The organism is Frankia sp. CcI49 (genome assembly GCF_001983215.1).
In the GTDB taxonomy this organism is placed as follows: domain Bacteria; phylum Actinomycetota; class Actinomycetes; order Frankiales; family Frankiaceae; genus Parafrankia; species Parafrankia irregularis.
Window position 1 is genome coordinate 230,686 of record NZ_MOWP01000017.1, and the last position, 57,671, is coordinate 288,356.

The following is a 57,671-nucleotide window of genomic DNA, read 5'->3' on the forward strand; positions in this document are numbered from 1 at the left end:
TGACCGGGGCAGGGAAGATCATCGACTCGAGGATGACCGGCGAGTTCGGGTCGCACAGCGTGTCACCGGTGGTGGTGTTCTTCAGGCCCACCACGGCGACGATCTGGCCGGCGCCCGCGCCCTCGCGGTCCTCCCGGTGGTTGGCGTGCATCTGGAGGATGCGGCCGATCCGCTCCTTGCGGTCCTTGGTCGAGTTCAGGACCGCGGAACCACCACTGATCTTGCCGGAGTACACCCGGATGTAGGTCAGCTTGCCGACGTACGGGTCCGACATGATCTTGAAGGCGAGAGCGGAGAACGGCTCGCTCTCGTCGGCCTTGCGGACGACCTCGGTGTCCTCGTTACCGACCGAGTGGCCGGTGACCGAGCCGATGTCGGTCGGCGAGGGCAGGAAGTCGATGACCGCGTCGAGCATGGGCTGGACGCCCTTGTTCTTGAACGCGGAACCGCAGAGCACAGGGTTGATCTTGCTGCTGACGGTCGCCCGCCGCAGCGCCGCCATGAGCTGCTCCTCGGTGGGCTCGACGCCCTCGAGGTAGAGCTCCATGAGCTCGTCGTCGTTCTCGGAGACGGTCTCGACCAGCTTCTCCCGCCATTCCTGCGCGGCTTCGGCGTGGTCTTCGGGGATGTCGACCGTCTCGTACGAGGCGCCCTTGTCCTCGGTGTGCCAGAGCAGGCCCTTCATGCGGATCAGGTCGATCACGCCGCGGAAGTCGGCCTCGACACCCCAGGGCAGCTGGATGACGGCGGGCGTCGCGTCCAGCCGGTCGATCATCATGTCGACGCAGCGGTGGAACTCGGCGCCGACCCGGTCCATCTTGTTGACGAACGCGATCCGCGGGACGTCGTAGCGGTCGGCCTGCTTCCACACCGTCTCGCTCTGCGGCTCGACGCCGGCGACGGCGTCGAACACGGCGACCGCACCGTCGAGGACCCGCAGCGACCGCTCCACCTCGACGGTGAAGTCGACGTGGCCCGGAGTGTCAATGATGTTGATGGTGTGATCGCGCCACGAGCAGGTGGTGGCGGCGGAGGTGATGGTGATCCCCCGCTCCTGCTCCTGCTCCATCCAGTCCATCGTGGCGCCACCCTCGTGGACTTCACCGATCTTGTAGTTCACACCGGTGTAGTAGAGGATCCGCTCGGTGGTCGTGGTCTTGCCCGCGTCGATGTGGGCCATGATCCCGATGTTGCGGGTCGCGGCCAGCGCGGCACGTACGTCAGCAGACATGATGGCTTACCAGCGGTAGTGGGCGAAGGCCTTGTTGGACTCCGCCATCTTGTGGGTGTCCTCCCGGCGCTTCACGCTCGCGCCGAGGCCGTTGCTCGCGTCGATCAGCTCGTTCATCAGACGCTCGGTCATCGTCTTCTCACGACGGCCACGGGCGTACCCGACGATCCAGCGCAGAGCCAGCGTGGTGCTGCGGCCCGCGCGAACCTCGACCGGCACCTGGTAGGTGGCGCCACCGACTCGGCGGCTGCGCACCTCAAGGGTGGGCTTGACGTTGTCCAACGCGCGCTTGAGCGTGACGACCGGGTCGTTGCCGGTCTTGTTCTTGGCGCCCTCGAGCGCGCCGTAGACGATGCGCTCCGCCACCGACTTCTTGCCGCTCAGCAGCACCTTGTTGACCAGAGCGGTCACCAGCGGCGAGCCGTAGACCGGGTCGACAACGACGGCGTGCTTGGGCGCGGGCCCCTTGCGCGGCATCAGCCCTTCTCCTTCTTCGCGCCGTAGCGGCTGCGAGCCTGCTTCCGGTTACGGACGCCCTGCGTGTCGAGAGCGCCACGGACAATCTTGTAGCGAACGCCCGGAAGGTCCTTCACTCGGCCACCGCGCACCAGGACGATCGAGTGCTCCTGCAGGTTGTGACCAACCCCGGGGATGTAGGCGGTGACCTCGATCCCGCTGTTCAGCCGGACTCGAGCGACCTTGCGCAGCGCCGAGTTCGGCTTCTTGGGCGTGGTCGTGTAGACGCGGGTGCACACGCCACGACGCTGCGGGCTCCCCTTGAGTGCCGGGGTCTTGGTCTTCTCGACCTTGTCCTGCCGGCCCTTGCGGACCAACTGCTGGATCGTGGGCAACGCCGCTCCCGTTCCTTCGTGCCTCGTCGTACTCGTCGGCAGCCATCCCGGATGGCCGGCCTGTCTGCCTGCTGTGTAACGGTGCCGCTCCTGGCCGTCTGGCACGGAGTGTGAGCGCCGGTGTGCCCCTCTGCCGACCCACGCGGTCGGGCGTGTCGCACCTTCCGAACGATTCGGATGATCCGAACTGTCCCAGAAGGAGCGCGCCCACCCGACTGCCAGTCGGCCCGAACCTGACAGTCACCGACGGCTGCCTGATCACCTGGCCGCCCGGTTCATGCGGACCTCAGTCCAGCAGGAACCTAGCGGCTGGTTCTCGGCGCCACGGCGCCACGACAGGGCGCAGGACACACGCCAGAGCCACGTGGGCTCCAGCCACAGGCACCAACATTACTCCACGCCCGCGTCAAGTGTCGAACGGGGTATCAGCCGACGACCACGACACCCGGGATCGGGCAACCGATGCCCTGGCCTGCGGCTTCTCCGTCCACCGCAAGGCCCACACCGACGGGTCCGATCATCGGTGCGCTACCGGTGTCTTTCTGCCGTGTTGCCCGCGAGTGTTGTTGGAATGTTTGCGACCGGCACTGCTCGTCCCGGCCGTCGCCGGTGGTCATCCCGGTCGTTGCCGACGGGCCGATGACTCGTGGTTCTCGTCGCGACTCGCCACGGCTGCCCAGCTCACCCAAGCCGCCCCGGTCCAGGCCGAGCCGCCCGATCCACCCCAGGACGCCCCTGTCAGCCGTGACTCGCCGGAGCGGCCGATTCCTCGCCCGCAGAGCCCCGGCCGGCCTGGACACCGGAACCAGACCCGGCCGGCCAGCGCTGAAAGGCCCGGTGGAACCGATGACGGACGACGGCCGTGCGGACCTCAGAACAGCCGAAATCCTCGACTCCTGCCTGGCGGCGGCCGCGTAACAGCGGCGGCAGCCAGCGGCGGCTACGGCGCGGAGCCATTTCTTGTAACCGCGATCCCCGGTCCTTCGCCCGGCCCGTCGGATGGCTGGGCGGCGCCGAGGTGAAGGATGGCACCGTGCGCAGTTCTCCGTCGTTTCCCGCCGCCTCCGAGCCACCGACCGCCGCCCCGACGCCCGGCGCGGCCCGCACAGGCGGCACAGGCGACACGGCCGGCACAGGCGGCGCAGGCGACACGGCCGGCACGGCAACCCGCCAGCGGGAGCTGCCGGCCCGGCCCAGCCGTGCGGAGGTGCTCGCCGCCTACGGCAGGACCGTCCCCGACCTCGTCGGCCCCGAGACCCGGGTGCTGCTGTGCGGCATCAACCCGTCGCTGGAGTCCGGAGCGACCGGATTCCATTTCGGGACGCCGAGCAATCGACTGTGGCCGGTCCTGCACCTGGCCGGCTTCACCCCCAGACGGCTGCATCCATCGGAGACCGACGAACTGCGGGGCTGCGGCATCGGCATCACCAATCTGGTGCACCGGGCCACGGCGCGTGCCGACGAGATCGACGACGGCGAGGTGCGGGCGGGCGTGGCAACCCTCACCGCGCTGGTGGAACGGGTCCAGCCGGAGTGGGTGGCATTCCTGGGGCTGGCCGCCTACCGCATCGGCTTCGGCCGGCGGGYGGCGAAGGTGGGCCGGCAGGCGGAGCGCCTCGGCCCGGCCGGCGCATGGCTGCTGCCGAACCCCAGCGGCCTCAACGCCCACTATCAGCTCCCGGACCTGGTGCGCGTCTACGGCGAGCTGCGCGAGGCGGTGAGCGGGTCAGGCCCGCTCCCGCCCGGCTGAGCCGCCGAGGCTCTCCACCGTGACGGTGGGATAGGGATCGGCCAGCCGGCCGAGATCCGACGCGTCGCCGGTGAGGATCACACCACCACCGGCCTCGACAGCGGCGGCCACCGCGTGCGCGTCGGCGAGATACCGGGAACCGAGCCCGGCCTGGGCCAGCACCGCGCCGACGAGCCGGGCCATCGAGCGGTCGGTGTCGCGCAGGCACAGCGCCTCGGCATCCCGGGCGAGCAGGGCGTCCACCGCGGCGCTGCGGCCCGCGCCGCGGTAGAGCTCGGCGAGGACAGCGGAGGGCACGACGACGTCGCGGTCGAGCCGCGCCGCCGCCCGCAGCCAGTTCCGGACCTGAGCACGGCTGCGGTGGTCGCGCTGGAGCAGCGCGTTGACCGCCTCCGCGTCCAGCACGAGCCTCACGCCGACGGACCCCCGAGCAGCCGCATGTAGCCCTCGGTCTCCCGCTCGTCCGCCGCCGGATCACGCTCGGGCGCCTCGGCGTCGAGGCGGTCGACGAGGGCCGCCAGGGCCCGCTGACGCCGCCGCCGGTGCAGTTCGTCCCGCAGCGCCAGGTTGACCTGTGCCGAGAGGTTCTCCCCGGTGGCCTCCAGCTCGGCGACGAGGTCCGCGTCCAGCGTGATCGAGACCTTGCGCTTGGCCGACGAGCCGGAGACGCCTGGCTGGAGCCTGCTCATTTCCAACACCGCCACCGTCATGGATCAATCCTACTGTGATCCTACTGTGATCCCACCCCGAGCGCACGCCCCGTGACACGCCCAGGAACGCGAAAAGCCCGGCAGGCCCACCTGATGTGGGCCTGCCGGGCCGGGCCGCCGTCACACCGGCCGGGCGGGCTGGTCGGCCCGCCCGGAGCGGATCAGCGGTAGTCGCCGGAGCTGCGGTAGTCGAACTCGTCCAGCGGGACGGCCTGGCCGGAGCCGGCACCGAACGCGCCGTACTCGACCGAGCCGCCGTCGTCGTAGCCGCTGACGGAGTACATCGCCGCACGCGCCTCGTCGGTCGGCTCCACCCGGATGTTGCGGTACCGGGAGATACCGGTACCCGCCGGGATGAGCTTTCCGATGATGACGTTCTCCTTGAGGCCGACCAACGAGTCCGAACGGGCGTTGATCGCCGCGTCGGTGAGCACCCGGGTGGTCTCCTGGAAGGAGGCCGCCGACAGCCACGACTCGGTGGCCAGCGACGCCTTGGTGATACCCATGAGCACCGGACGGGCCGAGGCCGGCTGACCGCCGGTCTCCACCACGCGGCGGTTCTCGCTCTCGAACCGGGCCCGCTCGACGAGCTCGCCGGGCAGCAGCGCGGTCTCCCCCGACTCCAGCACGTTCACCCGCTTGAGCATCTGGCGGATGATGATCTCGATGTGCTTGTCGTGGATCGACACACCCTGCGACCGGTACACCTCCTGCACCTGGTCGACCAGGTGCAGCTGCACCTGGCGCGGGCCGAGGATGCGCAGCACCTCGTGCGGGTCGACGGCACCGTCGATGAGCTGGGCGCCGACATCGACCCGCTCGCCCTCCCGCACCCGCAGCCGGGAGCGGCGGGACACCGGGTAGGCGATCTCCTCGCTGCCGTCGTCGGGGACGATGACGACCTTGAAGGTCTTCTCCGTCTCCTCGATCTTTACCCGGCCGACCACCTCGCTGATCGGGGCCTTGCCCTTGGGGCTACGGGCCTCGAACAGCTCGACGACTCGGGGCAGACCCTGGGTGATGTCGTCACCGGCGACACCACCCGAGTGGAAGGTACGCATCGTCAGCTGCGTACCCGGCTCACCGATCGACTGGGCCGCGACGATACCGACGGCCTCACCGACGTCCACCAGCTTGCCGGTGGCCAGCGAGCGGCCGTAGCACTGCGCGCAGACGCCCATCCGCGACTCGCAGGTGAGCGCCGAGCGCACCCGCACCGTCTCGATGCCGGCCTCGATGATCTGGCCGATGACCACGTCACCCGCGTCGGCCCCGGCCGGGACGACGACCTCGCCCTGGGCGTCGACGGCGTCGGAGGCCAGCGTGCGGGCGTACGCGGAGGTCTCCGCGTAACGGTCGCGCACCAGCGTTCCGTCCGGGCCCTTGCGCGCGATCCGGGTGAGGATGCCACGCTCGGTGCCACAGTCGTCATCGCGCACGATGACGTCCTGGCTGACGTCGACCAGACGACGGGTCAGGTAGCCGGAGTCGGCGGTCCGCAGGGCGGTGTCCGCGAGACCCTTACGGGCACCGTGCGTCGAGATGAAGTACTCGAGCACGGTGAGGCCTTCGCGGAAGTTCGCCTTGATCGGCCGCGGGATGATCTCACCCTTGGGGTTGGAGACCAGGCCACGCATGCCGGCGAGCTGCCGGATCTGCATCATGTTTCCGGCGGCCCCGGAGTTGACCAGCGTGTAGACCGGGTTGGTCTCCGGGAAGTTCGCCTCCATGGCCTCGGCGATCTTGTTCGTCGCCTCGGTCCAGATCTGGACCAGCTCGCTGCGGCGCTCCTCGTCGGAGAGGAAACCGCGGTCGAACTGCTTCTGCACCCGGTCGGCCCGCTGCTCGTACTCGTCGAGGATCTCGCCCTTGTTCGGCGGGGCGATGACGTCCTCGATCGCGACCGTCACACCGGACCGGGTGGCCCAGTAGAAGCCGGCGCTCTTGAGGGCGTCCAGCGTCGCCGCCACCTGGATCTTCGGGTACCGCTCGGCCAGGTCGTTGACGATCGCGGCCTGTGCCTTCTTGTTCAGCTGGGCGTTGATGAAGGGGTAGCCCTCCGGCAGCGCCTCGTTGAGCAGGCAGCGCCCGAACGTGGTCTCCAGGGTGAACGGGTCACCCGGCAACCAGTCCGCCGGCGGCACCCAGTCGGTCGGCGGCGTGCTCTCCCGCAGCCGCACCTGGATGCGGGCCTGCAGCTGGATCTCACGCGCGTCGAAGGCCATCTGCGCCTCGGCCACGCCGGAGAAGTACCGGCCCTCGCCGAGCGCGCCGTCAGCCATCCGGGACAGGTGGAACACCCCGGTGACCATGTCGAGGCTGGGCATGGCCAGCGGACGTCCCGACGCCGGCGACAGGATGTTGTTGCTCGACAGCATCAGGATCCGCGCCTCGGCCTGCGCCTCGGCGGACAGCGGCAGGTGCACCGCCATCTGGTCACCGTCGAAGTCGGCGTTGAAGGCGGTGCAGACCAGCGGGTGGATCTGGATCGCCTTGCCCTCGACCAGCTGCGGCTCGAACGCCTGGATGCCGAGCCGGTGCAGGRTCGGCGCCCGGTTGAGCAGCACGGGGTGCTCGGTGATGACCTCTTCGAGCACGTCCCACACGACGGGGCGGGCCCGCTCGACCATGCGCTTCGCCGACTTGATGTTCTGCGCGTGGTTGAGGTCGACCAGCCGCTTCATCACGAACGGCTTGAACAGCTCCAGCGCCATCTGCTTGGGCAGGCCGCACTGGTGCAGCTTCAGCTGCGGGCCGACGACGATGACCGAACGGCCGGAGTAGTCGACCCGCTTGCCGAGCAGGTTCTGGCGGAACCGGCCCTGCTTGCCCTTGAGCATGTCGGACAGCGACTTGAGCGGACGGTTGCCGGGCCCGGTGACGGGCCGGCCGCGGCGGCCGTTGTCGAACAGCGCGTCGACGGCCTCCTGCAGCATCCGCTTCTCGTTGTTGACGATGATCTCGGGCGCGCCGAGGTCGAGCAGCCGCTTCAGCCGGTTGTTCCGGTTGATGACCCGGCGGTACAGGTCGTTCAGGTCGGACGTCGCGAACCGGCCACCGTCGAGCTGCACCATCGGGCGCAGGTCCGGCGGGATGACCGGGACGCAGTCCAGCACCATCCCCATCGGGGAGTTGCGGGTGTTGAGGAACGCCGACACGACCTTGAGCCGCTTGAGCGCGCGGGCCTTCTTCTGCCCCTTGCCGCTGCGGATGGTCTCGCGCAGCGACTCCGCCTCGGAGGCCAGGTCGAACTCGGAGAGCCGGCGCTGCAGCGCCTCGGCGCCCATGCCGCCCTCGAAGTACTGGCCGAACCGGTCGCGCAGCTCGCGGTAGAGCAGCTCGTCCGGTTCCAGGTCCTGGACCTTCATGTTCTTGAAGCGCTCGAAGACCCGCTCGAGGTCGTCGATCTTGCGCTGCGAACGGTCCCGGATCTGGCGCATCTCGCGCTCGGCCGACTCGCGGACCTTGCGGCGCGCGTCGCCCTTGGCCCCTTCGGCCTCCAGCTGCGCGAGGTCCTCCTCCAGCTTGCGCTGGCGGGTCTCGACGTCGGCGTTCTTCTTGTCCTCGAGCTGCTGCTTCTCGACGCCGATACGGGCCTCGAGAGTCGGCAGGTCGCGGTGCCGACCGTCGGCGTCGACCTTGGTGATCATGTAGGCGGCGAAGTAGATGACCTTTTCCAGGTCCTTCGGCGCCAGGTCCAGCAGGTAGCCGAGACGGCTCGGCACACCCTTGAAGTACCAGATGTGGGTCACCGGGGCGGCGAGCTCGATGTGGCCCATCCGCTCACGACGCACCTTGGCGCGGGTTACCTCGACGCCACAGCGCTCACAGATGATGCCCTTGAACCGGACCCGCTTGTACTTCCCGCAGTAGCACTCCCAGTCCCGGGTCGGACCGAAGATCTTCTCGCAGAAGAGCCCGTCCTTCTCCGGCTTGAGGGTGCGGTAGTTGATCGTCTCCGGCTTCTTGACCTCACCGAACGACCACTGGCGGATGTCGTCCGCGGTGGCCAGACCGATGCGCAGCTCGTCGAAGAAGTTGACGTCCAGCAAGACTGTCGCCTGCTCTCTCTTTCTCAGTCGGGACGCTGCCGGGGCCCCCGGTCAGGCACCGGTGGGTGCCGCGCCGGGTGGCACGAGTGGACGGGGTCGGGGGCCTGGCCTGGCTAGACCAGGCCCCCCGTCACGTCAGACCTCCTCGACGCTGCTCGGCTCACGCCGCGACAGATCGATACCGAGCTCCTCCGCCGCGCGGAAGACGTCCTCGTCGGTGTCCCGCATCTCGATCGAGACACCGTCGCTGGACAGCACCTCGACGTTGAGGCACAGCGACTGCATCTCCTTGATGAGGACCTTGAACGACTCCGGGATACCGGGTTCCGGGATGTTCTCGCCCTTGACGATGGCCTCGTAGACCTTGACGCGGCCCACGACGTCGTCGGACTTGATCGTCAGCAGCTCCTGCAGGGCGTAGGCGGCGCCGTACGCCTCCAACGCCCACACCTCCATCTCGCCGAACCGCTGGCCACCGAACTGCGCCTTACCACCGAGCGGCTGCTGCGTGATCATCGAGTAGGGGCCGGTCGACCGGGCGTGGATCTTGTCGTCGACCAGGTGCAGGAGCTTGAGGATGTAGATGTAGCCGACCGCCACCGGGTACGGGTAGGGCTCCCCCGTGCGGCCGTCGAACAGCTCGGCCTTGCCCGAGGAGCCGATGAGCTGCGTACCGTCCCGGTTCGGCAGGGTGGCGTCGAGCAGGCCGGTGATCTCCTCCTCGCGGGCGCCGTCGAAGACCGGCGTCGCCACGTTCGTTCCGGGCGGGGCGGCGTCGGCGCCGATACCGCGCAGGCGCTCCTTCCAGTCCTCGGAGCCGGAGTCGACCTGCCACCCGGTCTTGGCCACCCACCCGAGGTGGGTCTCCAGGATCTGGCCGATGTTCATACGCCGCGGCACGCCGTGCGGGTTCAGGACGACGTCGACCGCGGTGCCGTCGGAGAGGAAGGGCATGTCCTCGACGGGCAGGATCTTGGCGATGACACCCTTGTTGCCGTGGCGGCCGGCGAGCTTGTCACCATCGGTGATCTTCCGCTTCTGGGCCACGTAGACGCGGACCAGCTCGTTCACACCCGGCGGCAGCTCGTCGCCGTCCTCCCGGGAGAACACGCGGACGCCGATGACCTTGCCGGACTCGCCGTGCGGCACCTTCAGCGAGGTGTCACGGACCTCCCGCGCCTTCTCACCGAAGATCGCGCGCAGCAGGCGCTCCTCCGGGGTCAGCTCGGTCTCACCCTTCGGGGTGACCTTGCCGACCAGCACGTCACCGGGCGAGACCTCGGCACCGATCCGGATGATGCCGCGCTCGTCGAGGTCCGCCAGGACCTCCTCGGCCACGTTCGGGATGTCCCGGGTGATCTCCTCCGGGCCCAGCTTGGTGTCCCGGGCGTCGACCTCGTGCTCCTCGATGTGGATCGAGGAGAGGACGTCGTCCTGGACGAGGCGCTGGGAGAGGATGATCGCGTCCTCGTAGTTGTGCCCCTCCCACGGCATGAAGGCGACGAGCAGGTTCTTGCCCAGCGCCATCTCGCCGTTGTCGGTGCACGGACCGTCCGCGATGACCTGGCCGGCCTCGACCCGGTCCCCCTCGAAGACGATCGGCTTCTGGTTGATGCAGGTGCCCTGGTTCGACCGGCGGAACTTCGCCAGCCGGTAGGTGCGCCGGGTGCCGTCGTCGTGCATGACGGTGATGTAGTCGGCCGACAGGTCCTCGACCACACCGGACTGCGCGCAGACGACGACGTCACCGGCGTCCTTGGCCGCGCGGGCCTCCATGCCGGTCCCGACCAGCGGGGACTCCGAACGCAGCAGCGGAACCGACTGGCGCTGCATGTTCGAGCCCATCAGGGCGCGGTTGGCGTCGTCGTGCTCGAGGAACGGGATCATGGCCGTCGCCACCGACACCATCTGGCGCGGCGAGACGTCCATGTAGTCGACCTCGTCCGGCGGGATGAACTCGACCTCACCGCCCTTACGGCGGACCAGGACGCGCTCCTCGGCGAACGAGCCGTCCGCGTTCAGCGGGGTGTTCGCCTGCGCCTTGACGTGCCGGTCCTCCTCGTCCGCGGTCAGGTAGTCGATCTGGCCGGTGACCCGGCCGTTCTCCACCTTGCGGTACGGGGTCTCGACGAAGCCGAACGGGTTGACCCGCGCGAACGTCGACAGCGAGCCGATCAGACCGATGTTCGGGCCTTCCGGCGTCTCGATCGGGCACATCCGGCCGTAGTGGCTGGGGTGCACGTCACGGACCTCGAAGCCGGCCCGCTCCCGGGACAGACCGCCGGGGCCCAGCGCCGACAGACGGCGCTTGTGGGTCAGGCCGGCCAGCGGGTTGGTCTGGTCCATGAACTGGGACAGCTGGCTGGTGCCGAAGAACTCCTTGATGGAGGCGACGACCGGCCGGATGTTGATCAGGGTCTGCGGCGTGATCGCCTCGACGTCCTGGGTCGTCATGCGCTCGCGCACGACGCGCTCCATCCGGGCGAGGCCCAGGCGGACCTGGTTCTGGATGAGCTCGCCGACGGTGCGCAGACGCCGGTTACCGAAGTGGTCGATGTCGTCGACCTCGTAGGTGTCCGGCTCCTGGCCCGCGTGCAGCTTGACGATGTACTCGATCGTGCGGACGACGTCGTCCTCGGTGAGGACGCCGACGTCGTACGCGACCTCGAGCTCCAGCTTCTTGTTGACCTTGTAGCGACCGACCTTGGCCAGGTCGTAGCGCTTCGGGTTGAAGAAGAGGTTCTCCAGCAGGGTCTGCGCCGACTCCCGCGTCGGCGGCTCGCCCGGGCGCAGCTTCCGGTAGATGTCGAGCAGCGCGTCGTCCTGGCTGGAGGTGTGGTCCTTCTCCAGCGTCACCCGCATCGACGGGAACTCGCCGAACCGCTCCAGGATGCGCGCCTCGTCCCAGCCCAGCGCCTTGAGCAGCACGGTGACCGACTGGCGGCGCTTGCGGTCGATGCGCACGCCGACGGTGTCCCGCTTGTCGATCTCGAACTCGAGCCAGGCCCCCCGCGAGGGGATGATCTTGCAGGAGAAAAGGTCCTTGTCGGACGCCTTGTCGATCGCCTTCTCGAAGTAGACGCCCGGGGAACGGACGAGCTGGCTGACCACCACGCGCTCGGTGCCGTTGATGACGAACGTGCCCTTCGGCGTCATGAGCGGGAAATCGCCCATGAACACCGTCTGGCTCTTGATCTCGCCAGTGGTGTTGTTGGTGAACTCGGCGGTGACGAACAACGGCGCCGAGAACGTCATGTCCTTGTCCTTGCACTCCTCGACGGAGTACTTGGGAGGCTCGAACCTGTGATCCCGGAAGGACAGGGACATCGAGCCGGAGAAGTCCTCGATCGGGGAGATCTCCTCGAAGACCTCCTCGAGCCCGGAGGTGATGGGAACGTCGTCCTTACCGGCGTCGATGCTCTCCTGGACCCGCTCYGCCCAGGCGTCGTTACCGATCAGCCAATCGAACGACTGCGTCTGCAGGGCGAGAAGATCCGGGACCTCGAGAGGCTCGATGATCTTGGCGAACGAGATGCGGGAGGCGGAACGCGAGGCGGCCAAGGTGGTCCTTCCGGTGGCCTGATCGTGGGGCTGGCGTCGCGGATGTCAAGGATCCGTTTGGGGGTGGTCAGGTGATCAGTGTCTCGCTACGGTTATGCGGAACATCGGCGGGGGGTGCCCCGGCAATGCGACGATCCCGAGAGAGAGGCTCCTTCGCCGATACGACAGTCCGTCGGGCAATGCCCGCCCCCGCGGACGCCTGCGCGAACGGGGCGGTCGGGCCGAACCGGCCGAGTGGATCGAGCGGAGCAGCCGGGGCAGAGGTCCACGGGGCATCCGGGCCAGCGAGGGCTCCGGGCACGACAAAGCCGCCGCGGGTCTGGTCGGCAGGCGCTGGAATGCCCAGGCGCCGCCGGCGCGGCGGTCTCGGATCGGTGTGTCGGTGCAAGGGCGAGAAGTCTCGTTCGGGTCTCGTTGCGGACAGCCGGGCCGCCGTGCTCGCGAACGAGGCACGGCCACGCCGCTCTCGCGTCACCCGAACCCGCTGAGGCGGCGAGCCCTCGGCCACTGGGCCAGAGAGCCGCGGACCGCTCCGCAGCGCGAACCCGATCACCCGATGGGGCCGGATCCCGATGTCGAACGTGTTACCGACGAGCCCGATGTAACGAGAAAGACAGCGCAAACTAGCAGTGTAGCCGAGGGCTTCACTGCTGGCAAGGACGAGACATGATCAAGTCACGCGCCGCTTCCCGACGAAGGTTCGCAAAACGATGGAACTCCGTTGCCCGGGAGCTCGTCAAGGGCCCGAAGCCAACATCGTCTCGGGCAAGGGCCCGCGCTGACTGGCAGTTCCGGCCGAGGCCGGCCCCGGAGGCGGGGTCAGCCCGCCGCCGAGAGCCCGCCCGCCGCATACGGACATGCGTCGTGAAAAGGCCATTCATGCATGAAGACGGCGATTCGAGCAGGCGGTCCGCCTCCCGGCCCGGCCGCCCGCAGGCCGCCAGCCCCCCGCACCTCGTCACGCTGCGCACCGGCCCCGACCGACGGACAGCACATAGGTCTTACCACCGATGGCGCCCGTCTGACGCCCGCCACCAGTCGGCGTCGCCGCTGCGACCAAGTACGGCCTGAGGATCGCGGTCGCCAGGACGGCGATCCTCGGCTCTTCGAGCTGCCGCTACTGCCGCCGCCGCGGCCACTGCCGTCGGCCAGGACTTGAGGATCCTGGCCGCGAGAGAGCCTGTAGCAGAATCCTGAGATGCGGCGGATCCGAGTTACCGGCGTGGGCCTGGCGGAACCGCGCCGATGGAACGCGAACCTCCGCCCGCACGGGCACCCATCGAGGATCCCGCGCCTCCCGCACAGCATCGGCAATTCACCTCATGAGGCGCAGAAGGGGCGCAGGGCTGCCTGGTGACCCGCAAGAAGGAAGAATCTTGGTCGTCGGAACGACCAGAACCGTTCACTCCTGCGACCCGCCAAACCGGGCCTACCAGGACCGGGCCTACCAGGACCGGGCCTGCCGGGCTACCTGGCACTCGGAGGTCCGGCCGCGTTCGAGGAGCGCGAACCTTTCCGCCCACCGATTAGCGATCTTGATGGGCGCCAGCCTGCGACAGGCTCGCGAACGACCAGAATCCTCAACGCTTCGGGCCGCCACTGCGGCTGCCGCCTGCCCGTGGCGACAGCAGCCGCGTCCGCCCGCGTACCGATCTTGACTGGCGCGATTCCGCGATCGACTGGTCGCCGGAACGACGCCGGCCCCCGGCCGGCGACCCGCAGCCGCACAGACACACCACCGGACGCGGCGAAGCCCCGCCCTGGAGAAGTCCAGGACGGGGCTTCAGATTCCACAGGTGCCGCTGGCGGCACCCGGCGAACTACTTGACGGTGACCGTGGCGCCAGCGCCCTCGAGAGCCGCCTTGGCCTTCTCAGCGGCCTCCTTGGCAACCTTCTCGAGGACGGGCTTCGGCGCGCCGTCGACGAGGTCCTTGGCCTCCTTGAGGCCCAGGCTGGTGAGCGCGCGGACCTCCTTGATGACCTGGATCTTCTTGTCGCCGACGGCCTCGAGGATCACGTCGAACTCGTCCTGCTCCTCGGCCGCGGCAGCCTCGCCGCCGCCGCCACCGGCAGCCGGCGCGGCCGCGACGGCGACCGGAGCGGCAGCGGTCACGCCGAAGGTGTCCTCGAACTCCTTCACGAACTCGGAGAGCTCGAGGAGAGTCATCTCCTTGAAGGCGTCGAGAAGCTCGGTGGTCGAAAGCTTCGCCATGGTGGCGGTTCCTTCCTGGTAATGCCGATCAGGTGATCCGGCGCCCGGTCAGCCGGGCCTTCGTGCGGGGGATGGTCCGTGGTGAGCGGGGATCGCTCAGGCGTCGGTGGCAGCTGCCTCGGCCGCGGCCGGCTCGGCGCCGGCCGTCGCCTCGCGCTGCGCGCGCAGCGCCTCGGCGAGGCGGGCGACCTGGGACAGCGGAGCCGCGAACAGGCCGACCGCCTTCGCCAGGGAGCCGTTCATCGCCCCGGCCAGCTTGGCGAGCAGCACCTCGCGGGATTCCAGGTCGGCGAGCTTGCGGATCTCGTCCGCGGTCATCGCCTTGCCCTCGACGAACCCGCCCTTGACGATCAGGGCCGGGTTGGCGCGGGCGAAGTCCCGCAGCCCCTTCGCCGCCTCGACGGGGTCGCCCCCGACGAAGGCCACGGCGGTCGGGCCGACGAGCAGGTCATCGAGGCCGGAGACCCCGGCCTGCTCTGCCGCGATCTTGGTGAGGGTGTTCTTGACCACCGCGTAACGAGTGGTCTCGCCGAGGGTGCGACGCAGCTCGGTGAGCTGGCTCACCGTGAGGCCGCGATACTCGGTCAGCACCGCGGCGGTCGAACCACGGAACTCCTCGGCGATCTCCGCCACGGCGGCGGTCTTCTCCGAGTTCGCCATCGGGCTCCTTCAGGTGTCGGCCGGCCATGCCGACAAGCCCTGGAAACAACGAACGCCCCGGCGCAGCGAGGCGCGGGGGCGTCAAGAACATCCGACTGTGCCCGGGAGGCTGGCGGCCCATCGGAGTGGACGACCAGCGAACCTGACGGTCTTCGTTACGACTTCCCGTTCGCCACCTGCGCGGGCCGCTCGGAAATCCGAGCCTTCGGCCTCCAGTGCCTGGATCCCGCGACAACCGGAACCCTGACAGCTGAAGAACGACCAGCGGTCTTCGGTGTGGAACTGTTCGCAATGGTAGCAGGCATCGGCGCAGGAACGAACGAAGGGGCACGCCCGAAAAACGGTGCGTGCCCCTTCGGAGTCCGCGCGCGACGCCCGCGCGCGATGTCGACGCGCGACGTCTGCGACGCCCGGTCAGACCGGGGTCTCCTCCAGGAGGTTGCGGGTCCGGTTCGGGTCCACCGGGATACCGGGGCCCATCGTCGTCGCGAAGGTGATCTTCTTGAGGTAACGGCCCTTCGCCGCGGACGGCTTGACCCGGACGATCTCGTCCAGCGCCACGCCGTAGTTCTCGATGAGCTGCGCCTCCGAGAAGCTCACCTTGCCGATGACGATGTGCAGGTTGCCCTGCTTGTCGACCCGGAAGTTGATCTTACCGCCCTTGATGTCACCGACGACCTTGGCCACGTCTAGGGTGACCGTCCCGGTCTTCGGGTTGGGCATCAGGCCACGCGGGCCGAGGATACGGGCGATCCGGCCGACCTTCGCCATCTGGTCCGGCGTGGCGACCGTGGCGTCGAAGTCGAGGAAGCCCTCCTGGATCCGCGCGACCAGGTCGTCGCTGCCGACGACATCCGCACCGGCGGCGGTGGCCTCGGCGGCCTTCTCACCGGCGGCGAAGACGGCGACCCGCGGCGACTTCCCGGTGCCGTGCGGCAGGTTGACCGTGCCGCGGACCATCTGGTCCGCCTTGCGCGGGTCCACACCGAGACGGATCGCGACCTCGACGGTCGCGTCGTACTTCGTGGAGGACGTCTCGCGGGCCAGCTTCGCGGCCTCGAGCGGGCTGTAGAGAGCGGCCCGGTCGATCTTCTCAGCCGCGGCGCGGTACGCCTTGCTGCGCTTCATGTGCTCTCCCTGTGGTGTTGGCGGGTCCTGGCCACCCGACACCGGGCCCGGCGTGATCCCGGACAGGGTCGGAACGGAACAGGCCCTCCCACATGACTCGCCGTGACGGAGTCGTCGCGGCGTCGCGTTCGTGGTCGTGCAGTGTTCGTGGTTGTGCAGCGCCCGTGGTCGTAGAGCTCCGTGGTCACACGGCGACCACGGAAGGGGCTCACTCGCCGACGGTGATACCCATCGACCGAGCGGTGCCCGCGATGATCTTCTCTGCCGCCTCGAGGCTGTTCGCGTTCAGGTCGGGCAGCTTCGTCTGGGCGATCTCACGGACCTGGGCCGGCGTCAGCTTCGCGACCTTGACCCGGTGCGGCGTGCCGCTGCCCTTGTCGACACCGGCGGCCTTGAGGATCAGCCGCGCGGCCGGCGGGGTCTTGGTGACGAAGGTGAAGGAACGGTCGTCGTACACCGTGATCTCGACCGGCACGACGTTGCCGGCCTGCGACTCGGTGGCCGCGTTGTACTGCTTGCAGAACTCCATGATGTTCACGCCGTGCTGGCCGAGGGCCGGGCCGACCGGCGGGGCCGGGGTCGCCTTGCCGGCGTTGATCTGGAGCTTGATCAGCGCAGTGATCTTCTTCTTCTTGGGAGGCATCTGTTCGTCTTCCTACCGGAGTTCTACGGAGCGGATCAGATCTTCGCGACCTGGTTGAACTGGAGCTCGACCGGCGTCTCCCGACCGAAGATGGAGACAAGCACCTTGAGGCGCTGCGCGTCGAGGTTGATCTCGCTGATGGTGGCAGGCAGGGTGGCGAACGGGCCGTCCATGACCGTGACGGACTCCCCGACCTCGAACTCCTGGGCCTTGACCGTCTCGACCTTCTTCTCCTTCGGCGCGACCGGCGCGAGGATGGCGACCACCTCTTCGCGGCGCAGCGGCGAAGGCCGGTTCGTGAGGCCCACGAACCCGGTCACACCCGGCGTGTTCCGGACCGCCGACCAGGACTGGTCGGTGAGATCCATCCGGACGTAGATGTAGCCGGGGTACTTCTTCTGCAGGACGAGCTGGCGCTTGCCGTTCTTGACCACCGGGACCTCCTCGGTGGGCACCTCGATCTGGAAGATGTAGTCCTCCATGTTGAGGCTGGAGATCCGGGTCTCGAGATTGGCCTTGACCTTGTTCTCGTAACCCGCGTAGGAGTGCACGACGTACCACTCGCCCGGCGCCTCCTCCAGCGCACGGAGCAGGTCGTCGGCGTCGTCCTCCGCCGGCTCGGCCTCGGCGGCCGGGGCCGTCTCCGCCGCCGAGGGCACGTCCGCCTCCGCCTGGTCGGCCGACTCGGCCTGGTCTACCGACTCGGCGTCGTCCACGTCGGGTTCGGCCGCGGCATCCGTGCTCGCGACCTCGTCGCGCTCGAACGCCGCGACGGGGTCGAGGCGTTCGAGCGCCTCCCCCTGCTCGGAGGAAGCGTGCTCGGGAGACTGGGACACGCGGCCGATCCTTTTCTCGTGGACGGATGCACTGGTGGGTGGTTCTGTCGCTGACGGCCGTCACCCGCCGAACGGCCCTTCTGGACTGGACCCGCCCGCGGTGCCCGCCTGTGGCCGGCACCTCAACCCGCGCACGACGCGACGGGGCGAACCGGATCAGGCCGGAACCGGCCAGGCCAGGCACTGGGCCACGCCGACCATCGGTCAGCCCGGCTCGGAGCCCGACGCGGCCTCGGTATCAGCCGAAGACCGCGAGGACCGCCTTCGTCAGGCCGAAGTCAAGGCCAGCAACGAAGGCCGTCATCACCGTGACGAAGACGAGCACGACGATCACGTAGGTGACCAGCTCGCTACGCCCCGGGTAGACGACCTTGCGGAGCTCCCCGATGACCTCGCGGACGAACTGACGAATCCTGCGGACAATCGAGAACGGCGACCGACGACGGTCAGCCCGCGCGGACCGGCCGGCCCGCGGTGCCGCGTCACGCGTATCGGTCGCCACTCAGCTCCACCCACTCGTTCGTCGGTCCAACGCAGGGGCGACAGGACTCGAACCTGCAACCGCCGGTTTTGGAGACCGGTGCTCTACCAATTGAGCCACGCCCCTTAGACGTACTCGAACTTTTGGGCCCGCAAGCGGGCCCGACAGACCGAGCGGATCGAGCATACCCCGTCATCGCCCAGAAGCTCGCCACACGGTGCTCTTGGACGTCCGCTAGTCGCCCCAGGACGGGCCGGACGGGCCGGCCCCAGACCGCTCCCCCGTGGCAGCATGGCGACCCATGAGCAGGATCTCCCACCGCATCGCAGGCATCGCGCCCTCCGCGACCCTAGCCGTCGACGCGACCGCCAAGGCGATGCGCGCCGCGGGCAGGGACGTGATCGGCTTCGGTGCCGGCGAGCCCGATTTTCCCACGCCCGAGCACATCGTCGCCGCCGCGGAGAAGGCGTGCCGCGCACCGGCCATGCACCGCTACACCCCGGCCGCGGGCCTGCCGGACCTGCGTGAGGCCGTCGCGGAGAAGACCAGGCGGGATTCCAACCTGGTCATCGAGCCGAGTCAGGTCCTCATCACCAACGGCGGCAAGCAGGCCGTCTACCAGTCGTTCGCGACCCTGCTCGACCCCGGCGACGAGGTCCTCCTGCCGGCGCCCTACTGGACGACCTATCCCGAGGCGATCCGACTCGCCGGCGGTGTCCCCGTCGATGTCGTGACCGGCCCTGACGCCGGTTATCGGGTGACCGTCGAGCAGCTCGAGGCCGCCCGGACCCCCCGCACCAAGGTTCTCCTGTTCTGCTCGCCGTCGAACCCGACCGGCGCCGTCCACACGCCGGAGGAAGTCCGCGCCATCGGCCGTTGGGCAGCCGAGGCCGGCATCTACGTGATCAGCGACGAGATCTACGAGCACCTCGTCTACGGCGACGCGCGCTTCTCCTCGATGCCCGTCGAGGCACCGGAGCTCGGCGACCGGTGGATCGTCGTCAACGGTGTGGCCAAGACCTACGCGATGACCGGTTGGCGGGTCGGCTGGATGATCGCCCCGCTCGACATCATCAAGGCAGCCACCAACATGCAGTCCCACGCCACGTCGAACGTCTGCAACGTCGCGCAGGCCGCGGCGCTCGCGGCCGTCGCGGGTCCCCTCGACGCCGTCTACGAGATGCGGACGGCGTTCGACCGCCGCCGCAAGACCATGCACGAGATGCTCGTCCAGATCCCGGGCGTGCAGTGCCCGCTCCCGGACGGCGCCTTCTACGCCTACCCGTCACTGGAGGGCGTGATCGGCCGCACCCTGCGGGGGAAGACCCCGACCACCTCCGGCGACCTGTGCCAGCTCATCCTGGAGGAGGCCGGCGTCGCGATCGTCCCCGGCGAGGCCTTCGGCACCCCGAACTTCGCCAGGCTGTCCTACGCCCTCGGGGACAACGACCTGGTCGAGGGTGTCCGGCGGCTCGCGGCGCTGCTGGCCGAGGCGGCCTGAGCGGCTCCCGAAGCACTCCGAGTTCCCAGCACGGGCCCCGCGGCGAGCCGCCGCGGGGCCCGTGCCCGTCTCGTGGCCTCACAGCCGTCTCACGGCCTCACAGCCGGCCCCTGAGCTGGCCGCCGCTCCCACTCGCCTGCGGGCTGCCCGACCCGCCGACGGGGCCCGGCCACCGCTCAGGAAAGCTGGACCGTCGCCCGCGCGGCCATGAGGACCTTGGCACCCTGGTGGCGAACTGTGAGGTTCACCACGACGCGGCCACCGTCCAGCTTCTTCTCGACAACGCCCTGGACCGAGACCTGGGCGCCCTCGTCGTCGTCAGGCACCACAATCGGTGAGGAAAACTTCACACCGTACTCGAGCACCGCCCCCGGATCACCGGCCCAGTCGGTGACCAGACGACCCGCGGTGGCCATCGTCAGCATGCCGTGCGCGAGCACCCCCGGCAGCCCCGCCTCCTGGGCCACCCGCTCGTTCCAGTGGATGGGGTTGAAGTCTCCCGAGGCACCGGCGTACCGCACCAGATCGGACCGGCGCAGGGTGAAGATCCGGTCACCGATCTCGGTGCCCACGGCAACCTCGTCATAGCTGACAGTGCTGACGGTGGAAGGCATCCACAGCTCCGATCGGTCGTTCACCGCGGCGGAGCCGTGCCGCGGGACACCAGACTGCAGGTCCCCTCGGCGACGAGCTCGCCGCTCGTCGTCAGGAAGTCGTACGCCGTGACGAGCACCTCGTTGCGCCCGACCGGCCGAATGGAGGCCAGCGTCGACCGCACGACCAGCTCGTCGCCGGCCACCAACGGCCGGTGGAAGGTGAATCTCTGCTCGCCGTGCACGACGAGCGAGTAGTCCAGCCCCAGCGCCGGATCGTCGGTCGGCAGGCCGAGGCTTCCCGGAATGGTGGTGACCAGGAACGTCGGCGGCGCGAGCAGATCGGCGTGACCGGCTGCCTTCGCCGCCGCCACGTCGTGGTACAGCGGATTGTCGTCGCCGATCGCACGGGCGAACTGGCGGATGTGCTCACGGCCCACCTGGAAGGGCACCTCGGACGTGTAGCTACGACCGACGAAGTCCTGGTTCAACGGCACAGCACGCTCCGATCTCGACGAGGGCCCGACGTCGGCGGGATCGGATCGGGCCACGCCGGTCCATCCGACCGGTTCAGGACCCTACCGGGCGCGGCGTCGTGCCAGCCTGGACAGAGGCCAGAACAGCAAAGAACCCGGGCGGGTCCGAGAGATTTCGGACCCGCCCGGGCAAACATCTCTGACGGTCACCGGCGGAAGCTGAAAAGCCGCCAGTGCCGGGAACGGCGACGCGATCCACCGCCTGCCGCGAGAGTGTGACCTCGATCGGTCAGCGGGTCTCGCGGTGCTCCGTGTGCGTGCGGCAGTTCGGGCAGAACTTGCGCAGCTCGAGACGGTCGGGGTCGTTCCGCCGGTTCTTGCGCGTGATGTAGTTGCGGTGCTTGCACACCTGACACGCCATTGTGATCTTCGGACGAACGTCGGTGGCAGCCACGGCGAGAGGCCTCTTCCTGTCTCGAATGCTTACAAGCCAAGGGGTCGCGACTCACCAGACCCCCTGGGGGTTACACGGTGCGCCGCGACCCGATGGTAGCGGTGGCCGGACTTGAACCGGCGACACAGCGATTATGAGCCGCTTGCTCTGCCAGACTGAGCTACACCGCCAGGACGGATCACCGCCGGGCGAAGACCCGAAGACAGTATAAGCGGACGTACCACTTACTGCCGATCACGATCCCACCCGGCACCGGACCGCCTGAGCCCCTTTACGGAATCGAACCGTAGACCTTCTCCTTACCATGGAGACGCTCTGCCGACTGAGCTAAAGGGGCGTGTTCGCGGGACTCACGTTACACGACTCCGGAGCCTTCGTGGCGGGCGGGCCCCCATCAGTTTGACGAGCCGACACATGGTCAGCCGGGCAGGCCGCCAACCCACCCCACAACACCCCACTCCTCGCAACATCTCCCCTTGATCACAACTCTCGACCGCCACCCCTGATCGCCGCCGCGCGACTGCGGGACGTCACGACGCCGTCGACCACCCACCGTCGGGTTGTCGACGCTGCGCGACGACTTCGACGGACGAAGCACCATCAAGGCCGCATCGGCACGGATCCGAGTGACGGCCAGCCCGACACGCCTCCCACGTCGATAGCTGTAAGTAATCACTCGAGTGCTTAGCGTGTGCCATGCCCCCGGATACGCGCCCTTCCGGGAGCTCCCGCAGCCGCTGCCGCGCCGCCGAGCATCGAGGTTTGCCCATGCCGCCCACGCACCGTCCGCCCCGAGACTCCCGAACACCGGATGCGGCACCCGACGTCCCAGCTGGGCCGCACCCGCGAGCGATGGCCAGCCGGCCGGTTCCGTGGGGTGGGCTGCACGTCCCGGCAGGAGCGTCCCTGCCGCCCGGGACGTCCTACGCGACGCTGCACGCCGCGTTCCAGGCTCAGCCGAGGCCCGCCGACCGGAAGCCGGCCACGGACAGGGCCCGCGCGAGGATGACGGTCGGCCGGGAGGAGATCGGCCGCGAGGCGACCGGCGCCGAGGCGACCGGCGCCGAGGCGACCGGCGCCGAGGCGACCGGCGCCGAGGCGACCGGCGCCGAGGCGACCGGCGCGGAGGCGACCGGCGCGGAGGCGACCGGCCGGCCCGGTGGCCAGGATGACGACGAGCCGGCTGTGATCCATCGCTCGGTCGCCGCCTGGCGGCTGCGCAACGCCCGCCGGTTCTCCGTGCGCGTTCTCAGCGCGGCGACGGTCGCCGTCACCGCGGTCGCGTTGTCCGCACCGACCGCCTCCGCGGCACCGTCTCCCACCTGGCCCAAGGGCGTCGACATCGCCTCGTGGCAGCACCCCGGCTCGGCACCGATCGACTGGAACGCGGTCAAGGCCTCCGGGGTGAGCTTCGCGATCGTGAAGGCCACCGAAGGCACCGAGTACACCAACCCGTACTTCGCCGCGGACCGCGACGCGGCCGGGCTGGCGGGGCTCACCGTGGGCGCCTACCACTACGCCCGCCCGGCGGCCCCGATCTCCACCGCGGTCGACCAGGCACGGCACTTCCTGGCTGTGACAGGTCTCACTCGCTCGGCCGGGCATCTGGCCCCCGTCCTCGACCTCGAGACGACCGGCGGCCTGGACCCGGTCGCGCTCGCCGCGTGGACCCGGGCCTTCCTCGAGGAGATCGAGACCCAGACCGGCCGCGCACCCATCATCTACACCTACCGGTCGTTCTGGACGGACCACATGGCCGACACGGACGACTTCGCCCTCTATCCGTTCTGGTTCGCGATCTACAACAACGAGGACACTCCGGGATGGCTACCCGGGGGCTGGTCCAACTGGGCGATCTGGCAGTACAGCTCGTCCGGCGACGTCCCGGGCATCATCGGGAACGTCGACATGAACGCCGCCTGCTGCTCGCCCGCCTCTCTGGCCGCGCTCGCCGACGGAACCCAGTCCGAGCTCGACAAGAGGTACGCCTCGGGCGGTCTCATGCGGATAGCCCTGGGCGCCCCGACCAACACGGAGCTCGCGGCCGGCGGCGGCGGACGCTGGCGGCCGTTCACGAACGGACTGCTCTTCTGGTCGGTCCGGTCCGGAGCACGGGCGCTGCACGGCGAGGTGGCCCGGAAGTACCTGGCCCTCGGCGGCTCCGACAGCTTCCTGAAGCGCCCGCTGAGCGACGTCGAGTGGGCCGCGGCACCCGGCGCGCATCAGGCGATGTTCGAAGGCGGCTGGATCTACTGGAGCCTGGCCACCGGCGCGCACGAGGTGCACGGCCAGATCCTGCGGCACTACCTGGATCTCGGCGGTTCCGTGTCGAGCCTGGGGCTGCCGGTCACGGACGAGTACTCGGTGCCCGGCGGCCGGGAGAGCGCGTTCCAGTTCGGCCGGCTGCGTTGGATGGCGGCGACGAACTCGGTCGCGCTGCTGCCGGCCACAGTTGGCGCCACAGGTGCGGCCCCTGYCGCCGGAGCCCCTGCCGCCGGAGCCGCAGCCGCGGGAGCGGGAGCCGCCGGGGCCGCGGGTACCGCGCTGGCGCCCTGAGYACGGGTCGGCGCGGTGCCACGGATCGCGCCGGTGCGCGCGGATCGTGGGAGTCGGCCGGGCGCGGGGAGTGACGTAGGCCAGCGGGGGTATCTGACTCGCGTGCGGCGCAGGGTGGCCGCCTGGCTACAGAAAGCGTTGCCGCGCAGCCGGGAGGACCAGATGGTAGACCTGCGGCAGGCACGCAGCACGGACGGTTGGCTGATCTTCGCCGCCGTCGTCATGTTCATCGTCGGTTTCCACAACCTCATCTACGGCATCGCGTCCCTGCGCGACTACGTCGTGGTGGTGGACAACCTGAGCTCCAGCTCGAACGGCAACGGAGTGATCTACGCCGGCACCACGTTCTGGGGCTGGCTCTGGATCGCGGTCGGCATCGTCGAGATGTGCATCGCGTTCGCCATCGCGGCCGGCAACGAGCTCGCCCGCTGGGTCGGAATCATCATCGCCGCGCTGAACGCCATCGGTCAGCTGGCCTTCCTCGCCGCGTTCCCGGTCTGGTCGGTGGTCATCATCGCGCTCGACATCCTGGTGATCTACGCGCTGGCGACCTACCCGAGCCGGGTCAGCACAGGCGGAGCGGTGCAGCCCTACCCAGGAGACCGTCCCGGCCTGGCGCGGGGCTCCGCGGAGCAGGTCCGCAGCGGCGCCTACGCGGGTAGCTCCAGCGGTGCCGGTCCGCGAACCCGAGGTGGCGCCGTCGCGACCGGCGACGGAGACCGCGCGGCAGGTGACAGCGGTGGCGCGGCGCGCAACAGTGGCGCCGGCGGCGACTTCTTCCAGCCGACCACCGCCGGCCCGGGCACCCGCTCCGGCGCCGGAACCTCCGAACACCTCGGAGCCGAACGCCCGGACACCGGCTACCGGAACGTCCAGGGCGACGTCGGTCACCGAGGCGGCGAGGAACCGCCGACCCGGACCGATGACCTCGACCGATGACGTCCTGACCGTCCCTGACGTCCTGGTAGTCCCTGACGTCCTGGCCAGGTCATCGACGTCCTGACCGCCGGGGCCGCCGCGGCACCTGTCACCGCGGCGGCCTCGGCACGACCTGGGCCCGCCACTGCTGGCAGCGCCCGACGAACTCGGCGAGATGCCTCGCCGCGAACCGGCCTGCGTCCCAGTTCGAGGCCAACACCGGTACCTGCGCCACGGGTCCCCGCCACAGGTACGCGACAGCGACTTCGCCACCTACCAGCGAAACCTCGCGTGCCTCGTAGTAGTCGCCCTCGAACAGGTCGAGCAGTTCACGTTCCGCCCAGGTGAGGCCGTGCAGGCAGGCGCCGGCGCAGATCTCGGTGGGACCGGCGGGAACCAGCCCCGGATAGGTCTGGCTCCGCAGCTCCGCAGCCCGCCACCCCGCGGCCGAGGCCGGGCTCATGACCGGACGCCGCGCGAGCAGTGCCTCGACGACCTCGGGAAACCGCAGCGTTCCGTAGACGAACAGCGTCGGTGCCCGGCCCGGACCGCCCGCGCTGCCGACGCCGCTGCCCGGAACGCCCCCGGTCACCCCCGAGGCTCCGCCGCTTCAAGGTCGGCCCGGGTGAGTGCGGGGCGCAGCGTGAGACCGATCTCGGCGAGCCGCTCGCGACCGCCCTCCTGCCGGTCGATGACGCACAGGACGTCCTCCACGATCGCGCCCTGCTCCCGCAGCACCCGGGTGGCGTCCAGCACGGCACCGCCGCTGGTCACGACATCCTCGACCAGAACGACCCGCCGGCCCGCGATCTCGCCGCCCTCGGCGATCTGCCGGGTGCCGTACTCCTTGGCCTTCTTGCGCACGAACCTGGCCGGCAGGCCGGTCCGCGCCGAAAGCAGTGTCACCAGCGGGATGCCGCCGAGCTCGAGCCCACCGAGAAGTTCCGTCCCGGCCGGGAGGTGCTCCGCCATCGCGGCAGCAATCTCCGCCAGCAGCGCGGGCTCAGCCTCGAACAGGTACTTGTCGAAGTACTCCGTACTGGTGCGCCCCGACCGTAGGACGAAGGTGCCGGTCAGATGGGATGCCGCCCGGACTCGGGCAGCCAGCGCGTCGATGTCGGCCACAACTGGCGACTCTACGGCTCGCCCGCCGACACGCTCGGGGTGTCGGCGGAGCGAGGCGGGCCCCGGTTGCGCGGCGAGCCGCCGGGGTCCTGGTCGTGCGTGGTGTATGCAGCGCGCCATCAACTCAGCCGCGGCCAAGGCTCTCCAGGTCGAGCGTTGACTGGCCGGACAGGGCAGTGAGGGTTTCGCGGAGGCGGGTCGCCTGGTCGAGCCACTCGGGCCCATCGGCGTCGTCCCAGAGTTCCCTATGTTCGCAGTCGCTGGCGAGCACACGGTCCACCGCCTGAATGGCAAGCGGGACCAGGCTGGCGCGAAGAGGCGGGAGGGGCTCCTTCGGGCCGTGGTTCGAATCGACGGGTTCGGTGCCTGTGAAGCGAGCGGCGATCAGCGCCGCCGAGGCGATGGCGGCCGTCGCACCTGGGTACTCCAGGTAGTCGTCCTCTTCGATGGCGTGGCTCAACGCCTGGGCTAGTGCGGCCCCCCGATCTTCATAGGCCAGGTCATCAAGGTCGCCGGCGAAGTCCGCAGCGTCATCGTTGGCGAACGGTCCAGGTCCCCAAACGCCCATCGATCTCCCTCACGTAGCTGTGGCGAGCGTGATCCCTTCGGTGTGCCGGCGGGCTTGTCCCCACCATCGGGTGGGCAGGAGATTGTCCACAACCGGCCGGTAGCGACCATGATCAGGCGGGAACAACCGGGAACGCGGAACAGGCCCCGGAGATACCTCCAGGGCCTGTGTCTCAGTTGTTCCCCGGATTAACCGGGGCGGTGGCAGGTGATGGATTCGAACCATCGTAGGCTGAGCCGACGGTTTTACAGACCGCTCCCTTTGGCCACTCGGGCAACCTGCCGTACTCGGCAAGCATACCGGTTGCTCCGAGCATGCTGACGGGAGGGTCCCCGACTACATCCCCGACGGGCCCCGCGACGCGTGCCCGCGGGTCGCGGGGCCCGTCGCCCGCACCGAACGACTCGACCCAGGAGGTCCGTGCCCGTGGCAGATCCGTCCTTCGACATCGTCAGCAAGGTCGACACCCAGGAGATCGACAACGCGGTCAACCAGACGGCGAAGGAGATCAGGACCCGGTTCGACTTCCGCGACACCGGCGCGTCCGCGGAGCTCTCCGGCGAGGCGATCCAGCTGCAGGCCAACAGCGAGGAGCGGGTCAAGGCCGTCCTGGACGTGCTCCAGGAGAAGTGCGTGAAGCGCGGCATCTCGCTCAAGTCCCTGGAGTACGGCGAGCCCCGACAGTCCGGCAAGGAGTTCCGGCTGACGGTCACCGTGCAGCAGGGCATCGCGGACGACAAGGCCAAGGCGATCGCGAAGAAGATCCGTGCGGACGGGCCGAAGGGCGTGCAGGCGCAGATCCAGGGTGACCAGCTGCGCGTCACCGGGAAGAAGCGGGATGACCTGCAGCGGGTCATCCAGCTCCTCAAGGAGGAGGACTTCGAGGTCCCGCTGCAGTTTGTCAACTACCGCTGAACCGTGGCCCGCGCATCTGGTGGCAGCCGACGAATGTGAGATTGAGCCTTTACCGTCATCGACTCGGACCTGTGGCGCCCCTGGTCCTGGCCCTGGAGACGGAAAAGGCTCACCGTTTCGTCAGCAACAGTCGCGCACGCGACAGCCCGTACCGGGCAAATTCACGCGCATATGCACGGGAAGAAGCGTGTGCGAGGATTCCGGCGGCTGACCGGGCCGGGAGCGCTTCGGGCGCTCCCGGCGATGTTCCCCAGAAAAAGTGCACCCCGCCCGATGGGGGGTTTCGGGCGGGGTGCAGGCGGCGGAACCTGGGGGGTACGCTCCGCCGCTGTCCTGGGAACTTTGAGACTACTCTCATTCGCGCGGCGCAGCGTGCCTTCCGCGGGTCTCTCTATTTCACCACAGTGAACTTGATGTGCCCGACATGTGGCTTCTCACACCCGCCCGTCGTACCCGTTCCATGCCGGGCGCACCCATCCGGTCCGCGGTCGGGGCCGGGAGCGGACCGAACGGACCCGACCGGGCCGCCCTACCGGTACGGATTCATCCGGGCGCGCTGCTCCAACCGGGCGATTCGCTCGGTTAGCGGCGGATGGGTCGAGAACAGCTTGGCCACACCGCCTCCGCGGAACGGGTTCGCGATCATCATGGCGGAGGCCGGGCCCAGCCGGGAGTTCGCGGGCATCGGACGCGCCGCCGTCCCCGCTTCCAGCTTGCGCAGGGCGCTGGCCAGCCCGAGCGGGTCGCCCGTCAGCGTCGCCCCGGATTCGTCTGCCTGGTATTCACGGGCACGGCTGATCGCCAGCTGAATGATTGACGCAGCAATCGGCCCGACAATGATGATCGCGAGCATCTCGGCCACGCCTGGGCCGTCCTCGTCCCGACCGCCACCGAAGAAGGCGAAGACCTGCATCATGTTCGCGATGTAGACGATGATCGCCGCCAGGGTGCCGGCGACCGAGGCGATCAGGATGTCGCGGTTGTACACGTGGCTGAGCTCATGGCCGAGCACGCCGCGAAGCTCACGATCGTCCATGATCTCGAGAATTCCCTCGGTGCAGCACACCGCGGCGTTGCGAGGGTTGCGACCGGTGGCGAAGGCGTTCGGTGAGGCGGTTGGGCTCAGGTACAGCCGTGGCATCGGCATGCGGGCCCTGGTCGCGAGTTCCTGCACGATCGCGTAGAGCCGAGGCTGCTGGACCTGGCTGACCGGATAGGCCCGCATCGCCCGCAATGCGATCCGGTCCGAGTAGAAGTAGGAGACGGCGTTCATCACGACGGCGAGAACGACCGCGATGACGAGCCCGTGCTGGCCGAACAGCGAGCCGAACCACACGATCACTGCGGAGAGCACRCCAAGGAGAAGGGCCGTCTTCAGCCCGTTGAGACTGCGATGAGGCATGGCTGTCGCGCATCCGTCCTGTCGACCTGTTGCGACTACATCAACGAAGGACCTGACACTCCTCGTTCCCAACGCTCGGGCGTCCACGCCGAGCCGCCACCCCCGCCGACCCCGCTGTCCCCGCTCTCACGGGCCATGCGGACTGTCGTCCGGGCGGGCCACGCCGGCCCGTAGCGCGGCGGCGGTCCGGGCGGGCAGCAGGCCGGACCGCTCGAGGCGGTCGGCCGTCAACACCGCCAGCGCGCCGTACGCGTCCGCGAGGTGGGGGTCCCGGCGCGTCAGTTCCGACCACTGCGCTGTGACGGTGCCGACATCCCCGCGTCGGACCGGACCGGTCATCGCGTCCTCCCCGTGTGCCAGGGCGTTGTCGAGCGACATCCGCAGGAGCGGTCCGAGCGCCTGCGCCGGATCGGGGACGCCCGCGGCGGCGAGCAGCTGCCCCGCAGCCGTGACCAGCGTGGCCAGAAAGTTGCCCCCCAGCACCAGCGCCGCGTGGTAGCTCGCGCGTTGCTCCTCGGGAATGACCGCGACCCGGCCTCCGATGCCTTCCACCAGGCGGCGGACGAGCCCGGCCGTGTCCTCGTCCCCGGGCGCGGTGGTGACCCCGAAGGTCGCGCCGACGAGCCGGTCGGGGTCGGTCGCCGCACCGGTCAGCGTCATGATCGGATGTATCGCGGCCGGCCGGGCGCCCACCGCGGCCGCCGGTGCGAGCGGCGCGATCCCATGGCGCCCGCTCAGATGGGCGACGAGCACGGCGGCGGTGCGGGCGACACCGGGCGCGATCCGCGCGGCCGTCTGTTCGATGCTGTCGTCCGGAACCCCGAGCAGGACCACGTCGGCGAGGGCGGCCGCCTGGGCCGGTGTGACGCAGATCTCAGCAGCGGGGAACAGGGCCGCAGCCCGCTCCCGCCCGGCCTGGGTCCGGCTGTGGATCGCGCGCACCTGATGACCCGCGGTCACGAGCGCCCTGCCCACCGCCGCGCCGGCCCGACCCGGCCCGACGATGGCGATCGACAGCCCGGTGATCGGCTGGCCGGTGATCGGCTGGCCGGTGACCGGCTGGCCGGTGACCGGTAGCCCCGGACGCATGCTCTCCATCACTCTCCCGAATACCTTCCGGGTGCCGTCCGGGCGGTGCGGCCGGGGCCAGGCGACGTACCCGACCACGAGGCCACCCGCGAGCGTGGCTGTCGGACTGGGCAGGGCCTGAGGATTGTGGTCGCCGGGACGGCGAAGGTCTTCCAGGCCGACCGAAGATCACGATATGTCAGCAAATCTGCTCCGGCCCGGCGGCCCGGCATCCGGACCCACCTGACTTCCAATGGATCGATCGGTTGTTCGCCAGACCAGGTGCGGACGGCCTTCTCCGCCGCCATTCAGGGTGAAACCTACTGAGCGGAAACTTACTCGGCCGCGACCGTCCGTCCAACGTGGCCAGGTCTGCCGCCTCCGCGATCCCACTATGGCGTTCCGTACACGTCCGGTTTCGAGCGGATACCACCCCAGGTGACGTGCTCCACCGTCGCTCCATCCGAATGACTGAGGACCCGCCGCGAGCCGGTGGCGTGCAATGCTCATCGTTGACGACTCCGGGTCGCAGTGCTGCTTCCAGGCAGTCACTGCTATACCGACGAACGTCCGGAAGAGAGTCGGCCCGCCACTGACGACCCGCTGACGGCGGCGCCGTGATATCACCGTCAGACCAGTCGGTGATACCACCACCAGGCCAGATGGTCGTTTCACCGACAACTCGGCCGCCACGCCTCGGGACACACCCCAGGAAGCGAGAGACGCTGAATAGATCCCCCCTTCGGACACACCCGGCCAGGCATCGTCACGGTCGTCCGTCGGCGCCGGCGGCGTGCCGCCCGCCGGCGGGTCGGGCACGACCGGGGGGCCTACCGGACGGCCGGACGGACCACCGACCCGGGTGTCCGCCTGCGGACACCCGTCAGGGTGTGTGCAGGTAGGTGATGCCGCACGTGGTGGGCCTACTGGCGGCCACAGCGGCGATCACGCCCAGCGGGCCAGACTGATCACATGACTCATGTCCGGCGTGTTGGGAGCGTAAGGTCCCGGCCTGTCGGAGCATGATCGACCAGCCCCGCCGAGCTACCCGGCAACTCCACTTCAGCCGGACTCGGCACCGTTACCAGAAATCGCATACCGCAACCAGTCGCGCACGGCCAGCAAGGGGGGGTGGCCGGGATAATCCGACCGCAAGCCACGACGCAACACCCTTGCCAGTGCCACCAGGCGGCACGATCCTCGTGCCGTATTGAGCCGCCCGGTACGCTGGGGTAGTACCTGAGGAGGTTACTTAAGGTGTCTGAGCAGGTCAGGGAGAGGGAGACCCGCCGGCTCGACCGGGTCGTCGTGCGGTTCGCCGGCGACTCCGGCGACGGTATGCAGCTCACCGGAGAACAGTTCACGAGCGAGACAGCGGCATTCGGCAACGATTTGTCCACGCTTCCGGACTTTCCTGCGGAAATCCGGGCGCCAGCCGGCACGCCGGCCGGAGTTTCTGGCTTCCAGCTCCATTTCTCCGATCACGATATTCTCACCCCGGGCGACGCCCCGGACGTCCTCGTCGCGATGAACCCGGCCGCGCTGAAGGCGAATCTCAAGGATCTGCCGCCCGGGGCCGACCTGATCGTCAACACCGACGCGTTCACCGGCGGCAACCTCAAGAAGGCCGGCTACGCGGACGACCCGCTGACGGACGGGACGCTCGACAGCTACACCGTCCACCGGGTCCCACTGACCTCGATGACGATCAACGCTGTCAACGCGGCCGAGGGCGTCGCCGGCGCGGTCAACAAGAAGGAGGCCGAGCGGGCGAAGAACATGTTCGCGCTCGGCCTGATGAGCTGGCTGTACCACCGCCCCACCGACGGCACCGAGGGCTTCCTCAAGAAGAAGTTCGCCAAGCGGCCGGAGATCGCGGCAGCCAACATCGCCGCCTTCCGCGCCGGCTTCAACTACGGCGAGACCACCGAGTCCTTCTCGGTCACCTACGAGGTCGCCCCGGCCCGGATGCGGGCGGGCACGTACCGGCGGATCACCGGCAACATCGCGATGTCCTATGGGCTGATCGCGGCCGGTGAGCTGACGAAGCTGCCGCTGTTCCTCGGCACCTACCCGATCACCCCGGCGTCGGACATCCTGCACGAGCTGAGCAAGCACAAGCAGTTCGGCATCCGGACCTTCCAGGCCGAGGACGAGATCGCCGGCATCGGCGCGGCGCTGGGCGCCTCGTTCGGTGGGTCGCTGGGCGTGACGACGACCTCCGGCCCGGGTGTCGCGCTCAAGAGCGAGACGATCGGTCTCGCGGTCAGCCTCGAGCTGCCGCTGCTGATCGTGGACATCCAGCGCGGCGGCCCGTCGACCGGCCTTCCGACGAAGACCGAGCAGGCCGACCTGCTGCAGGCGATGTTCGGCCGCAACGGCGAGGCCCCGGTGCCGATCATCGCGCCGCGCTCGCCGGCCGACTGCTTCGACGCCGCGGTGGAAGCCGCCCGGATCGCGACGAAGTACCGCACGCCGGTCTTCCTGCTCTCCGACGGCTACCTGGCGAACGGCTCCGAGCCGTGGCTGCTGCCGACGATCGACGAGCTCCCGGACCTCACGGTCACCTTCACCACCGAGCCGAACCACGAAGGGCCCAAGGGCCCCGAGTTCTGGCCCTACCTGCGCGACCCCGAGACGCTCGCCCGCCCCTGGGCTGTTCCCGGCACCCCAGGGCTGGAGCACCGGATCGGCGGTCTGGAGAAGGCCGACGGGTCGGGCAACATCTCCTACGACCCGGCGAACCACGACCGGATGGTGCGGCTGCGCCAGGCGAAGGTCGAGGGCATCGCGCGCGACATCGCCCCGCTCGAGGTCGACGACCCGTCCGGCATGGCGGACGTCCTCGTGCTCGGCTGGGGGTCGACCTTCGGGCCGATCGCCGCCGGCTGCCGCCGGGTGCGGGCCAAGGGCCTGCACGTGGCCCAGGCACACCTGCGCCACCTCAACCCGTTCCCGGCCAACACGGCCGAGGTGCTGCGCTCCTACGACAAGGTGCTGATTCCCGAGATGAACCTCGGTCAGCTCCGCATGCTGATCAGGTCGCAGTTCCTGGTGGACGCGATCGGGTACAACCAGGTCCGCGGACTGCCGTTCAAGGCCGCGGAACTCGCGGGCGTCTTGGAGGACGTGATCAACCAGTGACCGTGACGACGAACGGCAGCGGGATCTCCAACCGGCTCCTCGACCTGATCCCCACCACGCCGAACCAGCTCACCCGCAAGGACTTCACCTCCGACCAGGAGGTCCGGTGGTGCCCGGGATGCGGCGACTACGCCATCCTGGCCACCGTCCAGGGCTTCCTGCCCGAGCTGGGCATCGCCCGGGAGAACATCGCGTTCATCTCGGGCATCGGATGCTCCTCGCGCTTCCCGTACTACCTGCAGACCTACGGGATGCACTCCATCCACGGGCGCGCGCCGGCGATCGCGACGGGGCTGGCCACATCGCGGCCGGACCTGTCGGTGTGGGTGGTCACCGGAGACGGTGACGCCCTGTCCATCGGCGGAAACCACCTGCTCCACGCGATGCGCCGGAACGTCAACCTCAAGATCCTGATGTTCAACAACAGGATCTACGGCCTGACCAAGGGGCAGTACTCGCCGACCTCCGAGGTCGGGAAGATCACCAAGTCGACGCCGTTCGGCTCGCTCGACCGCCCGTACAACCCGGCGTCGCTGGCGCTGGGCGCGGAGGCGACCTTCGTCGCCCGGTCGATCGACTCGGACCGGGCCCACCTGACCGCGACGCTGCGCGCGGCGGCGGAGCACCCGGGCACCGCGTTCGTCGAGATCTTCCAGAACTGCAACATCTTCAACGACGGCGCGTTCGAGGCGCTGAAGGACCGGGACACCCGGGACGACGCGACGCTGAAGATGGTCGACGGCGAGCCGCTGCTCTTCGGCGCGGAGCGGGACAAGGGCATTCGGCGCGCGGCGTCGGGCGGCCTGGAGGTCTGCGCGGCGACCGATGAGAACGTCCTCGTGCACGACGCGGCGAACCTCGACCCGAGCCAGGCGTTCGCGTTGTCGCGGCTGACCGGAGACGCGCACGGGGTCACCCCCATCGGCGTGTTCCGCAACGTCGACATGCCGACCTACGACGAGGCGCTCAACGACCAGGTGGCGCAGGCTCGCACCAAGCTGGGCAAGGGCGATCTGGCCGGGCTCATCTCGGGCAACGAGACCTGGACCATCAACTGACCGATCCGTCCAGGTGACGGGTAGCGGTGGTGCTTAGAAGGCCGGGGTGGCGAACTGCCACCCCGGCCTTCGCCGTCTGGAGCGCCGGTCGTTCGAGAGTCAGCCGTTGCACCGCCTGCTCCCAGCACGCCCAGAAGTGCCATCTGCACCGATTGCCCGATTAGTGGATGTATGCATTAGTTGCGGCCTTCTGATCAGCATGCGGTATGGTGACCCCCGGGTGGGGGTGCCGTGTGGCCCGGGGGGGCTCACAACACCAAAGCAGCAGCCGGAGGCGCAGTGCGGGCTTACGCAGTGCGAGATCACCGAGCCCGTCACCGGGGCTCACCGTTAATCCAGGCCATGTTCTGCGCCCTGGCGGCAGCGGGCGGCCAGCGTGGGTAGCCATTCCGCGGGCCGGCACAGCCGGGGCGCCGAGACCACCGGCGAGTTCCGCCGGCCGGTTCCGCCCCAGTCCGCACCGGCCGAGCGTGCTCCCGCTCCGGGCTCCGCCACGCCCGCGTCCGCGTCCGCGCAGTGGAACGATCTTCCGAGGCGCACGCGGTCCGAGCCACGCTCGGGCTGGGTGACCAGTGAGTGGAGCAGCAACCCCTCGGCGGGGACGGCTTCGCTCCCCAGGCGCTCACCGCCGCCGCGGCCGCCGGTCCTGCCGCCCGGGGAGATCGACACCCTCACCGGCCCGATCTCGACCAGCTCGTCGGTCAGGCCCGCCCGTACCGCGCACACGGCCCGGTTCTCCGCCTTCGAGCCGGCCCGGCCGGTGCGTCCGGCCGGGTCGGAGCGTCCAGCCCGGTCGGAGCGTCCAGCCGGGTCGCTGTTCGAGCCGATGCCGCCGTCCGCGCCAGCCGCTGGAGCCGGCCCGCGGCCGGTGGTGGTGCCGCGTCAGAACGGCACCCGGCCGGGCTCGGCGACGGGCCGGGGCGCACACCGGGCCCCCGCGCCCCGCCGCGCGCCGGGCCGCACCCGCCTGGTCGTCGCCGGCACGGCCTCACTCGCCGGGCTTTCGGCGATCGTGACCGGTATGGCGCTCACCGCGGAGACGCCGGTGATCTCCGCCGGGCCCACCACCGGCGCCAACCCACTCGTCCAGGCGGACCAGGCGCGCGACGCGTTCGGCTCGGCCGACACGCAGGCGTCCCGCAGCAGCAGCCGCACCGAGCTGCCGACGCCCCAGCCCACCGCGACCACCGGGCCCACCGCCTCCGACGAGGGTTCCACCCCGACGGAGACCGACTACCTGCAGGTCTCGCGCTACTCGTCGCAATACCACACCACTCAGACGCCCGCGGCCGCCCAGGCTCCGTCGCCGGAGCAGAGCGTCACCGCCGAGAGCGAGAGCGACGACCTGTCCGGCTACGAGCTTCCGTTCGTGCCGCTCACTCCGCAGACCACCGCGGCGGCGACCCCGACGAACGGAACTGACACCTCGGACGACGAGACGTCCGGCCCGAGCACTCCGGGGGTGCCCACGCCGACGCCGAGCGCTTCGGCGAGCCCGGACCAGTCGGAACCGAAACCCACGACCACACCGGCGTCCACTCCCACGGCGACTTCGGCGGCCTCGGGGAGCACCACGCCGAGTTCAACGGCGACCGCGACGCGGCGGCCGACGACCTCGGCAACCTCGACGACTCCGTCCGCGACGACGACGGCTACGCAGACCTCCGACGAGGGCTCGTTGCCGTTCAACCCGGATCCGGTGGAGGTCACGCCGATCTGGGATGTCAGCATCCCGTCCATCACCGTCGAGTGACGTCCTCCTCCGCGTAACCGGTGTCTCCCCGTGTCCAAGGGAGCTCCCCGGTCAGAGGTTCAGTCCGGAACGCCGATCCCAGCGGATCGGCGTTCGCTGCTCCGCTTCGGTATCCGAAGAGGCGAAGGCCGAAGGTTGGAGGATTCCGGTCGTTCTGGCAGTCGGAATCCTCGGAACCGGCCGGCAGCAACAGCAGCCGCAGGGGTCCGATGCCGATAGCGGCTCCAGCAACCGAAGCCGACCCCGAGGAGAGTTGAGCCGGGGTCGGCCGGTGCGGTGATTGTGTCAGCTGACCCTCAGCTGGTCCGGCCTTCAGCTGGTGCCGTGTGGTCAGCTGGTGCCGTGGTCAGCTGGTGCGGTCGACGACGAAGTCGGCCAGCGACTCCAGAGCCGTCTTCGCGGGACCGTCGGGCAGCGGGGCGAGGCACGCCCGGGCTTCGCCCGACCAGCGCGCCAGCTCCGCTCGAGCCCGGTCCATCGCGGGATGCTCCCGCAACACCTCCAGCGCCTCCACGACGGCGCTCTCGGTCACCCCGGAGCCCGCCCACGGGTCCGCGCCGAGCAGGTCGCGCAGCCGGCGCGCACCCGCGTCGTCGCCCTCCAGGGCGTAGAGGACGGGCAGCGTCGGAATTCCCTCGCGAAGATCGGTCCCGGGGGTCTTCCCGGAGGTCTCGGTCGGCGACGCGAGGTCGATGATGTCGTCGGAGAGCTGGAAGGCGACACCGAACCGCTCACCGAAGGCCGCCAGGACGTCGGCCGTGACCCGGTCGGCGCCGGCCAGCATCGCGCCGAGCCGGCCCGAGGTGGCGATCAGCGACGCGGTCTTGTCGGTGATGACCCGCAGGTAGTGCTCGATCTGGTTCTGACCGGGCCCGGGGCCGACGGTCTCCCGGATCTGCCCTTCGCACAGCGTCGCGATGGTGCGGGCGAGAATGCGCGTCGCCTCCGGGCCCAGGTCGGCCGTGATCTCGGAGGCGCGGGCGAACAGGAAGTCGCCGGTGAGGATCGCGACGGTGTTCGTCCAGCGCGCGTTCGCCGACGCCGCTCCGCGCCGCAGCGGCGCCTCGTCCATCACGTCGTCGTGGTAAAGCGTCGAAAGGTGCGTCAGCTCGATCGCGACGGCGGCCGGCACGACGCCGGCCGCCTCGGGATCGGCGAACTGGGCGGCCAGCAGCACGACCATCGGCCGGAACCGCTTGCCACCCGCGTCAACGAGGTGCCGCGAGGCCTCGGTGACAAAGGAGAACTCGCTGTGGACGGAAAGCCGCAGCATCTCCTCGACCGCGGCCAGCCCCACCCGGACAGCCTTCTCCAGATCAGGGTCAGCCCTGATCCCCATCACGTCCAACCCGATAGCGCTCATACCACCATCAGCGTACGAAGCCGGAGGTCGCTGCGGTGTTCGCCAGGTCGAGAAGCGGCTGTGGAATAACACCCAGCAGAAGCGTCATGAGCGCGCCGATCCCCACTGTCGCGAAGGTCAGCGTCGGTCGGGTGACGACGACAGGACCGTCGGCGAGCGGTTCGGAGAAGAACATGACAACGATCACACGGACGTAGAAGAACGCGGCGATCGCGCTGCACACGAGCGCCACGATGACCAGCGGGGTCGCGTCACCGTCGATCGCGGCCTGGAAGACCGCGAACTTGCCGGTGAAGCCGCTGGTCAGCGGGATTCCGGCGAGTGCGAGCAGCAGGAAGGCGAAGATGCCCGCCAGCACCGGTGAGGTGCGGCCCACGCCCTGCCACTGGGACAGGTCGCTGGCCTCGCCGTCCCCGGTCCGGACCAGCGAGACGACGGCGAACGCGGCCATCGTGGTGAAGCCGTAGGTCACCAGGTAGAACATCGCGCCGCGCAGGCCGTCGGAGTTCGACCCGGCCATGCCGACGAGCAGGAAGCCGGCGTGGGCGACGGCCGAGTAGGCCAGCATCCGCTTGATGTCGCGCTGGGTCAGCGCGAGCACGGCACCCACGACCATGGTGAGGATCGCGACGGCCCAGATCACCGGGCGCCAGTCCCAGCGCATGCCGCCGAAGGCCACGTAGAAGACCCGCAGCAGCGCGCCGAAGGCCGCGACCTTGGTACCGGCTGCCATGAAGGCAGTGATCGGCGTCGGCGAGCCCTGGTAGACGTCCGGCGTCCAGGAGTGGAACGGGGCAGCGCCGATCTTGAAGAAGAGACCGACCCCGATCAGCGCGAGCGACAGGTAGAGGTAGGTGTCGTTCTTCCCGACCGTGCCGACCGCGTCAGCGACCCGGCCGAGCTCGACACTACTGGCGTAGCCGTAGGCGAACGCGACGCCGTACAGGAAGAAGGCGGAGGAGAACGCGCCGAGCAGGAAGTACTTCATCGCCGCTTCCTGCGACAGCAGCCGGCGCCGGCGGGCGAGCCCGGCCAGCAGGTACAGCGGCAGGGAGAGGATCTCCAGCGCGACGAACATGACGAGCAGGTTGTTCGACGCGACGAACAACAGCATCCCGGTGACCGAGAAGACCATCAGCGGGTACGCCTCGGTCTGCACCTCCGGGGAGGTGCGCTGCGCCGTGGAGCCCTTCGAGCCGGGCACCACGGCCGCGGAGGCGACGAGCGCACCGCCGGAGGAGTCCAGCGAGCGCTCGGCCACCAGCAGCACGGCCAGCGCCGCGAAGACCAGGATGGTGCCCTGCATGAACAGGGTCGGGCCGTCGATGGCCACCGCACCGGCGGCGAGGATCTGCCGGCGGGCGTGYAGGAGCACGACGGCGACGAACGCCCCGATGAACCCGGCACCGGCGAGCAGCGGCTGGATCAGCCGCCGCGCCTTCGGCGGTGCGAAGGCGTCGACGAGCACTCCGGCCAGTGCGACGCCGAAGAGGATGAGCATCGGGCTGAGCGCCGAGTACTCGATCGACGGTGGTGTGATCTTCTGTGTGACGCCCTGCGCCACCACGGTCGAAACCGCGCTCACGAATGGCCTCCGGACTGCGTTGCGGCCACCGGGGCCGTCGGGGCCGGGTCGGACTTCCCGATGTCCTCGAACGTGCTGGTCACCGCGGGCGTGATGATGTCAAGCAGCGGCTTCGGGTAGACCCCGAGCCCGATGATCAGCGCCACCATCGGCGCGACCACGACCCGTTCCCGCACGCTCAGGTCCTTGACGAGGCGAAGCTTCTCGTCCTTCACCGGACCGGTCATCGTGCGCTGGTACAGGAACAGGATGTAGATCGCGGCCAGCACGATCCCGCAGGTCGCGACGATCGCCAGCGCGCGGTACTCGGTGAACGTCCCCACCAGGACGAGGAACTCGCTCACGAAGCTGTTCGTCCCCGGCAGCGCCAGCGAGGAGAGGCCGGCGATCAGGAACACCCCGGCGAGCATCGGTGTCACCTGGGCCATGCCGCCGTAGGCGCCGACGTCCCGGCTGCCCTGCCGGGAGACCAGGAAGCCGACCACCACGAACAGCAGGCCGGTCGACAGGCCGTGGTTGACCATGTAGAGCACGGCGCCGGTCCCGGCCTGCGAGGTGAAGGCGAACGTGCCCAGCGCGATGAACCCGAAGTGCGCCAGCGAGGTGTAGGCGACCAGGCGTTTCATGTCCCGTTGACCGATCGCCAGCAGCGCGCCGTAGAAGATGCCGATCACCGCGAGTGCCAGCACCATCGGCGCGAAGTACTCGGAGGCGTCCGGGAACAGCGGGATGCAGTAGCGGATGAGGCCGAACGTGCCGACCTTGTCCAGGACGCCGACGAGCAGCACGGCGCCACCGGTCGGCGACTGGGCACCGGCGTCGGGCAGCCAGGTGTGGAACGGGAACAACGGCGCCTTGATCGCGAAGGCGATGAAGAAGCCGAGGAAGAGCAGCTTCTGCGTGTCCGGCGTGATGACCAGGTGCTGGCGCAGCGTGGCGAAGTCGAACGTGCCGCCGGTGTCGAACTGCTGCGAGGAGAGCACGTAGAGGCCGATCACCGCGGCGAGCATCAGCAGCCCGCCGAACAGGCTGTAGAGCAGGAACTTCACCGCCGCGTACGACCGCTGCGCCTTCTCCTCGACCGGCCCGTAGCTCCCGATGAGGAAGTACATCGGGATGAGCATGGCCTCGAAGAAGACGTAGAAGAGGAACACGTCGGTCGCCGCGAAGACGCCGATCATGCCCGTCTCCAGCGCCAGCAGCAGCGCGAAGAACGCCGGGACGGACCGGTTGACGTTGTCCGCCTCGTCCCAGGAGGCCAGCACGACCACCGGGACCAGCAGCGCGGCGAGCAGCATCAGAACCAGCGAGATGCCGTCGGCGCCGACCGAGTAGGAGACGCCGAACTGCTTGATCCATTCGTGCTTCTGGCCGAACTGGAAGCCGGCCTTGTCCGGGTCGTAGGCGGCGGTCGCCAGCACGGCGAGCACCAGCACGACCAGCGAGACGGCCAGCGCGAGCTGCTTGGCGAGCAGCGCGGAGCGGCGCGGAAGCAGCGCGACCAGAAGCGAACCGACCGCGGGGACGATCAGCATGATCGTCAGCCAGGGAGCCGTACTCATGTCAGCCGGCCCTGGTCAGCAGCAGAGCACCGACCACGAGGACGGTACCTCCCAACATCGACAGTGCGTAGGACCGGACGAAGCCGGTCTGGGTGCGTCGCAGCCGGCCGGACAGTCCGCCGATGGCCGCCGCGCTGCCGCGCACGAAGCCGTCGATCCCGACGTTGTCCGCCCACACCAGGAAGCGGGTCAGGTACTGCCCCGGCCGCATGGCGACGGTCTCGTTGATCGTGTTCGCGTAGAGGTCGTGCCGCGCGGCGACGGTCAGCACGCTGACCTCGGCGTCGGTGGGGGCGACGGCCTCGACCGGGCGGAGCTGGTAGCGCAGGAAGGCGCCGGCGAAACCACCGGCCGAGACGACCAGCGTGAGCGCGGTGACCACGGCCGGCGAGATGTCGTGATGGGCCTCGCCGTGCTCGCCGACCACCGGGGCGAGCCAGTTCTGCATCGAGTCACCGAGGACGAACAGACCACCGGCGAACACGGAGCCGACCGCCAGCAGCAGCATCGGGCCGGTCATGCTGGCCGGCGACTCGTGCGGGTGCTTCGCCTCCGGCCCGTCGTGCGCCCAGCGCTCCTCGCCGTGGAAGGTCATCAGGAACAGCCGGGTCATGTAGAAGGCGGTGATCCCGGCGCCGAGCAGCGCCACGCCACCGAGGACGTAGCCGCTCGTGCCGCCCTTGGCCAGCGCGGTCTCGATGATCCGGTCCTTGGTGAAGAAGCCGGACAGGCCCGGGAAGCCGATGATCGCCAGGTAGCCGAGCCCGAAGGTGATCCAGGTGATCGGCATGTACCTGCGCAGGTTGCCGTAGCGGCGCATGTCCTGCTCGTCGTCCATCGCGTGGATGACGGACCCGGAACCGAGGAAGAGGCCGGCTTTGAAGAAGCCGTGCGCCAGCAGGTGCATGATGCCCAGCGCGTAGCCGGCGGGCCCGAGCCCGACGGCCAGGAACATGTAGCCGATCTGGCTGACCGTCGAGTACGCCAGGACCTTCTTGATGTCGTCGTAGGCACACCCGATGATGCACCCGATCATGATCGTGACGGCGCCGATGATCAGGACGACGGTGCGCGCGGCCTGCGTCTGGTCGAAGATCGGAGCCGAGCGGACGATCAGGTAGACGCCGGCGGTGACCATCGTCGCCGCGTGGATCAGCGCCGAGATCGGGGTCGGGCCCTCCATGGCGTCCGGGAGCCAGGCCTGCAGCGGGAACTGGCCGGACTTGCCGCAGGCGCCGAGCAGGAGCAGCAGCGCCATCGCGCTGATGGTCCCGTACCCGATCACGTCCGCTGCGGCGGCGCCGAAGACGTCGTCGTAGTTGGTGCTGCCGACGGTGGCGAACATGAACATGATCGCGAGCGCCAGGCCGACGTCACCGACCCGGTTCATGTAGAAAGCCTTGTTCGCGGCGGTGGCCGCCGCGGGCTTGTACTCCCAGAACTTGATGAGCAGGAAGGAGGAGAGGCCGACCAGCTCCCACCCGCCGTAGAGGACCAGGAAGTTGTTGCCCAGCACCAGCAGCAGCATCGACGCCAGGAAGAGGTTCATGTAGGCGAAGAAGCGCCGCCGGCCCGGATCGTGCGACATGTAGCCGATCGAGTAGATGTGGATCAGCGTGCCCACACCGGTGATCAGCAGCACGAACAGGACGGAGAGCTGGTCGACCAGCAGGCCGACGTCCACCTGGAAGCCGTTGACCGGAATCCAGCTGAACAGGTGCTGGGAGACCGCGCGGTCGTCGCCGCCGCGGTCGAGCAGCCCGAAGAACAGCACCAGGCCGACGACGAACGACGCCGCCGCCGTGGCCGTGCCGAGCAGGTGGCCCCACCGGTCGGTGCGCTTCCCGCCGAGCAGGAGGATCGCCGCCCCGGCCAGCGGAAGTGCGATGAGCAGCCAGGTCAGCKAGAACGCCCCGGACGCGGTGGCGTAGTGCACGGCCCCACCGCCGTGCTCCTCGGCCGCGAGGAGGGCCGCGGGAGCGCTCATCGTGGGCCGGTTCCGGGCGCGTGCGCCAGCGCCAGGGCCACCGCAGGTGGTCCGGGCCGCGCCGCCCCTGTTGCGCAAAGCGTCACTGCAGTGTCGTCCGTTCTTCCGTGACCGGAGGTCCCGGTCGCGGCCGCGTCTGCGGCGGCCGGGGACAGGCCTGGAGGAGGCCCGAATACGTCGAAAAGGGTCCCGAGTACGTCGAAAGCGTCAGTACTTCAGCAGGTTCACGTCGTCGACAGAGGCGGATCTGCGCGTCCGGAAGATCGCCAGGATGATCGCGAGACCCACGACCACCTCGGCGGCGGCCACCACCATGACGAAGAAGGCCATGATCTGGCCCTCCAGCGTCCCGTGGATCCGGGAGAAGGTCACCAGCGTCAGGTTCACCGAGTTGAGCATCAGCTCGATGGACATGAACACGACGATCGCGTTGCGGCGGACCAGGACACCCGTCGCCCCGATGGTGAACAGCAGCCCCGCCAGAATCAGATAGTTCGCCGGGTTCACCGGCCACCCCCGCTGCCCGCGCCGACCGGCGCCGCCTCGCCGACAGCGTTCGCGCCGTCCGCGTCCTCCGCCACGGCGGAGCCGTTGACATGCTGACCGCCGCCGCCGGCCTGGGGGCCACCCGACCCGGAGTCGCCTGCGTCGGGCCCGCCGGAGCCGGGCCCATCGGAAGGCCCGGACGAGCCGGGACCACCGAAGCCGGTGCCGCCGGTACCGGTACCGCTCGCGTCCGGCCCCTCGTCGTGGGACGGGCCGCCGACGGCCGCCGGCTCCCCGGAGCCGCGCACGGCCTGCTCCAGATCCGGGTTGATCGCGAAGACCTTCGGCCCGGGCCGCGGGGTGATCGGGCCGCCCTCGGTGAGGCGGCGGCGCATCCGCTCCTTCTGCGTCAGCTTCTCGCCGGTGTGCTCGCGGTGGCCGAGCACCATCGTCCCGATGGCGGCCACGACGAGCAGTGCCGAGATCACCTCGAAGACGAAGACGTACTCGCTGAACAGCAGCTTCCCGATCGCCGTGACGTTGCCCTCGGAGTTCGCCGCGTCGAGGCCCGCGGCGCTGCCGCCGTCGATCGCCCGCCCGATCGGGAAGACCAGCAGCCCGGCGAAGCCCAGGCCGAGGATCACCGCGGCGATCCGCTGGCCGCGCAGTGTCTCGACGAGCGAGTCGGAGGAGTCCACCCCGACCAGCATCAGCACGAACAGGAACAGAACCATGATCGCGCCGGTGTAGACGATGATCTGGACGAAGCCCAGGAAGGGCGCGTCCTGAAGCAGGTAGAACACCGCCACGCAGAACAGGTTCACCACGAGCAGCAGCGCCGAGTGCACCGCGCTGCGCATCAGCACCATGCCCAGCCCGGCGATCAGCGCCACCGGCGCGAGCAGCCAGAAGGTCCAGGCCTCGCCGTTCGACGTGCTGGTGATCTCGGCCGCCTGGGCGAGGATCTGCGGGCTCATCGCGCCCGCTCCGAACCCGCGCCGTGGGCCGAGGCCTCGTCCGCCGCGGTGCCGCCGCCCGTCTGCGCCTCGCTGCCGACCTGCCAGGGCAGCGGGGCCTCCGGGTCGCGGGTGTAGTAGTCGGTCTCGCTCTCGCCGAGGAACATCGGATGCGGCGGCTGCGCCATCCCCTCCCGCAGCGGCGCGAGGAGCTGCTCCTTGGTGAAGATCAGGTCCTGGCGGCTGTCGTCGGCGAGCTCGTACTCGTTCGACATCGTGAGCGCCCGGGTCGGGCAGGCCTCGATGCACAGCCCGCACAGGATGCAGCGCAGGTAGTTGATCTGATAGACGCGGCCGTACCGCTCACCCGGGGAGTAGCGCTCCTCRTCGGTGTTGTCCGCGCCCTCGACGTAGATCGCGTCCGCCGGGCAGGCCCAGGCACACAGCTCGCACCCGACGCACTTCTCCAGCCCGTCGGGGTGCCGGTTGAGCTGGTGACGGCCGTGGAACCGCGGCGCCGTCTCCTTCTTGTACTCCGGGTACTGCTCGGTCGTCGGCTTCTTGAACATCGTCGAGAAGGTGACGCCGAAACCCTTGTAGGGGTCGAGGATCCCCATGGTTCAGCTCTCCTGACGCGGGCCGGCGCCCGCGGGGATGACGGTGGTGTTTCCCTTGTCTAGCCCGGCCATCACCCGCGCCGGGCCGCCGGACGGCGGTGGCCAGGGAATGTTCTCCAGGCTCGGGGCCGATTCGGCCCGTTCCCGCTCGGCCTCCTCCTGCTCCCGTGCCGCCTTCGCCGCGCCCGGATCGATGATCGCGATGATGAGCAGGATGCCGACCACGACCCCGAAGCCGATGAGCCACGGCGTCCGGTCGGTGACGTGCTGCTGGTAGGCGCGGAACGTGGCGACCGCGCACACCCAGACGAGTCCGACCGGGATCAGGACCTTCCAGCCGAAGGCCATGAACTGGTCGTAGCGCAGCCGCGGCAGCGTTCCCCGCAGCCAGATGAAGAAGAAGATGAACGCCAGCAGCTTCGCGACGAACCAGATCAGCGGGAACCACCCGTGGTCCAGCCCGGACAGCCCCGGGATCGGCGGAGGCTGCCAGCCGCCGAGGAACAGCGTGGTCGCGATCGCCGACACGGTGACCATGTTGATGTACTCGGCGAGGAAGAAGAACGCGAACTTGATCGAGCTGTACTCGGTGTGGAAGCCACCGACCAGCTCGCCCTCGGCCTCGGGCAGGTCGAAGGGGGTCCGGTTCGTCTCACCGACCATCGCGATGACGTACAGGACGAACGACGGGAGCAGCGCGACGTACCACCAGTCGTGCTGGCTCTGCACGATGCCCGCGGTGCTCAGCGTGCCGGCGTAGATGAAGACCGCGACGAACGCCAGGCCCATCGCGACCTCGTAGGAGATGATCTGCGCGGCCGATCGCAGCGAGCCCAGCAGCGGGTACGTCGACCCGCTGGACCAGCCGGAGAGGATCAGGCCGTACACCCCGATCGACGCGGCCGCCAGCAGGTACAGCACGCCGACCGGCAGGTCCGCGAGCTGCAGCAGGGTGCGCTCGCCGAAGATCGACACCTCGGGCCCGAACGGGATGCAGGCGAAGGCCACGAAGGCCGGCACCGCCGAGATGATCGGCGCCAGGATGAAGATCGGCTTGTCGGCCAGCGCCGGGACGATGTCTTCCTTGAGCATGAGCTTCACGCCGTCGGCGAGGCTCTGCAGCCAGCCGCGCGGGCCGTGCCGGTTCGGCCCGATCCGCTGCTGCATCTTCGCGACGACCTTGCGCTCGAAGACGATCGAGAACAGCGTCATCACGAGCAGGAACCCGAAGACCACGACCGCTTTGAGCAGGATGAGCCAGAACGGGTCGTCGGTGAGGACGGACGTGTCCGGGTCGCCGACGTTCGCGGCGAGCAGGAGCGTCGAGGTCCCGGTCATGCCCGGCCTCCGGTGATGTCGGTGGTGAGGCGGACCAGCACCCCGGCGTGCTCCGCCAGCGAGCGGCGGACGTGGGAGTCCGGCGAGTGGGTCGGCACCCAGACCACCCGGTCCGGCATCTCGGTGATCTCCAGCGGCAGGGTCACCGAACCGCGGGCCGTGCTCGCGGTGACCGGCTGGCCCTCGACCGCTCCGATCTCGGCCGCGGTCGCCGCGGACAGCAGCAGACGCGGCGGGCGCGCGGTCCCGGCGAGATAGGTCTCACCGGCCTGCAGAGCACCGTCGTCGAGGTTGAGGTGCCAGGTCGCGAGCAGCGCCTCCCCCGGCCCGGCGGTCGCCGGGGCGAGCCCGATGTCGGTCGGCGGCTGGCCGCGGTGGGTCTCGTCGCCGGCCCGGCCGAGCTCGTTCAGCTCCCGCGCGGCCGCGCCCGCGTCCGGCAGGAGCAGGTCGACGCCCATCTCGGCGGCGAGCAGGTGCAGCACCCGCAGGTCGGGCAGTGCGGGGGTGTCCAGCGCGCGCTGGAACGGGCGCAGGCGCCCCTCCCAGTTCACGAACGCGCCCGCCTTCTCCGCGACCGGAGCGACCGGGAACACCACGTCCGCGACCGCCGCGATGGACGAGCGGCGGATCTCCAGCGACACGCAGAACGGCACCCGGGCCAGGGTGGCCAGCGCGCCGGCCGGGTCGGGCAGGTCCTCGGCGTCCACGCCGGCGACGATGACCGCGTCGAGCCGGCCCGCCTCGGCGGCGGCCAGGATCCCGGCGGTGTCCCGGCCCGGCGCGCCGAGCAGCGGGGCGCCCCAGAAGGACTCGACCTCGGCGCGGGCGCCGACGTCCGCCACCGGGCGCCCGCCCGGAAGCAGCGACGGCAGCAGGCCGGCGGAGACCGCCCCGCGCTCACCGGCGCGGCGCGGAACCCAGGCCAGCGCGGCACCGGTGGCCGCGGCGAGCCGCAGGGCCGCCGACAGCGCACCGGGCGACTCGGCGGCCCGGGAGCCGACCAGGATCACCGCGCCGGGCGCGCGCAGCGCCTCGGCGGTGGCCGACGACCCGGCTGCCAGCTCGTCCAGCACCGCGGCCTCGCCGCCGGGCAGCGTCGGGATCAGCGTGCCGGCCAGCTTGCGCAGCCCACGGGTGGTCAGCGGCGCGAGCGCGTGCACCGCGGTGCCGCGCTTGGTGGCGGCCTTGCGCAGCCGCAGGAAGACGACGGCGGACTCCTCCTCGGGCTCGAACGCCACGAGCAGGACGGCGGGCGCGGCCTCCAGATCGGCGTAGGTGACACCGATCCCGGTGCCCGCGACGACGCTGCCGAGGAAGGCCTCCTCCTCGGCGGAATGCGGGCGGGCACGGAAGTCCACGTCGTTGGTGCGCAGCGCCAGCCGGGCGAACTTGGCGTAGGCGTACGCGTCCTCGCGGGTCAGCCGGCCGCCGGCCAGGACGCCGACACCGTTGCGGTCACGGCACTCGGCCAGCCCCCGGGCCGCGTACTCCAACGCCTCGGACCAGCTGGCCTCGACCAGCTCACCGGTGTTGTCGTCGCGGATCAGCGGGGTGGTGAGCCGGTCGGCCTGGCGGGCGTAGGTGAACGCGAAGCGGCCCTTGTCGCAGTTCCACTCCTCGTTCACCGCCGGGTCCTCGGCGGCGAGGCGCCGGGTCACCTTGCCGCGCCGGTGGTCGGTGCGCAGGGAGCAGCCGGCCGCGCAGTGCTCGCAGGACGTCGGCGTCGACACCAGGTCGAACGGCCGGGCCCGGAACCGGTAGGCGGCGCTGGTGAGCGCGCCGACCGGGCAGATCTGCACGGTGTTGCCGGAGAAGTAGGACGAGAACGGCTGCCCGTCGCTGACGGCGACCTGCTCGGCCGCGCCCCGCTCGAACAGCTCGATGAACGGGTCACCGGCGATCTGCGCGGAGAACCGGGTACACCGCGCGCACAGCACGCAGCGCTCGCGGTCCAGCAGGATCTGGGTGGAGATCGCCAGCGGCTTGGGGTAGGCCCGCTTCGTCTCCTTGAACCGGGAGGTGGCGGCGCCGTTCGCCATCGACTGGTTCTGCAGCGGGCACTCACCGCCCTTGTCGCAGATCGGGCAGTCGAGCGGGTGGTTGAGGAGAAGGAACTCCAGCGTTCCCGCCTGGGCCTTCTCGGCCACCGGCGAGGTGAGCTGGGTCTTCACCACCATGTCCGCGGCGACCGTGGTCGTGCAGGACGCGACCGGCTTGCGCTGGCCCTCGACCTCGACGATGCACTGCCGGCAGGCCCCGACCGGGTCCAGCAGCGGGTGGTCGCAGAACCGCGGGATCTCGATTCCCAGCTGTTCCGCGGCTCGGATGATCAGGGTGCCCTTCGGCACGCTCACCTCGAGGCCGTCGACGGTGAGCGTGACGTGGTCGGGGGCGGCCGGCACGGCCGGCTTCTCTGGGGCGACAGTCATGATCTCAGTGCGCTCCCGCGTAGGCGCCCGGCGTGTCCGCGGCCTTGCCTGCAGCGGCCGTGCCGTTCGCCGAGCCGGACGGGGTGGAGCCCGACGGCCCCACCGGAGTGATCGGGAGGAACTCGTTCCGGAAGTGCTTGATCCCGGAGACGATCGGCGAGGTGGCGCCGTCCGCGAGCGCGCAGAACGCGCGTCCGAAGATGTTGTCGCAGGCGTCGACGAGGGTGTCGACGTCGTCGGAGTCGCCGTGGCCGCGCTCCATCCGGGAGAGGATCTGCACCATCCAGGTGGTGCCTTCCCGGCAGGGGGTGCACTTGCCGCACGACTCGTGTGCGTAGAACTGGGTCAGGCGGCGGACCACCGGCAGCATGTCGACGGTCTCATCCATGATCATCAACGCCGCCGTGCCGAGCAGCGACCCGGCCTCCTGCACACCTTCGAAGTCCAGTGGGACGTCGATGTGGTCGGCGGTGAGCAGCGGGGTGGACGAGCCACCGGGCGTCCAGGCCTTCAGCTCCCGGCCGCCGAGCACACCGCCCGCCATCTCCAGCAGCTCACGCAGGGTGGTGCCCATCGGCGCCTCGTACTGGCCGGGCCGGGTCACATGGCCGGACAGGCTGTAGATCTTCGGGCCCGGCGCCCGCTCCCGCCCCATCGAGCGGAACCAGTCGACGCCGTAGTTCACGATGAAGGGCACCGTGGCGATGGTCTCGACGTTGTTCACGACCGTGGGGGACGCGTACAGCCCGTGGGTCGCCGGGAACGGCGGGCGCAGCCGCGGCTGGCCGCGCCGGCCCTCCAACGAGTCCAGCAGAGCGGTCTCCTCGCCGCAGATGTACGCGCCGGCGCCGGAGTGCACCACCAGGTCGAGGTCGAAACCGCTACCTAGGATGTCCCGCCCCAGGTAGCCGGCCTCGTATGCCTCCGCGACGGCCGCCCGCAGCCGGCGCGCGGCGTGGATCAGCTCGCCGCGCAGGTAGATGAAGGCCCGGTTCGCGCGCACCGCGTAGGCGGCGATGACGATGCCCTCGATCAGCGAGTGCGGGTCGGCCTTCATCAGCGGGGCGTCCTTGCAGGTGCCCGGCTCGCCCTCGTCGGCGTTGATGACGAGGTAGTGCGGCTTGCCGTCGCCCTGCGGGATGAAGCCCCACTTCATGCCGGTGGGGAAGCCCGCGCCGCCCCGGCCGCGCAGGCCGGAGTCCTTGACGAGCTTGATGAGGTCGTCGGGCGCCTGCGCCAGCGCCCGGCGCAGGCCCTGGTAGCCGTCGAGACGCTCGTAGGTCGCCAGTGTCCACGACTCGGGCACGTTCCAGCGCCGGGTGAGGACCGGGGTGACAGGCATGGTCAGTTCACCTTCGTCTGCGGCGCGGCCGCCGGCGGCGCGGTCGACGGGAGCGGGGTCAGCGGCGGGGCGCCGGCGACGCCGTGCTCGGGCTTCCAGCCGCCGGCCTCGGCGATCGCCACCCCGGCGATCGACGGGTCGCCCACGCCCGGGCCGGCGACGCCGTCGGGCCGCGGGTCGGCGAACCCGGCGAGCTGGAAGGACGCCTCGGCGAACGTGCACAGCGGGCCGCCGCGGGTCGGCGCCGGGCGCTCACCGCGCCGCAGCGCGTCCACGATGCCCTCGGCGGAATCCGGGGTGACCTGGTCGTAGAACTCGTAGTTCACCGTCATGACCGGCGCGTAGTCGCAGGCAGCCAGGCACTCGGCGTGCTCCAGCGTGATCGTGCCGTCCTCGGTGGTCTGGTCGTGCCCGACCCCGAGGTTCGCCGACAGCCGCTGGTAGACGTCCTCACCGCCGCGCAGCAGGCAGGAGAGGTTCGTGCACACCGAGACCAGCCAGTCACCGACCGGACGGCGCTTGTACATCGTGTAGAAGGTCGCGACCGCGCCGACCTCGGCGTGGGTGAGGCCGAGCTGCTCGGCGCAGAAGTCCACGCCCTGGGCGGTGACCGCCCCCTCCTCCGACTGCACCAGATGCAGCATGGGCAGCAGCGCGGAGCGGGAACGCCCCTCCGGGTAGCGCGCGATGATCTCGCGGGCGGCAGCCCGGGTCTGTTCGGTCAGTGGCATCAGCGGTCAACTCCCCCGAGCACCGGGTCCACGGAGGCAACTCCGACGATCACGTCGGCCACCTGCCCGCCCTCCGTCATCGCGGGCACGGCCTGCAGGTTGACGAAGCTTGGGTCACGCACGTGGACACGGAACGGCCTGGTGCCGCCGTCGCTGACCACGTGGTAGCCGAGCTCGCCGCGCGGCGACTCGATCTGTGTGTAGACCTGGCCGGCCGGCACCCGGAAGCCCTCGGTGACGAGCTTGAAGTGGTGGATCAGGGCCTCCATCGAGGTGCCCATGATCTTGCGGATGTGGTCGAGCGAGTTGCCCATGCCGTCGGAGCCGATCGAGAGCTGGGACGGCCAGGCGATCTTCTTGTCGGCGACCATGACCGGGCCGGGCCGCAGCCGGTCCAGGCACTGCTCGATGATCTTGAGGGACTCGCCCATCTCCTCCAGCCGCACCAGGTACCGGGCGTAGGAGTCGCCCTCAAGCGCGGTGGGGACGTCGAAGTCGTAGGTCTCGTAGCCGCAGTACGGCATGGTCTTGCGCAGGTCCCACGGCAGGCCGGCGGCGCGCAGCACCGGGCCGGTCGTCCCCAGCGCGATGCAGGCGGCCGCGTCGAGGAAGTTGACGTCGACCATCCGGGCCTTCCAGATGGGCTGGCCGGTCAGCAGCGCGTGGTACTCGCGGATCCGCTTCGGCATGTCGACGAGGAACTCGCGGATCCGCGGGATCGCCTCGTCCGGGATGTCCTGCGCGAGGCCGCCGGGGCGGATGTAGGCATGGTTCATCCGCAGGCCGGTGATCAGCTCGAGCAGGTCGAGGATCTTCTCCCGCTCACGGAAACCGAAGATCATGCCGGTGGTGGCGCCGAGCTCCATACCGCCGGTCGCGAGCCACACCAGGTGCGAGGCGATCCGCTGCAGCTCCATGACCAGCACCCGGATGACGGTCGCCCGCTCGGGAATCTCGTCGGTGATGCCGAGCAGCTTCTCCACCGACAGGCAGTAGGCCGCCTCGTTGTACAGCGGGGAGAGGTAGTCCGCCCGGGTCAGGAAGGTGACCGCCTGAGTCCAGGTGCGGTACTCGCAGCTCTTCTCGATGCCGGTGTGCAGGTAGCCGATGACGATCCGGGTCTCGGTGACCGTCTCGCCCTCGATCTCCAGCACCAGCCGCAGCACGCCGTGCGTGGACGGATGCTGCGGGCCCATGTTGACGGTGATGCGCTCGCCGTCGGACTCACCGGAGCCCAGGACCTGCTCCCAGTCACCACCGGTGACGGTGTAGACGCGGCCGGCCGACGACTCGGTGAAGCCTGCCTCGTAGGGCTGCGCCCCGGTGACGGGCTCGGCCGGACCGCCGGGACCGCCGGGTGCCATTCCGCCCGCGGCGTCGACGGGCGTCTCGGTGTGCGTGCTCATAGCGAACCTCGGATGTCGGCTCGGGTGTACCTGCCAGCCGGGATATGGGCGGCTGTACCAGTCGCGGCCTCGGCCTCCACCCGCTCCGGCGGGCAACCCGGGCGGTGCCTGGTCGGCAGCCCGGTCACGAGTAGCTCCGGCGGGTGTCAGGGGGCGGGATCTGCGCGCCCTTGTAGTCGACGGCGATGCCGCCGAGGGGATAGTCCTTGCGCTGCGGGTGGCCCACCCAGTCGTCCGGCATCATGATCCGGGCCAGGCCCGGGTGGCCCTCGTAGACGATGCCGAACAGGTCGTAGGCCTCGCGCTCGTGCCAGTCCGCGGTCGGCCAGACCGGAGTCAGGCTCGGCACATGCGGGTCGCCGTCGGCCACCGAGACCTCGACGCGCAGCCGGCGGCGGTGGGTCATCGAGGTCAGGTGCACGACCGAGTGCAGGCGGCGGCCGGTGAGGTCGTCCGGATAGTCGACCCCGGACAGCGACGACAGCAGCTCGAAGCGCAGGCCCGGGTCGTCGCGCAGCGTCCAGGCGACATCCAGCAGCCGCTCGCGGCGCACGTGGATCGTCAGCTCGCCGTACGCGAACACGACGCGCTCGACGGCGTCACCCAGTTCGGGGAAGACCCGCTCCAGGGTGTCGTACACCGAGTCCGCGGCGTCGTCCCCGAACGGCCTGACGCTGGAGGCCAGGCTGGGCACCGGCGGCACGAGCCCGCCGAACCCGGAGGTGTCACCGCTGCCGCGCGCACCGAAGGCGTCCCGGCGACGGCCGCCCGGGCCCCCCGGCACTCCGGCGCTGCCCGGAACCAGCTCAGTCATCGGTCAGGGTCTCCGTGCTCGGGCCGGGACCACCGGCCCGGGACTCGTCGGTCGGCTTCGCGTCGAACGGCACCCGCTTGCCTCGGCCGAAGATCGACGGCGGGGCGATCGCGGCGGGGCGGCGGGCATCCAGCGAGGGCTCGACGGCGCCGAGGCCGGCCGGGGCCGGTGCGCCCTCGGGGATGCTGAAACGCTTGCGGTCGTTGACCGACAGCGTACGGGTGTCGAGCGCCCCCGCCGGCAGGCCGGCCTGGGCGGTGGCGACCTCGATGGGCTTGGCGTAGGGCGCCGAGCCGATCTTCGTGTGCTCGACCTTCCCCGCGACCGACCCGGCGAGGATCTTCTCGTGCAGCTTGATGATCGCGTCCATCAGCATCTCGGGACGCGGCGGGCATCCGGGCAGGTACATGTCGACCGGCACGATGTGGTCGACGCCCTGCACGATCGCGTAGTTGTTGAACATCCCGCCGCTGCTCGCGCAGACGCCCATCGACAGCACCCACTTGGGCTCGGGCATCTGGTCATAGATCTGGCGCAGCACCGGGGCCATCTTCTSGCTGACCCGGCCGGCCACGATCATGAGGTCGGCCTGGCGGGGGCTGGCCCGGAAGACCTCCATCCCGAAGCGGGACAGGTCGTACCGACCGGCACCGGTCGACATCATCTCGATGGCGCAGCAGGCCAGACCGAAGGTGGCCGGCCACAGCGAGGAGCGTCGTGACCAGTTGGCCAACATCTCGACCGTGGTCAGCAGCACCCCACCGGGAAGCTTCTCTTCTAGTCCCATTCCAGACCCCCCCGGCGCCACATGTAGGCGTAGGCGACGAAGATCGTCGCCATGAACGACACCATCGCGCCGAGACCGAAGACCGCAAGGCTGTCGAACGCGACGGCCCACGGGAACAGGAAGATGATCTCGATGTCGAAGACGATGAAGAGCATCGCGGTGATGTAGTACTTCACCGGGAACCGGTGCGGCCCAGCCGGCACCGGCTCGGGTTCGATACCGCACTCGTAGATGTCGACCTTGGCACGGTTGAACCGTTTCGGGCCGACCAGGGTGCTCACCACCACGGAACCAACCGCGAACAGCATCGCGATCGCGAGCAGAACGAGGATCGGCACATAACTGTCAAGCATGCCGAACTCCTCTCCTTCTAAATGTTTGGCGCGGACGTCTTGGTGGCGGTTCGCCGGGCGCGGTCGCCGTAACGCGCCTCTCCCGGGCCAACCGGTACTTCACGCTCCCACCCCGGCCAGCGGCGTGAGTGCGGGTGCAGCCTACGCGACCTCTCTTTTCCCGGTCGCACCGGGATTGTTCTCCCGACCAACGCCGCGGCACCCACCCGAGCACGGGCGGATCGCGGCCGAAACACTCTTCCGTCCGTAGCCCGCGGCCCGGACGAATATCCGCTTCACTCGACCGGGTCGAGGGTCGCGGGCCGGTGGGCGGGCGTCGGAGGCGGGAGTCAGGAGGCGGGAGTCAGCCGGGTAAGCGCGTTGATCAGTCGGTCGGCGGCATCACCTCCCTGCGGATCGGTGAGATTAGCCATGATCTTCAGGACGAAGCGCATCAGCGTCGGCCGAGGCAGTCCGTACCGGGTACCGAGGCCCATCACGGTTGGATTCCCGATGAGCTGTACAAAGAAGCGGCCCAGGGTGTAATAGCCCCCATAGGTCTCCCGGATGATCTCCGGATAACGGGCCAGCGCCCGCTCACGGGCCGGCCCCGAGTGCCGGGCGAGCGCGAGCACGATCGTCTCCGCCGCAATGCGGCCCGATTCCATCGCATAGGCGATGCCCTCACCGTTGAACGGGTTCACCATCCCGCCGGCGTCACCGACGAGCAGAACTCCGTCCTGGTAGTGCGGGGTGCGGTTGAACGCCATCGGCAGAGCGCTACCGCGGACCGGCCCGAGCGCGTTCTCCTCGCCGAATCCCCACTCCTCCGGCAGCGGCGACAGCCACCGCTCCAGCAGGTCCCGGTAGTCGGTGTTCTGGAAGGCGGTCGCGGTGTTCAGCATGCCCAGGCCGACATTGCTGGTGCCGTCACCCATACCGAAGATCCAGCCGTATCCGGGAAGGAGCCGGCTCTCCCGCGGCCTGCCCTCCCAAAGCTCGAGGTGGGACTCCAGGAAGTCGTCGTTGGTACGCGGGCTGCGGTAGTAGCGGCGCACCGCCACGCCGAGCGGCCGGTCCTCCCGACGGCGAATCCCGAGCGCGAGCGCGATGCGCGCGCTGTTCCCGTCCGCGGCGACGACGACCGGCGCGTGGAAGTTCACCGGCGCCCGGTCCACCCCCGAGCGGGCGGTCACCCCGATCACCCGCCCGGTGCGCTCGTCGCGCAGCGGGCCGGTCACCGACGTCGCCTCCCGCAACCGCGCCCCGGCCTTCACGGCGTGTCGCGCGAGCATCTCGTCGAAGTCCGCGCGGGGCCGGACGAGCCCGTAGTCGGGCCAGCTCGCGAGGTCCGGCCACGGCAGCTCGAGCCGCACCCCGCCACCGACGATGCGCAGCCCCTTGTTCCGCAGCCAGCCGGCCTCGGTGGAGGTGTCGATCCCCATCTCGACGAGGCTGCGCACGGCACGCGGGGTCAGCCCGTCACCGCAGACCTTCTCCCGCGGGAAGGTGCTCTTCTCCAGCAGCAGCACATCGAGGCCGGTGCGGGCCAGGTGGTAGGCCGCCGCCGACCCGCCGGGCCCCGCGCCCACCACGATGACGTCGGCGTCGGGGCGGTCGTCCGTTCGGGCGCCGTCTCGTTTCGCCATCCCTGTGGTCACACGCTGCTCCGGATTCCCACGCCTGTCGGCCGATCGCCGGCCTTGTTCCAGATCCCCTGCTTGCGCGCTCGTGAAATTCTTCACGAGCGCCACGCCGAAGTGTAGGCCTTGGCCGGCCCTGAGGCACCAACCAGGACCTCCAGAAAGGAAGAACAGTCAACCGACACCCCAGGGCGACCACACAGCGCTACAGCCCGGCAACCGATGGCACCTTCGCTCTGGCCCGTCCGGGCCAGCCCGGCGACGGACCCGACCCGCCCGACGGCGCCCGACGGCGCCCGACGGCGCCCGACGGCGCCCGACGGCGCCCGACGGCGCCCGACCCGAGCGGGCCGGCACGGCCCGACCGCGGCCGGACAGGGCCCGACACGGCCCAGGAGGTGACATGACCATCTGAACCGGGTAGTTCCCGAAAGCTGGATACCTCGCGCTGGCCCGCGCGCTCACGGACCGACGCCCCCACTGACCCGGAGCCCGCCGATCATCTCCGGCACGGATCGGCCGGCCCCACCGACCTCGGAGAGCGACGCGGCCATGACATCAGAAACAGTCGTCCTCACCACGGCGGACGGCCCCACCCCCGCCTTCATCGCGGAACCCGCGCGCACCGTCCGCGGCGGAGTGCTCATCGTGCACGAGGTGTTCGGCCTCACCGATCACATCACCGACGTCTGCCGCAGGTTCGCGGACGCCGGCTGGCGGGCCGTCGCCCCGGACCTCTACCACCGGCAGGGATCGCCCGTGTTCGACCACTCGGACGCCGGCGCGGCGCTCGCACTGCGCGGGCGGCTGGCCGGTGACGACATCCTCGACGACCTGGACTCCGGGCTGATGGTCCTCGCCGAGTCGGGAACGCCGATCGACCGAAGCGCGGCCGTCGGATTCTGCATGGGCGGCAGCATCGCCTTCCACGCCGCGGTCCACCGCCCGCTCGCGGCGGCGGTCACGTTCTACGGGGGCGGGATCGAGGACGGGCGCTTCGGGGAGCCCTCGCAGCTCGAGGTCGCCACCAGCCTGCAGACCCCCTGGCTGGGCCTGTACGGCGACCTCGACCCGTCGACACCGGTCGAGCAGGTGGAGCACCTGCGAATGGCGGTCTCCCTCGCCGACGTCGACACGGAGATCGTGCGCTACCCCGGGGTCGGCCACGCGTTCCACAACGATGCCCGACCGGACTTCTACGACGCCGCGGCCGCCCACGATGCCTGGGCCCGCACCCTCGCCTGGCTGGAGGCCCACGTCCCCAGGTAACCCCGCACCCCCGCCGGCCCAGCCCAGCCACCCGGCCCCTGCCCACCTGCCGCACGGCGACCCACCGGATCCCGCTGGTTCCACGCCGTCACACAGCGCCAGCAATTCGCCCCAAAAGGGATAAAAGGGGTACGGAGTCGTTTGGCGACCCGCAAGAAAGGAGGATTTGGGTCGCCGGAACGACCAAAATCATTCACTCTTGCGGGTCGCCAAACGGGGCCACCGGGCAATCCCGCGCTCGGAGGTTCGGCCGCGTCCATGGAGCGCGAACCTCCCCGTCCACCAACCAGCGATCCTGATCGGCGTCAGTCCGCGGCCGGCTCCAGAACGACCACGATCCTCAGCTCCTGCAGGGCCGCGGCAGGCCGTGAGGGTGCCTGGTCAGTCCTGCCCGCCGGGCCGCACCGCCCGGTGCACGGCGACGATGCCGCCGCTGAGGTTGCGCCAGTTCACTCTCGTCCACCCCGCCGAGCGGACCATTTCCGCCAGCTCCGCCTGCCCGGGCCAGGCCCGGATGGACTCGGCGAGGTACACGTACGAGTCGGGGTTGCTGCTGACCGCCCGCGCCACCGCGGGCAGGGCGCGCATCAGGTATTCCATGTACACCGTGCGCACCGGCCGCCACACCGGCCGGCTGAACTCGCAGACCGCCAGCACACCGCCCGGCCGGGTGACACGCAGCAGCTCGCCGAGGCAGACGTCGACGGCAGCGACGTTGCGCAGCCCGAACGAGATGGTCACCCGGTCGAAGGACTCGTCGGCGAAGGGCAGCCGCAGACCGTCACCCGCCGTGAGCAGCACCCGGCCGCCGACCGGACCGCCCGCACCCGCACCCGCACCGGCGCCCGAGGCCGTCGTGGCCGTGGCGGCCGACCGCGCGCGGTCGGCGAGGCGCCGACGGCCCTCCGCCAGCATCCCGAGGGAGAAGTCGCAGGCCACCACGTCCGAACCGGAGTCCGCGAACGCCCGCGACGACGTCGCGGTGCCGGCCGCGACGTCGAGGACACGCAGACCGGGGGCCAGATCGAGCGCCCGCGCGGTGGCCGTCCGCCAGGTTCGGTCAAGGCCGGCCGACAGCACCGCGTTCGTCAGGTCGTAACGCCGTGCGACCTGGTCGAACATCGCGGCCACCTGGTCGGGCTTCTTGTCCAGTCCCGCTCGGCTCACTGGTTCATCCCTCTGTGCTCACCATCGACGGTGCCTGCTGTGCCCCGATGCGGTCGACCGCCGCCGCGGTGGTGCCGCCACGGTCGCCGCCACCGCCACCGCCACCGCTGCCACGGTCACCACCGCTGCCGGCTACCACGGGGCTACCGGCACTGCCGGCGATCGCCGCGGCGCTGCCGACGGCTGCCGCGGCCTGCGCCCGGTCCCAGT

The 57,671-nt window shown here is 69.9% G+C and carries 49 protein-coding genes and 4 tRNA genes (2 of these 53 only partly in view); 9 read left to right on the forward strand and 44 right to left on the reverse strand.

The genetic code is table 11. The features are described from left to right. The 3 genes in view from fusA to rpsL are tightly spaced (at most 6 nt apart) and all read right to left on the reverse strand, a layout consistent with a single transcriptional unit that may run on beyond the window. Nucleotides 1-1,231, reverse strand: partial view of an elongation factor G gene (fusA, locus tag CcI49_RS16375; RefSeq protein WP_054570427.1) — the 5' portion only. The gene continues 866 nt to the left of window position 1, outside the view; only the first 1,231 of its 2,097 coding nucleotides appear in the window; its start codon is at nucleotides 1,229-1,231; its stop codon lies off the left edge, out of view. A 6-nt stretch (nucleotides 1,232-1,237) separates the two neighbouring features. Beyond that, nucleotides 1,238-1,708, reverse strand: coding sequence for a 30S ribosomal protein S7 (rpsG, locus tag CcI49_RS16380; RefSeq protein ID WP_006539128.1), 471 nt, complete (start codon nucleotides 1,706-1,708; stop codon nucleotides 1,238-1,240). Then, entirely contained in the window at nucleotides 1,708-2,082 is a 375-nt protein-coding gene (gene rpsL / locus CcI49_RS16385; RefSeq protein ID WP_009740532.1) for a 30S ribosomal protein S12, read from the reverse strand. Before rpsL ends, rpsG begins: the two co-directional genes overlap by 1 nt. A gap of 1,180 nt (nucleotides 2,083-3,262) precedes the next feature. Here rpsL and mug point away from each other — a divergent pair. Continuing rightward, nucleotides 3,263-3,832 carry a G/U mismatch-specific DNA glycosylase gene (gene mug, locus CcI49_RS16390; protein WP_076827764.1) on the forward strand — a complete coding sequence of 190 codons (570 nt, stop codon included), beginning with the start codon at nucleotides 3,263-3,265 and terminating at the stop codon, nucleotides 3,830-3,832. Here the strand turns inward: mug and CcI49_RS16395 are convergent. The 11 genes from CcI49_RS16395 to CcI49_RS16445 all read right to left on the reverse strand — a co-directional run bounded on the left by CcI49_RS16395 (nucleotide 3,809) and on the right by CcI49_RS16445 (nucleotide 18,242). Next, on the reverse strand, nucleotides 3,809-4,246 hold the full coding sequence (locus tag CcI49_RS16395; RefSeq protein WP_054570426.1) for a PIN domain-containing protein: 438 nt from the start codon (nucleotides 4,244-4,246) through the stop codon (nucleotides 3,809-3,811). The genes mug and CcI49_RS16395 overlap by 24 nt on opposite strands. Continuing rightward, entirely contained in the window at nucleotides 4,243-4,542 is a 300-nt protein-coding gene (locus CcI49_RS16400) for a type II toxin-antitoxin system CcdA family antitoxin (RefSeq protein WP_054570425.1), read from the reverse strand. The genes CcI49_RS16395 and CcI49_RS16400 overlap by 4 nt, the downstream gene beginning before the upstream one ends. Nucleotides 4,543-4,703: 161 nt before the next feature. Further along, nucleotides 4,704-8,594: a DNA-directed RNA polymerase subunit beta' gene (locus tag CcI49_RS16405; RefSeq protein ID WP_076827559.1), complete on the reverse strand. Its 3,891-nt coding sequence runs from the start codon at nucleotides 8,592-8,594 to the stop codon at nucleotides 4,704-4,706. A gap of 135 nt (nucleotides 8,595-8,729) precedes the next feature. Continuing rightward, nucleotides 8,730-12,155 (reverse strand): DNA-directed RNA polymerase subunit beta, encoded by a 3,426-nt coding sequence (rpoB, locus tag CcI49_RS16410; protein WP_054570423.1) that lies wholly within the window; start codon nucleotides 12,153-12,155, stop codon nucleotides 8,730-8,732. A 1,820-nt stretch (nucleotides 12,156-13,975) separates the two neighbouring features. After that, nucleotides 13,976-14,368, reverse strand: a complete 393-nt coding sequence (rplL, locus tag CcI49_RS16415; protein ID WP_054570422.1) for a 50S ribosomal protein L7/L12 — start codon at nucleotides 14,366-14,368, stop codon at nucleotides 13,976-13,978. A 96-nt stretch (nucleotides 14,369-14,464) separates the two neighbouring features. Continuing rightward, nucleotides 14,465-15,028 carry a 50S ribosomal protein L10 gene (gene rplJ / locus CcI49_RS16420; RefSeq protein ID WP_054570421.1) on the reverse strand — a complete coding sequence of 188 codons (564 nt, stop codon included), beginning with the start codon at nucleotides 15,026-15,028 and terminating at the stop codon, nucleotides 14,465-14,467. A gap of 414 nt (nucleotides 15,029-15,442) precedes the next feature. Then, complete coding sequence (gene rplA / locus CcI49_RS16425; protein ID WP_054570420.1) at nucleotides 15,443-16,156, reverse strand: 50S ribosomal protein L1; 714 nt, start codon at nucleotides 16,154-16,156, stop codon at nucleotides 15,443-15,445. A gap of 208 nt (nucleotides 16,157-16,364) precedes the next feature. Next, a complete protein-coding gene (rplK, locus tag CcI49_RS16430; RefSeq protein WP_054570419.1) occupies nucleotides 16,365-16,799 on the reverse strand; it encodes a 50S ribosomal protein L11 in 435 nt (144 codons plus the stop codon). Between the two features lie 35 nt (nucleotides 16,800-16,834). Continuing rightward, a complete protein-coding gene (gene nusG / locus CcI49_RS16435) occupies nucleotides 16,835-17,635 on the reverse strand; it encodes a transcription termination/antitermination protein NusG (protein WP_054570418.1) in 801 nt (266 codons plus the stop codon). Between the two features lie 238 nt (nucleotides 17,636-17,873). After that, nucleotides 17,874-18,137: a preprotein translocase subunit SecE gene (secE, locus tag CcI49_RS16440; protein WP_006539116.1), complete on the reverse strand. Its 264-nt coding sequence runs from the start codon at nucleotides 18,135-18,137 to the stop codon at nucleotides 17,874-17,876. A gap of 32 nt (nucleotides 18,138-18,169) precedes the next feature. Further along, nucleotides 18,170-18,242, reverse strand: a tRNA-Trp gene (locus tag CcI49_RS16445). Between the two features lie 175 nt (nucleotides 18,243-18,417). On the opposite strand from CcI49_RS16445, the gene CcI49_RS16450 reads away from it, so the two are divergent. Next, complete coding sequence (locus CcI49_RS16450) at nucleotides 18,418-19,617, forward strand: pyridoxal phosphate-dependent aminotransferase (RefSeq protein ID WP_006539115.1); 1,200 nt, start codon at nucleotides 18,418-18,420, stop codon at nucleotides 19,615-19,617. Between the two features lie 176 nt (nucleotides 19,618-19,793). On the opposite strand, the gene CcI49_RS16455 is transcribed toward CcI49_RS16450, so the two are convergent. From CcI49_RS16455 to CcI49_RS16475, 5 genes are all read right to left on the reverse strand, one after another. Further along, the gene (locus CcI49_RS16455) at nucleotides 19,794-20,231 is read right to left on the reverse strand and encodes a MaoC/PaaZ C-terminal domain-containing protein (protein ID WP_054570656.1); all 438 of its coding nucleotides are present in this window, start codon (nucleotides 20,229-20,231) and stop codon (nucleotides 19,794-19,796) included. Nucleotides 20,232-20,251: 20 nt separating this feature from the next. After that, the gene (locus CcI49_RS16460) at nucleotides 20,252-20,707 is read right to left on the reverse strand and encodes a MaoC family dehydratase N-terminal domain-containing protein (protein ID WP_006539113.1); all 456 of its coding nucleotides are present in this window, start codon (nucleotides 20,705-20,707) and stop codon (nucleotides 20,252-20,254) included. Between the two features lie 268 nt (nucleotides 20,708-20,975). Then, nucleotides 20,976-21,107 (reverse strand): 50S ribosomal protein L33, encoded by a 132-nt coding sequence (gene rpmG / locus CcI49_RS16465; RefSeq protein WP_226931056.1) that lies wholly within the window; start codon nucleotides 21,105-21,107, stop codon nucleotides 20,976-20,978. Nucleotides 21,108-21,233: 126 nt separating this feature from the next. Beyond that, nucleotides 21,234-21,310, reverse strand: a tRNA-Met gene (locus CcI49_RS16470). Between the two features lie 94 nt (nucleotides 21,311-21,404). After that, nucleotides 21,405-21,477, reverse strand: a tRNA-Thr gene (locus CcI49_RS16475). Between the two features lie 431 nt (nucleotides 21,478-21,908). Between CcI49_RS16475 and CcI49_RS16480 the strand changes: the two genes are divergently transcribed. After that, nucleotides 21,909-23,696: a GH25 family lysozyme gene (locus CcI49_RS16480; protein ID WP_347280122.1), complete on the forward strand. Its 1,788-nt coding sequence runs from the start codon at nucleotides 21,909-21,911 to the stop codon at nucleotides 23,694-23,696. A gap of 162 nt (nucleotides 23,697-23,858) precedes the next feature. Then, entirely contained in the window at nucleotides 23,859-24,635 is a 777-nt protein-coding gene (locus CcI49_RS16485; RefSeq protein ID WP_076827563.1) for a hypothetical protein, read from the forward strand. An 88-nt stretch (nucleotides 24,636-24,723) separates the two neighbouring features. Here CcI49_RS16485 and CcI49_RS16490 read toward each other — a convergent pair whose 3' ends face one another. The 4 genes from CcI49_RS16490 to CcI49_RS16505 form a co-directional block, all read right to left on the reverse strand. Beyond that, nucleotides 24,724-25,206, reverse strand: coding sequence for a gamma-glutamylcyclotransferase family protein (locus tag CcI49_RS16490; protein WP_076827565.1), 483 nt, complete (start codon nucleotides 25,204-25,206; stop codon nucleotides 24,724-24,726). Further along, on the reverse strand, nucleotides 25,203-25,739 hold the full coding sequence (pyrE, locus tag CcI49_RS16495; RefSeq protein ID WP_054570415.1) for an orotate phosphoribosyltransferase: 537 nt from the start codon (nucleotides 25,737-25,739) through the stop codon (nucleotides 25,203-25,205). The genes CcI49_RS16490 and pyrE overlap by 4 nt, the downstream gene beginning before the upstream one ends. A gap of 124 nt (nucleotides 25,740-25,863) precedes the next feature. Further along, on the reverse strand, nucleotides 25,864-26,307 hold the full coding sequence (locus tag CcI49_RS16500) for a DUF4259 domain-containing protein (protein WP_076827567.1): 444 nt from the start codon (nucleotides 26,305-26,307) through the stop codon (nucleotides 25,864-25,866). 201 nt (nucleotides 26,308-26,508) lie between these two features. After that, nucleotides 26,509-26,590: transfer RNA gene (locus tag CcI49_RS16505), tRNA-Tyr, on the reverse strand. Between the two features lie 143 nt (nucleotides 26,591-26,733). Between CcI49_RS16505 and CcI49_RS16510 the strand changes: the two genes are divergently transcribed. Beyond that, nucleotides 26,734-27,222, forward strand: a complete 489-nt coding sequence (locus CcI49_RS16510) for a YajQ family cyclic di-GMP-binding protein (protein WP_054570414.1) — start codon at nucleotides 26,734-26,736, stop codon at nucleotides 27,220-27,222. 529 nt (nucleotides 27,223-27,751) lie between these two features. Here CcI49_RS16510 and htpX read toward each other — a convergent pair. Further along, on the reverse strand, nucleotides 27,752-28,624 hold the full coding sequence (gene htpX, locus CcI49_RS16515) for a zinc metalloprotease HtpX (protein WP_006539105.1): 873 nt from the start codon (nucleotides 28,622-28,624) through the stop codon (nucleotides 27,752-27,754). A 126-nt stretch (nucleotides 28,625-28,750) separates the two neighbouring features. Next, the gene (locus tag CcI49_RS16520; RefSeq protein ID WP_083749549.1) at nucleotides 28,751-29,722 is read right to left on the reverse strand and encodes a Rossmann-like and DUF2520 domain-containing protein; all 972 of its coding nucleotides are present in this window, start codon (nucleotides 29,720-29,722) and stop codon (nucleotides 28,751-28,753) included. Nucleotides 29,723-30,949: 1,227 nt separating this feature from the next. Here CcI49_RS16520 and CcI49_RS16525 point away from each other — a divergent pair. Both CcI49_RS16525 and CcI49_RS16530 read left to right on the forward strand, forming a co-directional pair. Beyond that, nucleotides 30,950-32,836, forward strand: a complete 1,887-nt coding sequence (locus tag CcI49_RS16525; protein ID WP_054570413.1) for a 2-oxoacid:acceptor oxidoreductase subunit alpha — start codon at nucleotides 30,950-30,952, stop codon at nucleotides 32,834-32,836. Next, entirely contained in the window at nucleotides 32,833-33,894 is a 1,062-nt protein-coding gene (locus tag CcI49_RS16530; protein ID WP_054570412.1) for a 2-oxoacid:ferredoxin oxidoreductase subunit beta, read from the forward strand. The genes CcI49_RS16525 and CcI49_RS16530 overlap by 4 nt, the downstream gene beginning before the upstream one ends. A gap of 330 nt (nucleotides 33,895-34,224) precedes the next feature. On the opposite strand, the gene CcI49_RS40590 is transcribed toward CcI49_RS16530, so the two are convergent. Beyond that, nucleotides 34,225-34,620, reverse strand: a complete 396-nt coding sequence (locus tag CcI49_RS40590) for a hypothetical protein (RefSeq protein ID WP_076827569.1) — start codon at nucleotides 34,618-34,620, stop codon at nucleotides 34,225-34,227. Between the two features lie 148 nt (nucleotides 34,621-34,768). Here CcI49_RS40590 and CcI49_RS16540 point away from each other — a divergent pair, with 148 nt between their 5' ends. Then, nucleotides 34,769-35,647 carry a hypothetical protein gene (locus tag CcI49_RS16540; RefSeq protein ID WP_158230775.1) on the forward strand — a complete coding sequence of 293 codons (879 nt, stop codon included), beginning with the start codon at nucleotides 34,769-34,771 and terminating at the stop codon, nucleotides 35,645-35,647. Between the two features lie 346 nt (nucleotides 35,648-35,993). Here CcI49_RS16540 and CcI49_RS16545 read toward each other — a convergent pair whose 3' ends face one another. The 16 genes from CcI49_RS16545 to CcI49_RS16620 all read right to left on the reverse strand — a co-directional run bounded on the left by CcI49_RS16545 (nucleotide 35,994) and on the right by CcI49_RS16620 (nucleotide 55,031). Further along, complete coding sequence (locus CcI49_RS16545; RefSeq protein ID WP_054570409.1) at nucleotides 35,994-37,010, reverse strand: polyprenyl synthetase family protein; 1,017 nt, start codon at nucleotides 37,008-37,010, stop codon at nucleotides 35,994-35,996. 7 nt (nucleotides 37,011-37,017) lie between these two features. Further along, nucleotides 37,018-38,595 (reverse strand): NADH-quinone oxidoreductase subunit NuoN, encoded by a 1,578-nt coding sequence (gene nuoN / locus CcI49_RS16550; RefSeq protein WP_054570408.1) that lies wholly within the window; start codon nucleotides 38,593-38,595, stop codon nucleotides 37,018-37,020. After that, nucleotides 38,592-40,157, reverse strand: a complete 1,566-nt coding sequence (locus CcI49_RS16555; protein WP_006539097.1) for an NADH-quinone oxidoreductase subunit M — start codon at nucleotides 40,155-40,157, stop codon at nucleotides 38,592-38,594. Before CcI49_RS16555 ends, nuoN begins: the two co-directional genes overlap by 4 nt. A 1-nt stretch (nucleotide 40,158) precedes the next feature. Then, nucleotides 40,159-42,144: an NADH-quinone oxidoreductase subunit L gene (gene nuoL / locus CcI49_RS16560; RefSeq protein WP_076827572.1), complete on the reverse strand. Its 1,986-nt coding sequence runs from the start codon at nucleotides 42,142-42,144 to the stop codon at nucleotides 40,159-40,161. A 207-nt stretch (nucleotides 42,145-42,351) separates the two neighbouring features. Then, complete coding sequence (gene nuoK / locus CcI49_RS16565; RefSeq protein WP_006539095.1) at nucleotides 42,352-42,651, reverse strand: NADH-quinone oxidoreductase subunit NuoK; 300 nt, start codon at nucleotides 42,649-42,651, stop codon at nucleotides 42,352-42,354. Further along, a complete protein-coding gene (locus CcI49_RS16570) occupies nucleotides 42,648-43,607 on the reverse strand; it encodes an NADH-quinone oxidoreductase subunit J (protein WP_076827574.1) in 960 nt (319 codons plus the stop codon). Before CcI49_RS16570 ends, nuoK begins: the two co-directional genes overlap by 4 nt. After that, entirely contained in the window at nucleotides 43,604-44,203 is a 600-nt protein-coding gene (gene nuoI, locus CcI49_RS16575) for an NADH-quinone oxidoreductase subunit NuoI (protein ID WP_054570405.1), read from the reverse strand. Before nuoI ends, CcI49_RS16570 begins: the two co-directional genes overlap by 4 nt. 3 nt (nucleotides 44,204-44,206) lie before the next feature. After that, nucleotides 44,207-45,541, reverse strand: coding sequence for an NADH-quinone oxidoreductase subunit NuoH (gene nuoH, locus CcI49_RS16580; protein WP_076827576.1), 1,335 nt, complete (start codon nucleotides 45,539-45,541; stop codon nucleotides 44,207-44,209). Further along, nucleotides 45,538-47,970 carry an NADH-quinone oxidoreductase subunit G gene (locus CcI49_RS16585; protein ID WP_076827579.1) on the reverse strand — a complete coding sequence of 811 codons (2,433 nt, stop codon included), beginning with the start codon at nucleotides 47,968-47,970 and terminating at the stop codon, nucleotides 45,538-45,540. The genes nuoH and CcI49_RS16585 overlap by 4 nt, the downstream gene beginning before the upstream one ends. A gap of 4 nt (nucleotides 47,971-47,974) precedes the next feature. After that, nucleotides 47,975-49,312 carry an NADH-quinone oxidoreductase subunit NuoF gene (nuoF, locus tag CcI49_RS16590; RefSeq protein ID WP_054570402.1) on the reverse strand — a complete coding sequence of 446 codons (1,338 nt, stop codon included), beginning with the start codon at nucleotides 49,310-49,312 and terminating at the stop codon, nucleotides 47,975-47,977. A 2-nt stretch (nucleotides 49,313-49,314) separates the two neighbouring features. Then, entirely contained in the window at nucleotides 49,315-50,043 is a 729-nt protein-coding gene (gene nuoE, locus CcI49_RS16595; protein ID WP_054570401.1) for an NADH-quinone oxidoreductase subunit NuoE, read from the reverse strand. Continuing rightward, complete coding sequence (locus tag CcI49_RS16600; protein ID WP_054570400.1) at nucleotides 50,043-51,449, reverse strand: NADH-quinone oxidoreductase subunit D; 1,407 nt, start codon at nucleotides 51,447-51,449, stop codon at nucleotides 50,043-50,045. Before CcI49_RS16600 ends, nuoE begins: the two co-directional genes overlap by 1 nt. 124 nt (nucleotides 51,450-51,573) lie before the next feature. Beyond that, on the reverse strand, nucleotides 51,574-52,263 hold the full coding sequence (locus CcI49_RS16605; RefSeq protein ID WP_054570399.1) for an NADH-quinone oxidoreductase subunit C: 690 nt from the start codon (nucleotides 52,261-52,263) through the stop codon (nucleotides 51,574-51,576). Beyond that, nucleotides 52,256-53,050 (reverse strand): NADH-quinone oxidoreductase subunit B, encoded by a 795-nt coding sequence (locus tag CcI49_RS44450; RefSeq protein WP_076827581.1) that lies wholly within the window; start codon nucleotides 53,048-53,050, stop codon nucleotides 52,256-52,258. The genes CcI49_RS16605 and CcI49_RS44450 overlap by 8 nt, the downstream gene beginning before the upstream one ends. Continuing rightward, on the reverse strand, nucleotides 53,041-53,403 hold the full coding sequence (locus CcI49_RS16615; protein ID WP_006539085.1) for an NADH-quinone oxidoreductase subunit A: 363 nt from the start codon (nucleotides 53,401-53,403) through the stop codon (nucleotides 53,041-53,043). Before CcI49_RS16615 ends, CcI49_RS44450 begins: the two co-directional genes overlap by 10 nt. A 329-nt stretch (nucleotides 53,404-53,732) precedes the next feature. Further along, on the reverse strand, nucleotides 53,733-55,031 hold the full coding sequence (locus tag CcI49_RS16620; protein WP_054570397.1) for a geranylgeranyl reductase family protein: 1,299 nt from the start codon (nucleotides 55,029-55,031) through the stop codon (nucleotides 53,733-53,735). 546 nt (nucleotides 55,032-55,577) lie between these two features. Here CcI49_RS16620 and CcI49_RS16625 point away from each other — a divergent pair. Further along, nucleotides 55,578-56,294 (forward strand): dienelactone hydrolase family protein, encoded by a 717-nt coding sequence (locus CcI49_RS16625; RefSeq protein WP_054570396.1) that lies wholly within the window; start codon nucleotides 55,578-55,580, stop codon nucleotides 56,292-56,294. 381 nt (nucleotides 56,295-56,675) lie between these two features. Here CcI49_RS16625 and CcI49_RS16630 read toward each other — a convergent pair whose 3' ends face one another. Both CcI49_RS16630 and add read right to left on the reverse strand, forming a co-directional pair. Further along, entirely contained in the window at nucleotides 56,676-57,461 is a 786-nt protein-coding gene (locus CcI49_RS16630) for a demethylmenaquinone methyltransferase (protein WP_076827583.1), read from the reverse strand. A 4-nt stretch (nucleotides 57,462-57,465) separates the two neighbouring features. Then, a protein-coding gene (gene add / locus CcI49_RS16635; RefSeq protein ID WP_076827768.1) for an adenosine deaminase crosses the window boundary here: on the reverse strand, nucleotides 57,466-57,671 show its 3' end. Its footprint extends 973 nt past the window's final position; the window shows 206 of its 1,179 coding nt (coding positions 974-1,179); its start codon lies beyond the right edge, outside the window; it ends in the stop codon at nucleotides 57,466-57,468.

What these genes read in the sequence shown, in the direction of transcription:
- CcI49_RS16600 (WP_054570400.1), bottom strand. Translation starts at nt 51,449, where the DNA reads ATGAGCACGCACACCGAGACGCCCGTCGACGCCGCGGGCGGAATGGCA.
- rplA (WP_054570420.1), bottom strand. Translation starts at nt 16,156, where the DNA reads ATGAAGCGCAGCAAGGCGTACCGCGCCGCGGCTGAGAAGATCGACCGG.
- CcI49_RS16455 (WP_054570656.1), bottom strand. Translation starts at nt 20,231, where the DNA reads ATGCCTTCCACCGTCAGCACTGTCAGCTATGACGAGGTTGCCGTGGGC.
- rplK (WP_054570419.1), bottom strand. Translation starts at nt 16,799, where the DNA reads ATGCCTCCCAAGAAGAAGAAGATCACTGCGCTGATCAAGCTCCAGATC.
- CcI49_RS16520 (WP_083749549.1), bottom strand. Translation starts at nt 29,722, where the DNA reads ATGGAGAGCATGCGTCCGGGGCTACCGGTCACCGGCCAGCCGGTCACC.
- rpsG (WP_006539128.1), bottom strand. Translation starts at nt 1,708, where the DNA reads ATGCCGCGCAAGGGGCCCGCGCCCAAGCACGCCGTCGTTGTCGACCCG.
- CcI49_RS16570 (WP_076827574.1), bottom strand. Translation starts at nt 43,607, where the DNA reads ATGAGCCCGCAGATCCTCGCCCAGGCGGCCGAGATCACCAGCACGTCG.
- CcI49_RS16545 (WP_054570409.1), bottom strand. Translation starts at nt 37,010, where the DNA reads ATGAGCGCTATCGGGTTGGACGTGATGGGGATCAGGGCTGACCCTGAT.
- nuoH (WP_076827576.1), bottom strand. Translation starts at nt 45,541, where the DNA reads ATGACCGGGACCTCGACGCTCCTGCTCGCCGCGAACGTCGGCGACCCG.
- nuoF (WP_054570402.1), bottom strand. Translation starts at nt 49,312, where the DNA reads ATGCCTGTCACCCCGGTCCTCACCCGGCGCTGGAACGTGCCCGAGTCG.
- CcI49_RS16500 (WP_076827567.1), bottom strand. Translation starts at nt 26,307, where the DNA reads ATGGGCGTTTGGGGACCTGGACCGTTCGCCAACGATGACGCTGCGGAC.
- CcI49_RS16450 (WP_006539115.1), top strand. Translation starts at nt 18,418, where the DNA reads ATGAGCAGGATCTCCCACCGCATCGCAGGCATCGCGCCCTCCGCGACC.
- CcI49_RS16400 (WP_054570425.1), bottom strand. Translation starts at nt 4,542, where the DNA reads ATGACGGTGGCGGTGTTGGAAATGAGCAGGCTCCAGCCAGGCGTCTCC.
- rplJ (WP_054570421.1), bottom strand. Translation starts at nt 15,028, where the DNA reads ATGGCGAACTCGGAGAAGACCGCCGCCGTGGCGGAGATCGCCGAGGAG.
- rpmG (WP_226931056.1), bottom strand. Translation starts at nt 21,107, where the DNA reads ATGGCGTGTCAGGTGTGCAAGCACCGCAACTACATCACGCGCAAGAAC.
- nuoE (WP_054570401.1), bottom strand. Translation starts at nt 50,043, where the DNA reads ATGCCACTGACCGAACAGACCCGGGCTGCCGCCCGCGAGATCATCGCG.
- CcI49_RS16615 (WP_006539085.1), bottom strand. Translation starts at nt 53,403, where the DNA reads ATGCTTGACAGTTATGTGCCGATCCTCGTTCTGCTCGCGATCGCGATG.
- CcI49_RS16585 (WP_076827579.1), bottom strand. Translation starts at nt 47,970, where the DNA reads ATGACTGTCGCCCCAGAGAAGCCGGCCGTGCCGGCCGCCCCCGACCAC.
- CcI49_RS16605 (WP_054570399.1), bottom strand. Translation starts at nt 52,263, where the DNA reads ATGACTGAGCTGGTTCCGGGCAGCGCCGGAGTGCCGGGGGGCCCGGGC.
- CcI49_RS16620 (WP_054570397.1), bottom strand. Translation starts at nt 55,031, where the DNA reads ATGGCGAAACGAGACGGCGCCCGAACGGACGACCGCCCCGACGCCGAC.
- CcI49_RS16625 (WP_054570396.1), top strand. Translation starts at nt 55,578, where the DNA reads ATGACATCAGAAACAGTCGTCCTCACCACGGCGGACGGCCCCACCCCC.
- rplL (WP_054570422.1), bottom strand. Translation starts at nt 14,368, where the DNA reads ATGGCGAAGCTTTCGACCACCGAGCTTCTCGACGCCTTCAAGGAGATG.
- CcI49_RS16485 (WP_076827563.1), top strand. Translation starts at nt 23,859, where the DNA reads ATGGTAGACCTGCGGCAGGCACGCAGCACGGACGGTTGGCTGATCTTC.
- CcI49_RS16555 (WP_006539097.1), bottom strand. Translation starts at nt 40,157, where the DNA reads ATGAGTACGGCTCCCTGGCTGACGATCATGCTGATCGTCCCCGCGGTC.